At 30.2% G+C, this 57,671-nt stretch carries 49 protein-coding genes, 1 other RNA gene and 1 riboswitch (2 of these 51 running past the window's edge); of the genes, 22 read left to right on the forward strand and 28 right to left on the reverse strand.

The features are described from left to right. The 4 genes from BLT88_RS07300 to BLT88_RS07315 form a co-directional block, all read left to right on the forward strand. Positions 1-1,699, forward strand: partial view of a DNA topoisomerase IV subunit B gene (locus BLT88_RS07300; RefSeq protein WP_036786252.1) — the 3' portion only. Its footprint begins 161 nt before the window's first position; only the last 1,699 of its 1,860 coding nucleotides appear in the window; the start codon falls outside the window, past its left edge; it ends in the stop codon at positions 1,697-1,699. A 3-nt stretch (positions 1,700-1,702) separates the two neighbouring features. After that, the gene (locus tag BLT88_RS07305; protein WP_091953965.1) at positions 1,703-4,456 is read left to right on the forward strand and encodes a DNA gyrase/topoisomerase IV subunit A; all 2,754 of its coding nucleotides are present in this window, start codon (positions 1,703-1,705) and stop codon (positions 4,454-4,456) included. Between the two features lie 47 nt (positions 4,457-4,503). Then, positions 4,504-4,833 (forward strand): DUF2834 domain-containing protein, encoded by a 330-nt coding sequence (locus BLT88_RS07310; RefSeq protein ID WP_036786254.1) that lies wholly within the window; start codon positions 4,504-4,506, stop codon positions 4,831-4,833. A 205-nt stretch (positions 4,834-5,038) separates the two neighbouring features. Next, a complete protein-coding gene (locus BLT88_RS07315; RefSeq protein ID WP_091953966.1) occupies positions 5,039-6,337 on the forward strand; it encodes a 7TM diverse intracellular signaling domain-containing protein in 1,299 nt (432 codons plus the stop codon). 214 nt (positions 6,338-6,551) lie between these two features. Here BLT88_RS07315 and BLT88_RS07320 read toward each other — a convergent pair whose 3' ends face one another. Beyond that, positions 6,552-7,688: an ABC transporter substrate-binding protein gene (locus BLT88_RS07320; protein ID WP_091953968.1), complete on the reverse strand. Its 1,137-nt coding sequence runs from the start codon at positions 7,686-7,688 to the stop codon at positions 6,552-6,554. Then, entirely contained in the window at positions 7,685-8,725 is a 1,041-nt protein-coding gene (locus BLT88_RS07325) for a GMP reductase (RefSeq protein ID WP_036786257.1), read from the reverse strand. Before BLT88_RS07325 ends, BLT88_RS07320 begins: the two co-directional genes overlap by 4 nt. 75 nt (positions 8,726-8,800) lie before the next feature. Then, positions 8,801-9,027, forward strand: a riboswitch (cobalamin riboswitch). A gap of 81 nt (positions 9,028-9,108) precedes the next feature. On the opposite strand from BLT88_RS07325, the gene BLT88_RS07330 reads away from it, so the two are divergent. Continuing rightward, on the forward strand, positions 9,109-11,058 hold the full coding sequence (locus BLT88_RS07330; RefSeq protein WP_091953969.1) for a TonB-dependent siderophore receptor: 1,950 nt from the start codon (positions 9,109-9,111) through the stop codon (positions 11,056-11,058). Between the two features lie 65 nt (positions 11,059-11,123). On the opposite strand, the gene BLT88_RS07335 is transcribed toward BLT88_RS07330, so the two are convergent. Beyond that, on the reverse strand, positions 11,124-11,636 hold the full coding sequence (locus BLT88_RS07335) for a hypothetical protein (RefSeq protein ID WP_091955702.1): 513 nt from the start codon (positions 11,634-11,636) through the stop codon (positions 11,124-11,126). 423 nt (positions 11,637-12,059) lie between these two features. Here BLT88_RS07335 and BLT88_RS07340 point away from each other — a divergent pair, with 423 nt between their 5' ends. The 7 genes from BLT88_RS07340 (at position 12,060) to BLT88_RS07370 (ending at position 21,271) form a co-directional block, all read left to right on the forward strand. After that, positions 12,060-14,381, forward strand: coding sequence for an ATP-dependent helicase (locus tag BLT88_RS07340; protein ID WP_091953970.1), 2,322 nt, complete (start codon positions 12,060-12,062; stop codon positions 14,379-14,381). Between the two features lie 140 nt (positions 14,382-14,521). Then, on the forward strand, positions 14,522-15,184 hold the full coding sequence (locus tag BLT88_RS07345; protein WP_036786260.1) for a DUF4290 domain-containing protein: 663 nt from the start codon (positions 14,522-14,524) through the stop codon (positions 15,182-15,184). A gap of 3 nt (positions 15,185-15,187) precedes the next feature. Continuing rightward, positions 15,188-16,498: a UDP-N-acetylglucosamine 1-carboxyvinyltransferase gene (gene murA, locus BLT88_RS07350; protein WP_091953972.1), complete on the forward strand. Its 1,311-nt coding sequence runs from the start codon at positions 15,188-15,190 to the stop codon at positions 16,496-16,498. A 106-nt stretch (positions 16,499-16,604) separates the two neighbouring features. Continuing rightward, positions 16,605-17,153, forward strand: a complete 549-nt coding sequence (locus tag BLT88_RS07355) for a nucleotide exchange factor GrpE (protein WP_036786262.1) — start codon at positions 16,605-16,607, stop codon at positions 17,151-17,153. A gap of 77 nt (positions 17,154-17,230) precedes the next feature. Further along, positions 17,231-18,358 (forward strand): molecular chaperone DnaJ, encoded by a 1,128-nt coding sequence (gene dnaJ / locus BLT88_RS07360; RefSeq protein ID WP_036786263.1) that lies wholly within the window; start codon positions 17,231-17,233, stop codon positions 18,356-18,358. A 155-nt stretch (positions 18,359-18,513) separates the two neighbouring features. Next, an RNA gene (gene rnpB, locus BLT88_RS07365) (RNase P RNA component class A) lies at positions 18,514-18,822 on the forward strand. Positions 18,823-19,003: 181 nt separating this feature from the next. Continuing rightward, positions 19,004-21,271: an aconitate hydratase gene (locus BLT88_RS07370; protein WP_036786264.1), complete on the forward strand. Its 2,268-nt coding sequence runs from the start codon at positions 19,004-19,006 to the stop codon at positions 21,269-21,271. A gap of 303 nt (positions 21,272-21,574) precedes the next feature. Here BLT88_RS07370 and BLT88_RS07375 read toward each other — a convergent pair whose 3' ends face one another. Next, positions 21,575-22,438: a hypothetical protein gene (locus BLT88_RS07375; RefSeq protein ID WP_036786265.1), complete on the reverse strand. Its 864-nt coding sequence runs from the start codon at positions 22,436-22,438 to the stop codon at positions 21,575-21,577. A gap of 178 nt (positions 22,439-22,616) precedes the next feature. Beyond that, on the reverse strand, positions 22,617-24,821 hold the full coding sequence (locus BLT88_RS07380) for a DNA mismatch repair protein MutS (RefSeq protein WP_091953973.1): 2,205 nt from the start codon (positions 24,819-24,821) through the stop codon (positions 22,617-22,619). A gap of 128 nt (positions 24,822-24,949) precedes the next feature. On the opposite strand from BLT88_RS07380, the gene BLT88_RS07385 reads away from it, so the two are divergent. Further along, complete coding sequence (locus BLT88_RS07385) at positions 24,950-25,612, forward strand: uracil-DNA glycosylase (RefSeq protein WP_091953974.1); 663 nt, start codon at positions 24,950-24,952, stop codon at positions 25,610-25,612. A 58-nt stretch (positions 25,613-25,670) separates the two neighbouring features. Here the strand turns inward: BLT88_RS07385 and BLT88_RS14140 are convergent, their stop codons facing one another. From BLT88_RS14140 to rlmD, 9 genes are all read right to left on the reverse strand, one after another. Continuing rightward, positions 25,671-25,808 carry a hypothetical protein gene (locus BLT88_RS14140; protein WP_156105381.1) on the reverse strand — a complete coding sequence of 46 codons (138 nt, stop codon included), beginning with the start codon at positions 25,806-25,808 and terminating at the stop codon, positions 25,671-25,673. Between the two features lie 17 nt (positions 25,809-25,825). Further along, complete coding sequence (locus BLT88_RS07390) at positions 25,826-26,686, reverse strand: substrate-binding domain-containing protein (protein WP_091953976.1); 861 nt, start codon at positions 26,684-26,686, stop codon at positions 25,826-25,828. Beyond that, positions 26,687-27,556, reverse strand: coding sequence for a nucleoside phosphorylase (locus BLT88_RS07395; RefSeq protein WP_091953977.1), 870 nt, complete (start codon positions 27,554-27,556; stop codon positions 26,687-26,689). A gap of 380 nt (positions 27,557-27,936) precedes the next feature. Beyond that, a complete protein-coding gene (locus BLT88_RS07400; protein WP_091953979.1) occupies positions 27,937-28,260 on the reverse strand; it encodes a translation initiation factor in 324 nt (107 codons plus the stop codon). A 121-nt stretch (positions 28,261-28,381) separates the two neighbouring features. Next, on the reverse strand, positions 28,382-29,329 hold the full coding sequence (locus BLT88_RS07405; RefSeq protein ID WP_091953980.1) for an isopenicillin N synthase family oxygenase: 948 nt from the start codon (positions 29,327-29,329) through the stop codon (positions 28,382-28,384). 60 nt (positions 29,330-29,389) lie between these two features. After that, positions 29,390-30,094: a DUF6048 family protein gene (locus BLT88_RS07410; protein WP_172824276.1), complete on the reverse strand. Its 705-nt coding sequence runs from the start codon at positions 30,092-30,094 to the stop codon at positions 29,390-29,392. Next, the gene (locus BLT88_RS07415; protein ID WP_091953983.1) at positions 30,075-30,530 is read right to left on the reverse strand and encodes a DUF6452 family protein; all 456 of its coding nucleotides are present in this window, start codon (positions 30,528-30,530) and stop codon (positions 30,075-30,077) included. Before BLT88_RS07415 ends, BLT88_RS07410 begins: the two co-directional genes overlap by 20 nt. Before the next feature lie 4 nt (positions 30,531-30,534). Beyond that, positions 30,535-30,825, reverse strand: a complete 291-nt coding sequence (locus BLT88_RS07420) for a 4a-hydroxytetrahydrobiopterin dehydratase (protein ID WP_036786280.1) — start codon at positions 30,823-30,825, stop codon at positions 30,535-30,537. 194 nt (positions 30,826-31,019) lie between these two features. Continuing rightward, complete coding sequence (gene rlmD, locus BLT88_RS07425; RefSeq protein ID WP_091953985.1) at positions 31,020-32,474, reverse strand: 23S rRNA (uracil(1939)-C(5))-methyltransferase RlmD; 1,455 nt, start codon at positions 32,472-32,474, stop codon at positions 31,020-31,022. A 204-nt stretch (positions 32,475-32,678) separates the two neighbouring features. Here rlmD and rocD point away from each other — a divergent pair, with 204 nt between their 5' ends. Then, positions 32,679-33,956: an ornithine--oxo-acid transaminase gene (rocD, locus tag BLT88_RS07430; protein WP_091953986.1), complete on the forward strand. Its 1,278-nt coding sequence runs from the start codon at positions 32,679-32,681 to the stop codon at positions 33,954-33,956. Positions 33,957-34,067: 111 nt separating this feature from the next. Beyond that, on the forward strand, positions 34,068-34,508 hold the full coding sequence (locus tag BLT88_RS07435; RefSeq protein WP_231959936.1) for a DUF5362 family protein: 441 nt from the start codon (positions 34,068-34,070) through the stop codon (positions 34,506-34,508). 345 nt (positions 34,509-34,853) lie between these two features. On the opposite strand, the gene BLT88_RS07440 is transcribed toward BLT88_RS07435, so the two are convergent. The 3 genes from BLT88_RS07440 to BLT88_RS07450 all read right to left on the reverse strand — a co-directional run bounded on the left by BLT88_RS07440 (position 34,854) and on the right by BLT88_RS07450 (position 36,003). Beyond that, complete coding sequence (locus BLT88_RS07440; RefSeq protein ID WP_091953988.1) at positions 34,854-35,186, reverse strand: CCC motif membrane protein; 333 nt, start codon at positions 35,184-35,186, stop codon at positions 34,854-34,856. Between the two features lie 13 nt (positions 35,187-35,199). Further along, complete coding sequence (locus BLT88_RS07445) at positions 35,200-35,475, reverse strand: DUF2752 domain-containing protein (protein ID WP_091955706.1); 276 nt, start codon at positions 35,473-35,475, stop codon at positions 35,200-35,202. Between the two features lie 204 nt (positions 35,476-35,679). Further along, entirely contained in the window at positions 35,680-36,003 is a 324-nt protein-coding gene (locus BLT88_RS07450; RefSeq protein WP_036786289.1) for a YbaB/EbfC family nucleoid-associated protein, read from the reverse strand. Between the two features lie 144 nt (positions 36,004-36,147). Here BLT88_RS07450 and BLT88_RS07455 point away from each other — a divergent pair, with 144 nt between their 5' ends. The 4 genes from BLT88_RS07455 to BLT88_RS07470 all read left to right on the forward strand — a co-directional run bounded on the left by BLT88_RS07455 (position 36,148) and on the right by BLT88_RS07470 (position 42,034). Then, on the forward strand, positions 36,148-38,247 hold the full coding sequence (locus BLT88_RS07455) for a S9 family peptidase (protein WP_091955709.1): 2,100 nt from the start codon (positions 36,148-36,150) through the stop codon (positions 38,245-38,247). 169 nt (positions 38,248-38,416) lie between these two features. After that, positions 38,417-39,412 carry a PLP-dependent cysteine synthase family protein gene (locus BLT88_RS07460; protein WP_036786292.1) on the forward strand — a complete coding sequence of 332 codons (996 nt, stop codon included), beginning with the start codon at positions 38,417-38,419 and terminating at the stop codon, positions 39,410-39,412. A gap of 86 nt (positions 39,413-39,498) precedes the next feature. Then, positions 39,499-40,743, forward strand: a complete 1,245-nt coding sequence (locus tag BLT88_RS07465; RefSeq protein ID WP_036786294.1) for an aminotransferase class I/II-fold pyridoxal phosphate-dependent enzyme — start codon at positions 39,499-39,501, stop codon at positions 40,741-40,743. A gap of 445 nt (positions 40,744-41,188) precedes the next feature. Next, complete coding sequence (locus BLT88_RS07470) at positions 41,189-42,034, forward strand: glycoside hydrolase family 16 protein (protein WP_081958165.1); 846 nt, start codon at positions 41,189-41,191, stop codon at positions 42,032-42,034. Between the two features lie 322 nt (positions 42,035-42,356). On the opposite strand, the gene BLT88_RS07475 is transcribed toward BLT88_RS07470, so the two are convergent. The 4 genes from BLT88_RS07475 to BLT88_RS07490 all read right to left on the reverse strand — a co-directional run bounded on the left by BLT88_RS07475 (position 42,357) and on the right by BLT88_RS07490 (position 46,679). Further along, positions 42,357-42,767: an OsmC family protein gene (locus tag BLT88_RS07475; RefSeq protein ID WP_231959937.1), complete on the reverse strand. Its 411-nt coding sequence runs from the start codon at positions 42,765-42,767 to the stop codon at positions 42,357-42,359. After that, the gene (locus tag BLT88_RS07480; RefSeq protein ID WP_091953989.1) at positions 42,764-43,003 is read right to left on the reverse strand and encodes a thioredoxin family protein; all 240 of its coding nucleotides are present in this window, start codon (positions 43,001-43,003) and stop codon (positions 42,764-42,766) included. The genes BLT88_RS07475 and BLT88_RS07480 overlap by 4 nt, the downstream gene beginning before the upstream one ends. 286 nt (positions 43,004-43,289) lie before the next feature. Beyond that, positions 43,290-44,006, reverse strand: coding sequence for a VIT family protein (locus tag BLT88_RS07485; RefSeq protein ID WP_036786299.1), 717 nt, complete (start codon positions 44,004-44,006; stop codon positions 43,290-43,292). Positions 44,007-44,447: 441 nt separating this feature from the next. After that, the gene (locus BLT88_RS07490; protein ID WP_091953991.1) at positions 44,448-46,679 is read right to left on the reverse strand and encodes a TonB-dependent receptor; all 2,232 of its coding nucleotides are present in this window, start codon (positions 46,677-46,679) and stop codon (positions 44,448-44,450) included. A 250-nt stretch (positions 46,680-46,929) separates the two neighbouring features. Between BLT88_RS07490 and guaB the strand changes: the two genes are divergently transcribed. Further along, positions 46,930-48,405, forward strand: coding sequence for an IMP dehydrogenase (guaB, locus tag BLT88_RS07495; RefSeq protein WP_091953992.1), 1,476 nt, complete (start codon positions 46,930-46,932; stop codon positions 48,403-48,405). Between the two features lie 191 nt (positions 48,406-48,596). Here the strand turns inward: guaB and hchA are convergent, their stop codons facing one another. From hchA to BLT88_RS07525, 6 genes are all read right to left on the reverse strand, one after another. Further along, on the reverse strand, positions 48,597-49,505 hold the full coding sequence (gene hchA / locus BLT88_RS07500) for a glyoxalase III HchA (protein WP_091953993.1): 909 nt from the start codon (positions 49,503-49,505) through the stop codon (positions 48,597-48,599). 13 nt (positions 49,506-49,518) lie between these two features. Beyond that, complete coding sequence (locus BLT88_RS07505) at positions 49,519-50,151, reverse strand: nitroreductase family protein (protein WP_091953995.1); 633 nt, start codon at positions 50,149-50,151, stop codon at positions 49,519-49,521. A 74-nt stretch (positions 50,152-50,225) separates the two neighbouring features. Then, complete coding sequence (locus BLT88_RS07510) at positions 50,226-50,801, reverse strand: Crp/Fnr family transcriptional regulator (protein ID WP_091953996.1); 576 nt, start codon at positions 50,799-50,801, stop codon at positions 50,226-50,228. Between the two features lie 199 nt (positions 50,802-51,000). Then, complete coding sequence (locus BLT88_RS07515) at positions 51,001-52,185, reverse strand: aspartate aminotransferase family protein (protein ID WP_091953998.1); 1,185 nt, start codon at positions 52,183-52,185, stop codon at positions 51,001-51,003. Beyond that, positions 52,182-53,813 (reverse strand): OstA-like protein, encoded by a 1,632-nt coding sequence (locus BLT88_RS07520; protein WP_231959938.1) that lies wholly within the window; start codon positions 53,811-53,813, stop codon positions 52,182-52,184. Before BLT88_RS07520 ends, BLT88_RS07515 begins: the two co-directional genes overlap by 4 nt. 73 nt (positions 53,814-53,886) lie before the next feature. After that, positions 53,887-54,612 (reverse strand): DUF542 domain-containing protein, encoded by a 726-nt coding sequence (locus BLT88_RS07525; protein ID WP_172824278.1) that lies wholly within the window; start codon positions 54,610-54,612, stop codon positions 53,887-53,889. A gap of 155 nt (positions 54,613-54,767) precedes the next feature. Here BLT88_RS07525 and BLT88_RS07530 point away from each other — a divergent pair, with 155 nt between their 5' ends. Then, positions 54,768-56,204: an aspartate aminotransferase family protein gene (locus tag BLT88_RS07530; protein ID WP_091954001.1), complete on the forward strand. Its 1,437-nt coding sequence runs from the start codon at positions 54,768-54,770 to the stop codon at positions 56,202-56,204. Positions 56,205-56,655: 451 nt separating this feature from the next. After that, positions 56,656-57,132 carry a cytochrome c gene (locus BLT88_RS07535; RefSeq protein ID WP_231959939.1) on the forward strand — a complete coding sequence of 159 codons (477 nt, stop codon included), beginning with the start codon at positions 56,656-56,658 and terminating at the stop codon, positions 57,130-57,132. A gap of 348 nt (positions 57,133-57,480) precedes the next feature. On the opposite strand, the gene BLT88_RS07540 is transcribed toward BLT88_RS07535, so the two are convergent. Further along, positions 57,481-57,671, reverse strand: partial view of an adenylosuccinate synthase gene (locus tag BLT88_RS07540; protein ID WP_036788201.1) — the 3' portion only. It continues 1,081 nt past the right edge of the window; 191 of the gene's 1,272 nt are visible here — the last part of the coding sequence; its start codon lies off the right edge, out of view — the gene reads right to left on this strand; its stop codon occupies positions 57,481-57,483.

Genomic DNA, 57,671 nt, shown 5'->3' on the forward strand with positions numbered 1-57,671 from the left:
TGATGAATATGTAATGGGAGCTGGGAAAACTATCGAAATTTCTATTCACGGAACAAAAGTAACGGTTAGAGATTATGGTCGTGGAATTCCTTTAGGAAAAGTAGTAGACGTAGTCTCTAAAATGAATACTGGAGGGAAATACGATTCAAAAGCATTTAAAAAATCTGTAGGTCTAAATGGGGTTGGTACGAAAGCGGTAAATGCACTTTCCTCTTTTTTCAGAGTTGAATCTTCACGTGATGGAAAATCAGCTTCAGCAGAATTCAGTCAAGGAAATTTAAATAACCAAGATTTTTTAGAAGAAACTTCTCGAAGAAAAGGAACAAAAGTTTCATTTGTGCCAGATGAAGAAATTTTTAAGAAATATAAGTTCAGAAATGAGTATGTAGCAAAAATGCTTAAGAATTATGTGTATTTAAATCCTGGTTTGACGATTATTTTTAATGGAGAAAAATTCTTTTCAGAAAATGGATTAAAAGATTTATTAGAAGATAACAACAATAAAGATGATATGTTGTATCCTATAATTCATTTAAAAGGTCAAGATATTGAAATTGCTATAACGCACAGTAAGACTCAATATTCAGAGGAATATCATTCGTTTGTAAATGGGCAACATACAACTCAAGGAGGAACACATCAAGCAGCATTTAGGGAATCTATTGTAAAAACAATTCGGGAATTTTTTGGGAAGAACTTTGAAGCTTCTGATATTCGCAAATCTATCATATCTGCGATAGCAATAAAAGTAATGGAGCCTATTTTTGAAAGTCAGACAAAAACAAAGTTAGGTTCAACAGAAATGGGAGGAGATTTACCAACTGTTAGAACCTATATCAATGATTTTGTAAAAACAAAACTTGATAATTTTCTTCATAGAAATAATGATGTTTCAGAAAAGCTTCAAAGAAAGATTGTTCAAGCTGAAAAAGAAAGAAAAGAACTTTCAGGAATACGTAAATTAGCCAAAGACAGAGCTAAAAAAGCGAGTTTACATAATAAAAAATTAAGAGATTGCAGAATCCATTTAGGAGATACTAAAAAGGAAGCTTATCTAGAATCAACATTATTTATCACTGAGGGAGATTCAGCTTCTGGTTCTATTACAAAATCGAGAAATGTAAACACACAAGCAGTTTTTAGTTTAAAAGGAAAGCCTTTGAATTCTTATGGATTAAGCAAAAAGATTGTATATGAAAACGAGGAGTTTAATTTATTACAAGCGGCATTAAATATAGAAGATGGTTTAGAAGATTTGCGTTATAATAATATTGTAATTGCTACAGATGCGGATGTAGATGGAATGCATATTCGGTTGTTATTGATCACTTTTTTTCTACAATTTTTCCCCGAATTAATCAAAGAAGGACATTTATATATTTTAGAAACTCCATTATTTAGAGTCAGAAATAAAAAACAAACATTCTATTGTTATTCTGACGAAGAAAAACGTGAAGCCATTAGTAAATTAAGAGGAAAGCCAGAGATTACAAGATTTAAAGGTTTAGGTGAGATTTCTCCAAATGAGTTTGTTCATTTTATTGGTGATGACATTCGTTTAGATCCTGTAATGTTAGACAAAGAAATGTCTATAGAAAATATGTTACAATTCTATATGGGTAAAAATACTCCGGATAGACAGAAGTTTATCATCGAAAACTTAAAAGTTGAGTTGGATACTATTGAAGAGGAAGTTTAGAATATGAGTGAAGAAATAAACGAAAACGAACACGAAGAAGAATTAACAAATCTGGAAAATCAAGAAGAAATTCTTGATAATGATAACGATTCTGTTGAAACTATTACCAAAGTTACAGGAATGTACAAGGAGTGGTTTTTAGACTATGCTTCGTATGTTATTTTAGAGAGAGCGGTGCCATCTTTAGAAGACGGTTTAAAGCCTGTGCAGCGCAGAATTATGCATTCTATGAAAGATTTAGACGATGGTCGTTATAATAAGGTAGCGAATATTGTTGGTCATACAATGCAGTACCATCCGCATGGAGACGCTTCTATTGCAGATGCAATGGTGCAAATTGGTCAGAAAGAATTACTGATTGATATGCAAGGGAATTGGGGGAATATTTTAACAGGAGACCGCGCGGCGGCTTCTCGTTACATTGAGGCTCGTTTATCGAAGTTCGCTCTTGACGTTGTTTTTAATCCGAAAACTACGGATTGGAAAATGTCTTATGATGGCCGTAGGAAAGAGCCAATTGATTTACCTGTAAAGTTTCCTTTGCTATTAGCGCAAGGAGCAGAGGGAATTGCAGTTGGTTTATCAACAAAAATATTACCACATAATTTTATTGAACTGATAGATGCCTCTATCAAATATTTAAAAGGAAGAAGTTTTAAAATTTTGCCTGATTTTTTAACTGGCGGAATTGCAGATTTTACGAATTATAATGATGGAAAACGTGGAGGAAAAGTACGTGTTCGTGCTAAAATTTCGCAGTTGGATAAGAAAACTTTGGTGATTAATGAAATTCCGTTTTCTACAACAACCGTGTCTTTAATAGACAGTATTTTAAAAGCGAATGATAAAGGTAAAATCAAGATAAAAAAGATTGAAGATAATACTGCTGCAAAAGTAGAGATTTTGGTTCATTTGCCTCCAAATGTTTCGCCAGATAAAAGTATTGATGCCTTGTATGCGTTCACAAACTGTGAAACTTCAATTTCGCCATTAGCCTGCACCATTGAAAATAACAAGCCAGTCTTTGTTGGAGTTTCAGAAATGTTAAAACATTCAACAGATTTAACTGTTAATTTGTTAAAAAAGGAATTAGAAATTCAACTAAATGAATTAGAAGAACAATGGCATTTTTCATCTTTAGAAAGAATTTTTATAGAAAATAGAATCTATCGAGATATAGAAGATGAAGAAACATGGGAAGGTGTAATTAAAGCTATTGATTTAGGTTTACAACCCTATATAAAAAATTTAAAACGAGCAATTACAGAAGAAGATATTGCCCGTTTAACTGAAATTCGAATTAAGAAAATATCAAAATTTGATATTGACAAAGCCAAACAATTTATAGAGGGTTTAGAAGATAAGATTGGAGTTGTTAAAGAATATTTAGCAAACTTAATAGAATATGCGGTCAACTATTTTAAACGTTTAAAAGAGACTTACGGAAAAGAGAAAGAACGTAAAACAGAGATTAGAATTTTTGATGATATTGTTGCTTCAAAAGTAGCAATGAATAATGCAAAACTTTATGTAAATAGAATAGAGGGCTTTATTGGTACATCACTAAAAAGAGATGAATTTGTGACAGATTGTTCTGATATAGATGATATTATTGTTTTTAGAAAAGATGGTAAAATGACAGTTACAAAAGTTGATTCAAAGACTTTTGTAGGTAAAGACATTATTTATGTTGCAGTCTTCAAAAAGAAAGATAAAAGAACAGTTTATAATTTTATGTATCGGGATGGTGCTAGAGGTCCATCGTATATGAAACGTTTTAATGTAACGGCGGTTACAAGAGATAAAGAATACGATTTAACGAACGGAAATAAAGGATCCCTTGTGCACTATTTTACTGCAAATCTAAATGGAGAAGCGGAAGTTGTTACTATAAATTTGCGGTCTGTAGGAAGCGTAAAAAAACTAAGATGGGATATAGATTTTGCAGATCTACATGTAAAAGGAAGAGCCGTAAAAGGCAATTTAATTACAAAATACTCTATAAAAGCTGTTGATTTTAAATCGGAAGGCGTTTCTACTCTAAAACCCCGTAAAATTTGGTTTGATGATAGTGTACAACGATTAAATGTTGATGAAAGAGGCGAATTGCTAGGCGAATTCAGAGCTGAAGATAAGCTGCTAATTATTACTCAAAGTGGAAAAGCAAAAGCTGTAAAACCGAATTTAGCCATGCATTTTGAAGATGATATTATTGTGTTAGAAAAATGGAAATCTAATAAACCGATTTCGGCTATTTATTTTGATGGAGAAAAAGAACGTTATTATGTAAAACGTTTCTTGATGGAAACAACAGAAAAGGAGGAGGTTTTTATTTCTGAACATCCCAAATCACAATTAGAAATCGTGGCTACAGATTATAGACCAATTGCTGAAATTCAATACTCTAAGCGCAGTTTAGAAAATCAAGAAGTTAATTTTGAAGAATTTATTGCTGTCAAAGGAATAAAGGCGCAAGGAAATCAATTAACTACAGAGAAAATAAAACAAGTCAGTTTATTAGAGTCACTACCTTTTGAAGAAAAACAAAAAGAAATTCCTGAAGAAATAGAAGTGATTAATGAGGTCGTTATTGAAGATAAATTACCTATTGAGGTTCCCAAAACCCAGACTGCAAAACCAATTTCAGAGGAGCTTTCGGCTGCAGAAAAAGCAAAAATTGCTTTGCAAAAATCTATAGCAAAAAAGAAAGCAGAAGAAAAGAAGAGAGATGATGAAAATCAAACAACATTATTTTAATGTACTTCAAATAAGGATAAGAATCATTTTATTAAAAATATTTAATTATGAGACGTAAACATTTATTTTTAGGATTAGCGGTTTTGGGTATTACATATACCTGGTATTATAATATTCAATATTTTCAAACTGCAGAAAGCCCTTCTTTAATCAATTTTTTTAAGGATGCACAATCTAATTTCGCAGGGAAATCTTTTGGTGCTGATTTAACAGTTGTTGTGCTCACTTTTTTTGTTTTTATGATTCCAGAATCGATTAAATTAAAAATAAAATATTGGTGGATTTTAATTCCGTTAACTTTCATAACTGCGATAGCCTTTACGCTCCCGCTATATTTATACATTCGTGAAAATACATTAGAAAAACAGGATAAATAATTTTTAATGAATTGTTTTAAAATTTACAGAAATTGTTTACTAATTAATTAGTTTAGATCTCATTATTACTATTTATAAAGCTGTAAATACTGTTGGTCAGGTAATTAATGTCATTGCTTTTTCGAATTCCGAATATTGGATAATATTTTAACAAAAAGCTTTTTATGATTATATTTGAAATTGAACTGTTGGGCAAAAACGAAACATGAAGTTTAATTTTTTTCTATTATTATTTTTATTACAATTATCTGTTTTTTCACAAACAAAAATTTATTTTTTAAAAGATTCTAATCATAATTTTTCTATTAATAATATAGAAAAAGCTCAGTTTATACTTTTAGAAGATCAAATTTTAGACAAGCACTCAAATGATAGTTATTGGTTTAAAATTCCTGCAATAAAGACAGATTCAAAATATATTTTTAGAATTTTATACGAAAGAATTAATAGTGCAAAGGCTTTTCAAAATGCTGTTAAATATGAAAAACTTCAAAATCAAAGGTATTTAAGTTATCGTTTTTCAAGAGATAATGATTTTTATATAAGAGTAACACCTAAACTTCACGCCTATATTCCGGTGGAACTAAAAAGTGAAAGCGAAATGCTTTTAAAAGAAAGTAATCAATTTCTTTTAAATGGTTTTTATTATGGTTTTACTTTTCTAATAATTATATACAATTTATTCTACTATCAGGTTTTTAAAGATGACGCCTTCTTATATTATGCTTTATTTTTAACAAGTATTAGTTTTGCTATTTTCACTATGGATGGAATGTTGAATTTTTATAATATTAGTGGAAAAATCAATAATTTTTTATTGGTTTTGAATGGTTTTTCGATAGCTTATTTTTCTTCTAAATTTGCAAATAGTTACTTGTTTTCAAATGAATATTATCCGAAACTTAAAAGGTTTAGTTATATTTTGATAATTATTTTAGGACTCTTATGCATAAATCAAATAAATTATTACTATCTATTGTTTTTAAATATTTTAGTATTTATCATACTCGTAGCTAATTGGCTGCCTGCTGTTTTATTATTTAAAAAAAACAGATACACTAAAATTTTTGCATTTGCATATGTAATTATATTATTTTGTGGAATTGATTTTTTTATTTTAAAATTTTTAGGTGTATCTGTAATTAATGTAGATGCTAGAACAATAAAAATTGGAGCATTCTTAGAAATGATAATTCTTTCTTTTGCGGTTTTATATAGGATGAAAATGTTAAGGAAAGAAAATATACAAATGACAACTGAAATTATAAATTACTCTAAACTTTTAAAGAATAAAAACTCTAAAAATAAAGAGTTTGTGGTAGAGGTTAATATGAAAAAATTAAGTTTAAGAGAAAGACAAATTTTTAATTTAATTTTATCAGAGAAATCAAATAAAGAAATAGCCGATATTGTGCATATTTCTGTAAATACTGTAAAGTTCCACGTAAAAAATATTTATGATAAGTTAAAAATTAAAAGTAGAAAAGAAGCTTTGAATTTATAATAAAATCAAGTTTATTACTTAATATGTTTAAAAACCACCCTAAAACCACCCATTTTAGCAGATTATTTTCTGTAGTTTTTTACTAAATTTACAATGGCTGATGATCCCTACTTATCTTCCAAATTTTCAAGTATAACCCTAGATTTATCTGGGGTTTTTTTATTTTAAAAAATAAAAAAATATCTAAGGAAAAATACTTAATAAAAAATAGTAGTTATTTCATTTTCTGAAAAAATGTCATTTTGTAATCCGGTAACAAATCTGTGTTTGTGATTTTTATAATATCTTTTAAAACCAAATCTGGTCTTGTAGGCGCTAGTTCATAATAAATAACTCCTCCAGTTGTTCCTTTTTTTGTAGAAGGAGTATAGATGTTTCCATTCTCGAAAGCTTTAAACTTAGTATAGATTTGATTACTATTTAGAAGTTGTTCTTTAGTTGAAAAATAGCCTGGAGCAATCCAAAAATCAGCATTTACACCTTTATCAAAAACACTCTCAAAACTTAAAGATAAACTTCCTTTTCCTTTAGAATTTTTCCATAGATAATCAAGGTTTGCATCTTTTAAAAATTGTGCTACAAAACTATCCCCAGCGGGTAAATTCCAGATATCTTTACTCATAATCGCTCCGGATAAAATAGTTGGCTTTTTTATTGCTGTTAATGCAATTTTTTTAGCTTCTAAATAATTAGTTTCAATAATCTTAAAAATACTATCGGCTTGTTTTTCTTTATTGAATAAAACTCCAAAAAATTTAATCCATTCTGCTCTACCCAAGGGTGTTTCTTCGAGCCAATCTCCGTTATAAATTACGTTAATACCAGCTTTTTTAATGGTTGTTAAAGATTTGTCCGCAGATGAAACACTATACCCAACTACTATCTCTGGCTCTAAATCCAATAAAATTTCTGTGTTTAAAGAATTTTCTTTTCCTATTTCAGTAATATTTCCGGAATCAATTAATTGTCTTGTTTTTTCTGAAGAGACATATTTAGAATATGGAAAACCGATAACAGTTGCTTCTTCATTCAATAATTCAACCATTGGAATGTGCGTAGTAGAAGTCACTACAATTTTAGTTATGGGAACTTCTATTATAAGATTATTTTTATTGATGTTTTTGGATACTGTTTTATTCTTAATTTGATATTCAAAAACATCTTTAGAATTTTGATATGGAGATTTAATAATCAATTTTTTGATTCCATTTTTTGTAATAATATCAAATCCATTAGCGTATTTAATATTATTTTCAAACCGCTGTTTTATATCAACTTTTATAACTTCATTTTTACAATAAATTGAAATCAGAATGTATATTAAAACAGGTATAAAATTTATATTTTTCATTTAGAATACACTTGATTTTCTTGTTCTTGTACTCTAATAAAAGTAGTTCTTTTCGTAAGTTCTTTTAATCTTCTTGCGCCAACATAGGTGCAAGTAGATCTAATTCCTCCTAAAATATCTGTAATAGTGTCTTCCACATCTCCTCTAAAAGGAACTTCAACAGTTTTACCTTCAGAAGCTCTATAATTTGCAACACCACCAACATGTTTGTTCATGGCTGTTTCAGAACTCATTCCATAAAAAATTTTAAACTTTTCTCCATTTTTTTCAATTAAATTTCCACCACTTTGTGTGTGACCAGCAAGCATTCCTCCAAGCATTACAAAATCTGCACTGCCACCAAAAGCTTTAGCAATATCGCCGGGAATTTTACAACCACCATCAGAAATAATTTGACCTCCCATTCCATGAGCAGCATCTGCACATTCTATAATTGCAGATAATTGTGGATAACCAACTCCCGTTTTTATTCTTGTTGTACAAACAGAACCAGGACCAATTCCAACTTTAATAATATCTGCTCCTGCTAATAATAATTCTTCAACCATTTCACCAGTAACCACGTTCCCAGCAATAATGACTTTATTCGGGTGATTTTCGCGCATTTTCTTTACAAAATTTACAAAATTTTCAGAATAGCCGTTAGCAACATCAACACAAATGAAATTTATTTTTGGAAACTCAGTTAAAATTTGTTTCACTTTTTCTGAATCCTCTTTTCCTGTACCCGTACTAATCGCAATATTTTTAATTATTATTTCATCAGCTCTAGATGCAAAATCTTTCCATTCGTCAAGAGAATAATGTTTATGAATTGCTGTAAAAATATTTTGTCTACCTAATGTTTTTGCCATTTCAAAAGTACCGACAGTATCCATATTTGCTGCCATTATTGGTATTCCTTTCCAAACTATATCACTATGTAGAAAAGTAAACTCTCTTTCTAAAGTTACTTGTGAACGTGATTTTAAAGTTGATCTTTTTGGGCGAATCATTACGTCTTTAAAACCTAATTTTAATTCATTTTCAATTCTCATAACTATCAAAATTATTAGACCTTAAAGATATTAAATTTCCCAGTGTTTTTATTAGATTATTTATAAGATTGCATATATATTTGCCTCGATTTTGGTTTTGATATAAAAATCATTTTATATCAAATTAAAAGGGAATCTAGTTAAAATCTAGAACTGTTCCCGCAACTGTAAGTTTATGCTGAATATGATTCAGTGCCTCAATTGAGGATGTTGTTAATTCTTATACCACTGACAATTATTGTTGGGAAGGTCTAATAACATGAAAACAAGTCAGGAGACCTGCCATTTTCACGAGTTAAAAACTTTCGGGATAGAAGTTTATGTACTAATCTATATTTGTACACAAAATTTACCTGATTTATTGTAAATCAAATTAATTAAAAATGAAAAAACAATTATTAATTGTTGGTGTTATGGCATTTAGTTTTGTCAGCACAAACTTGTCTGCACAGCAAAAAGAGACAAAAAAAGGAAATGTAGAAACTTTAGATGAGGTTGTTGTAACGGCAACAAAATTCAACTTAAAAAAGGAAAATACTGGTAAAGTAATTCACAAAATTACTCAAAAAGAATTGCAACAAAATGCAGGTAAAAATGTAATTGAAATATTAAATAATATTGCTGGTATAGATGTAAGAGGTGTAAATGCTAATGCAGCAGAACCAAGAAGTATTAATATTAGAGGAGGAAGAAGTAGACAAGTTTTAGTTTTAATTGATGGTGTTCCCGTAACAGATCAATCGGCAATAAACCAAGAATTTGATTTACGTTTATTGGCAGTAAGTCAAATTGAAACTATTGAAATTTTAAAAGGAGCTTCCTCAACCTTATATGGTTCTGGTGCTGCTACTGCAGTAATTAATATCATTTTAAAAACAGCTTCTGAAGATAAAATTTCTGGTTCTTTTGAAACAAGTATGGGTACAAATAATACTGCAAATGTAACAGGAAGTGGTTTTTCTAATAAAAATCAGAATGTTACGCTAAATGGCACATTAGGAAATCTTAATTTTTTAGGTTCTTTTAGTTTAACTGGTTTAGATGGAATGTCTTCTGCAAAAAGTAAAACGGATACTGAATTTGAAAACGACAAATTTTATAGCAAAAACGCTTTAGTTAAGTTAGGTTATCAAATTAATGATAAAATTTCTGTAGAAACGTTTTTAAATTATGATGAATTTGAGTACGATTTTGATGATGGAGCATTTGCAGATGGTGATTTAAACACAGGAAATCAAGAACAATTTAGAGTTGGAATTAAACCAACATTGAATTATAGAAACGGACAAGCTTATTTTTTAGCCTCTATAAATATTTTAGAGAGAGACTTAAAACAATACAATTCTTGGGCAGGAACTTTAGACAGTTATGAGTTTGTTGGTAGAAGTGTAAATTTAGATCTAGTAAATAAATTTGAGTTTAAAAAAGCTAATATTCAATTGATTACAGGTTTGAATTATCAAACACATAATAATAATACGGTAACCCCTTTTGCTGAAATTAAAAAAGGAATTGCTAACTTTAATACTTTAGATCCTTATGCAAGTTTAGTGTATATATCTGATTACGGTTTAAGTGTAAATGTTGGTGGTAGATTAAACATTCATAATGTATATGGAAATCATTTTGTGTATGATGGAAATCTTGCATATTCACTTTTAAAAGATGAAAATATTTCTGTTAAATTATTAACGTCATTTAGTACAGCGTTTATTGCACCGAGTTTATATCAATTATACGATGGTTTTTCTGGAAACCTGGATTTAAATCCAGAATCTAATAAAACTTTTGAGTTTGGTTTTGATACTAGTTATCAAGATTGGTTAAAATTAGATGCAGTATATTTTAATAGAAAAGAGGAAGATGCAATAATTTATAGTAGTTCTACTTTTAAATATGCAAATGGTTCTTCTGAAGCTAACGGTTTTGAAATAAATACGTCAATAATTCCAACAGATGATATAAGGATTAATGCTTCATATACTCATATTAAAAAAGATGAATTTGAAGATTTTAACGATTACATTCCGGCAAGTAAAATTGTTGTAGGCTTGGATATTACTACTTTAAAAAATACATTTTTGAACTTAACGTATAGAAACGTTGGTGAGAGAACAATTTTTGATAGATATGGGTCTTTTGGCACAGCTGGTGACGATGTTACTTTATCTTGTTACCAAGTATTAGATTTTGCTATAAATTATAAATTACTAGATGAAACAGTAACTTTATTTGGTGCTGTTACCAACTTATTAAACGAAGATTACGATGATATTTTAGGGTACTCTACAAGAGGTAGAAACTTTAAAGTAGGAGTTAGATTGCAATTCTAGATTTCGAAGTTTCTCAGTATATTTTACCGAATAAAAAATCTTCTTTTCATTAAGAAGATTTTTTATTATAACAGTCTTAGTACTTCATTTTTTATAAGAGAAATAGCAGTCTCTGTTGGCGGTAATTTTTTAGCATAATAGATAATAACATTTTCTCTTAAATCATGGGCATTGTTTGATGTTTCTGCAACTTCTTTTAATTTATTTATGATCCCATTTTTAGTCGCTAAAATCGCAGTCCAAGAATCGTCCGAAATGTAGATTTGCTGTACCAAGTTATGTTCAAATTCTTGTTCTACATTCGCTATAAGTAATTGTAAATAATCTTGTTTGTTTTCAGAGAGCGGTTTTATTCTAACTAACATTTTTATAGGATTAATTCGCTCACAAAATAATAGCATGCGCTCGTAAGCTTGCAACCTTATGGGAAGCGTATCTTTTTTCCTTTCAGATAAAAGCGCTAACTTTTTTGAAGTATCTTGATGTTTTATAAACCCTTTAAACATATAGTAAGCTACTAGACCTGTAACTGTGGCGGGTAAAATATATCCAATACTTTCTAATATTTTATCTTCCATAATACCATGCATATTTATATAAGCACAAATATAGAGCTTCTAAACATAGTCTAAAATCAAAATAGCGTAATGTTTCTATAAATAAAACAGATTCTGCGAGCTTTACTAATTATTTCTTTATTTCAATGAGGTGATTAGCAATATGACCTCTGCCAATATTTTATATGTTCATCAAAATTTTTATAGGTTTCTTTAATGCTTTCAAATAAATTTTAAAATCATTATTTTTATAAATTCTATATTTTATACTGCAAAAAAGTAATGGTTATAAATCTTAAGATTTGTAATTTTTTTTGACATTAAATGAGCAGATATTGTTCTTTCTTTTTAATTAATAACTTGTGAATAAAAAGTAACCATCTTCTTTTAAAAAACGAATAGTTTGGCTAAATTCACGTTTTCAAATACTTTCAAAACAAACAATTGAATACTTATTTAGATTCTTTAAACGAAGCACAAAAACAAGCTGTCTTGCAAAAAGACGGACCAATGATTATTATTGCAGGTGCTGGTTCTGGTAAAACACGGGTATTAACATACAGAATTGCACATTTAATGCAGCAGGGTGTAGACGCATTTAATATTTTATCGCTCACATTTACGAATAAAGCGGCAAAAGAAATGAAGGCAAGAATAGCTGGAGTAGTTGGATCTAGTGAAGCTAAAAATCTTTGGATGGGAACTTTTCATTCTGTTTTTGCAAGAATTTTACGATCAGAAGCAGATAAATTAGGCTTTCCATCAAATTTCACTATTTACGATACACAAGATTCAGTTCGTTTAATTTCATCAATTATTAAAGAAATGAATTTAGATAAAGAACGGTATAAACCAAAACAGATTTTAGGCCGAATTTCATCTTTTAAAAATAGTCTTATAACGGTTAGGGCGTATTTTAATAATGCTGATTTACAAGAAGCAGATTTGCATGCAAGCCGACCAAAAGTAGGGGGTATTTATCGAGCTTATGTAGACAGGTGTTTTAAAGCAGGTGCTATGGATTTTGATGATTTATTGCTGAGAACAAATGAATTGTTGGCTCGTTTTCCTGAGACTTTAGCTAAATATCAAGATCGTTTTAGATATATTATGGTAGATGAGTATCAAGATACAAATCATTCCCAATATATTATTGTTAGAGCTTTGGCTGATAAATTTGGAAATATTTGTGTTGTTGGTGATGATTCTCAAAGTATCTATAGCTTTAGAGGTGCAAATATTCAGAATATTTTAAATTTTCAAAAAGATTATCCTGATGTAAAAACCTTTAAGCTTGAACAGAATTATAGATCCACAAAAAATATAGTGAACGCGGCAAATTCTGTAATTGCAAGAAATAAAACAAAGTTAGATAAAGAAGTTTGGACGAGTAATGATGATGGAGACTCTATAAATGTAATGCGTACAATTTCCGATGGAGAAGAAGGTAGGTTTGTGGCACAATCTATTTGGGAAAACCAAATGAATCATCAATTAAGTTCGGATAGTTTTTGCGTTTTGTATAGAACAAATTCTCAATCTAGAGCAATTGAAGATGCGTTGCGTAAAAAAGGAATTGATTATAAAATATATGGGGGAATTTCATTCTATCAGAGAAAGGAAATCAAAGATATTTTGTCTTATTTAAGGATTCTAATCAATCCAAATGATGAAGAAGCGTTAAAAAGAATTATTAATTATCCTGCTCGTGGAATTGGTGCAACGACTATAGATAAGTTAACGATAGCGGCAAATCATTATAAAAAATCTATTTTTGACATTATTAAATATATTGATAAAATAGATTTAAAAATAAATTCTGGAACTAAAAATAAACTTCAGAATTTTATGAATATGATGTTGCGACTGCAAATTGAAGCGGAAACTAAAAATGCTTTTGAAATTGCTGAGATCGTTGTAAAACAAACGCAATTAATCAAAGATTTAGAAAAAGACGGAACCCCAGAAGCTGTTAGTAAAGTTGAGAATGTACAAGAATTATTAAATGGAATTAAAGATTTTATAACTGATAAAATCGAAGAAGGAGAAGACACTTCTTTAACCACATTTTTAGAGGATGTTGCTTTGGCTACTGATTTTGATGCCAAAAAAGATGATGACAAACCAAGTGTGTCCTTAATGACGATTCATCAATCTAAAGGATTAGAATATATGTATGTTTATATTGTTGGATTAGAGGAAAATCTATTTCCATCAGCAATGAGTATGAGCACAAGAAGTGAACTTGAAGAAGAGCGCAGATTGTTTTATGTAGCTTTAACAAGAGCAGAGAAAGTTGCTTATTTAAGTTATGCACAAACTCGTTACCGATGGGGGAAACTGGTGGATGCAGAACCGAGTAGGTTTTTAGAAGAAATAGATGATCAATATCTACATTATATCGCCCAAAAAACTCCTGAATCATCCATAAATAAGTTTATAGATAAAAGTATTTTTGAGGACGCACCAAAAGGAATTCGTTTTCAAAAACCGATTCAGCGTAAAAAGATGGAGCGTGATTTGTCAAAAAAGAAGGAAATTATAATTCCTAAAAATTTAAAAAAAGTATCGCAAGCTTCATCAAAAACTAATTTATTTGATGGCAATATTGTTGTTGGAAATATTGTTGAGCATAATAGATTTGGGAGCGGAGAAGTGATTTCTTTAGAAGGAAATGGGCCAAATAAAAAGGCAGAAATTAAATTTGGAACTGTTGGAAAAAAGAAACTATTATTGCAATTTGCAAAATTAAAAGTGATTGGTTAGAAATCTTTAATAAAACTAAAAATAAATCGTTATTTTGCAACATTAAATAACTACAAATTATAACTTGTCAGTTCTAGTATTTTCTTGTGATTAAAATGAACAAAGAAAATACATAGAGAATACTTCTCAAAAATAAATAAATGACATTCGATTTAGAGTACAATTCAGAAAGACCGTTAATGATTATACCAGAATACGGCAGACATATTCAAAAATTAGTAGACCACTGTTTGGCTATAGAAACTAAAGAAGAGCGTGATAAAATGGCGAAAGCTATTGTAGATGTGATGGGGAATTTACAACCACATTTACGAGATGTTCCAGATTTTAAGCACAAACTTTGGGATCAATTATACATTATGGCAGATTTTAAATTAGATGTAGAATCTCCCTATCCTCAGCCGTCTAAGGAAGAGTTGCGAGAAAAGCCGGAAGCCTTAGCATATCCAAAATCAGCTTCAAGATATCGTTATTATGGAAACAACATTCAAACAATGATAGATATTGCTTTGAGTTGGGAAGATGGTGAGAAAAAAGAAGCGCTCGTATTTACAGTGGCTAATCACATGAAAAAATGTTATTTAAACTGGAATAAAGATACTGTTGATGATGCTGTAATTTTTAAGCATTTATTTGATTTATCTGATGGAAAGTTAGATTTAAGAAATACTAAAGAAGCACTTTCTGAGAGTAAAAATTTATTAAGAAAGCCTCGCACACAAGGACAGGGTCACAATAGTTCTAAAAGTTCTCATAAGAAACCAACACATAATAACCAGCACAAAAACAGAAAAAAATATTAGTATATGGCATCATTTAAAATTGAAGGCGGTCATAAATTAAAAGGAACAATTACTCCACAAGGAGCAAAAAATGAGGTTTTACAAATACTTTGTGCAGTTTTACTTACTCCAGAAAGAGTAGTCGTAAATAACGTTCCTGACATTATTGATGTAAATAAATTAATTTTTATACTAGGAGAGTTAGGTGTAAAGGTTGAAAAATTAAATAAAAACTCTTATGCTTTTCAAGCGGATGAAATTAATTTAGACTATTTAGAATCTGCTGATTTTAAAAGAGATGGAGGTTCATTACGAGGGTCTATTATGATAGTTGGTCCGTTACTGGCTCGTTTCGGACGTGGTTATATTCCGCGCCCTGGAGGAGATAAAATTGGTCGCAGACGTTTAGATACCCATTTTGAAGGTTTTGTTAGATTAGGAGCAAAATTTAGATATAACAAAGAAGAATATTTTTATGGAGTGGAAGCAGATGAATTATTTGGAACAGAGATGTTACTAGATGAAGCATCTGTAACAGGTACTGCTAATATTCTAATGGCATCAGTTTTAGCAACAGGAACTACAACCATCTATAATGCTGCTTGTGAACCATATATTCAACAGTTATGTAAAATGTTGAATTCTATGGGAGCAACTATAAAAGGGGTTGGTTCTAATTTGTTAAAAATTGAAGGTGTTAAGAAGCTAATGGGCTGCGAGCATACAGTTTTACCAGACATGATAGAAATTGGGTCTTGGATTGGTGTCGCAGTAATGACAAAGTCTGAATTGACTATAAAAAATGTAAGTTGGGAAAACTTAGGCCAAATTCCAAATGTATTTAGAAAACTAGGAATCCAATTTGAAAAAAGGGGAGATGATATTTATATTCCAGAACAAAAATCTTACGAGATTCAGAATTATATAGATGGATCTGTTTTGACAGTTTCAGATGCTCCTTGGCCAGGATTTACGCCCGATTTATTGAGTATTGTTTTAGTGATTGCAACACAGGCAAAGGGAACTGTTTTAATACATCAAAAGATGTTTGAAAGCCGTTTGTTTTTCGTAGATAAATTAATAGACATGGGCGCTAAAGTTATTTTATGTGATCCTCATAGAGCAACAGTTATTGGTCAAAATTTTGAGAGTGCATTAAAAGCAACCAAAATGACTTCACCAGATATTAGAGCTGGTATTTCATTATTAATTGCTGCGCTATCTGCAAATGGAACAAGTATCATCAATAATATTGAGCAAATAGATAGAGGTTATGAAAACATAGAGGCTCGTTTAAAATCTATTGGTGCTAAAATTGAAAGAATAGAAGATTAAGACTTTCATGATAATATAAGTATTAAAATAGTGTCAGATTGACACTATTTTTTTGTTGGCAACATTTTTGCCTATTGATGCTATATAATTTAACGATTACAAAGAAATGAGTAAAAAAGAAAATATCCAAGAAGAAGAAATAGATAACGAACAAAAAACTGTTCAAATTGAGGAAAATCAGGAAGTTGAAGTAGAAAATGTAAAAGAAGAGCCTACAGCAGAAGAATTAATTCAAGCTGAAAAAGATAAATTTTTACGTTTGTTTGCTGAGTTTGAAAATTATAAAAAAAGAACATCTAGAGAAAGAATAGAATTATTTAAAACTGCCGGACAAGAATTAATGACATCTTTACTGCCAATTGTTGATGATTTTGAGCGTGCGCTGCCACATATTGAAGAAGGTCAAGAATTAGAAGAGTTAAGAAAAGGTGTCGTATTAATTTATCAAAAATTCTACAATACTTTAGAGCAGAAAGGCTTATCAAAAATAGAAACTGTACAAGGAGATATGTTTGATGCTGAAATTCACGAAGCAATTACACAAATTCCTGCTCCATCAGAAGATTTAAAAGGAAAAATAATTGATTGTGTTGAAAAAGGATATAAATTGGGAGATAAAATTATTCGATATCCAAAAGTAGTAATAGGACAGTAATTCGTTACTAAGTTTTTTAGTACTTAGTTTACAGCCGTTGACTGAAGATTAAATATTAAAGAACCAAATTAAACAATATGGCAAAACAAGACTTTTACGAAATATTAAACATTTCAAAATCTGCTTCTCAAGCAGAAATTAAAAAGGGATACAGAAAAATGGCAATCAAATATCATCCAGATAAGAACCCGGATGATAAAAATGCTGAAGAAAATTTCAAAAAAGCTGCTGAAGCTTATGAAGTTTTAAGTGACGAAAATAAAAAAGCACGTTATGATCAATATGGTCATGCTGCTTTTGATGGCCCTCAAGGAGGAGGAGGCTTTGGTGGTGGTGGAATGAATATGGATGACATATTCAGTCAATTTGGAGATATATTTGGCGGCGGCGGAGGCGGTTTCGGCGGCTTTGGTGGCGGCGGACAGCGTCAAGCAAGAGTAAAAGGAAGTAATATGCGTATTCGTGTAAAACTAACATTAGAAGAAATCGCAAAAGGTGTAGAAAAGAAAGTAAAAGTTCGCAGAAAAGTACAAGCAGATGGGGTTACTTATAAAACCTGTACTACATGTAACGGTTCTGGTCAGCAAATGCGGATTACAAATACCATTCTAGGTAGAATGCAAACTGCCACTACTTGTGGTACTTGTTCTGGAGCAGGAGAGATTCTAAGTAGTAAGCCTAGTGGAGCAGATTCACAGGGTTTAATAGTAAAAGAAGAAACAGTCTCAATTAATATTCCTGCAGGTGTAACTGAAGGTGTACAATTAAAAGTTGGCGGAAAAGGAAATGACGCACCTGGAAAAAACGCTATCTCAGGAGATTTATTAGTTTTAATTGAAGAAGTTCAGCACGAAACTTTAAAAAGAGAAGGAACCAATATTCATTACGATTTATATATTAATTATTCTGATGCAGTCTTAGGAACGAATAAAGAAGTTGAGACAGTTTCTGGTAAAGTGAAAATTAAAATCGAAGCAGGAACTCAATCTGGGAAAATTTTAAGACTTAAAGGAAAAGGTTTACCTAGTATAGAGCGTTATGGGACAGGAGATTTCTTAATTCACATAAATGTTTGGACGCCTCAAGTATTAAACAAAGAACAAAAGCAGTTTTTTGAAAAAATGTCGGATGATGAAAATTTTACACCAAATCCAAATACATCAGATAAATCATTTTTTGAAAAAGTAAACGATATGTTTTCTTAAAAAAAGTACATTTATTCTATTAAAATATTTCTGGTAACTCATTTTAATATATATTTGTTTTGTTATTGAGAAATCGATAACACTTTTTCTTTTTCATAGCAATTTTTCCCACTCAAAATTTTATTTTGAGTGGGTTTTTTAAAGTTAAAATAATATTAGCAGACTTATCTTATCGCCCTGAACTTGATTCAGGGAGGAAAGTCCGGACACCATGGAGTAATCATAGCGGATAACATCCGTCCAACGTAAGTTGAGGACAAGTGCAACAGAAAGCAAGTACAGTTCGGCTGTAGTGAAACCAGGTAAACTCTATGAGGTGCAATGCCATGTAAATTAGAGCTTGAGAGCTACTCGCTCGATTCTAAAGGGTAGGCAGATAGATTCTGAAAGTAATTTTAGAACTAGATAAATGATAAGAACCTTATTTTAGGGTACAGAATTCGGCTTACAAGTCTGCTTTTTACTTTTATTTTATGAAATTCGCATAAAAAACCTCAAAATATGGGTTTTCATTAAATTAAATGCAGTTTTATTTAAAATAAGTTTTATTTATTGATAAATTACTGCAATCTATTATTTATAGTTTAAAATTGATTTTATTACTGTAAATTTGTTTTTCAAACCTCTTAAAAACTTATATATAATATGGCTTTTGATATTGATATGATTAAGCAAGTGTACGCTTCTATGTCAGAACGTGTTGACGCTGCTCGCGAAATTACAGGAAGACCTTTAACGCTTTCTGAGAAAATTTTATACACTCATTTATGGGATGGTAATCCTGAAAAAGCATTTGTAAGAGGAAAAGATTATGTGGATTTTGCTCCAGACAGAATTGCTTTACAAGATGCTACTGCCCAAATGGCATTATTGCAATTCATGCAAGCAGGTAAAAGCAAAGTAGCAGTCCCTACAACGACACACTGTGATCATTTAATACAAGCTAAAAACGGAGCAAGTACAGATTTACAATCAGCTTTAAATACCAGTAATGAAGTATTTAATTTTTTAGAGTCTGTTTCTAATAAATATGGTTTAGGTTTTTGGAAGCCAGGAGCTGGAATTATACATCAAGTAGTTTTAGAAAATTATGCATTTCCAGGAGGAATGATGATCGGTACAGATTCACATACAGTGAACGCTGGAGGATTAGGTATGATTGCAATTGGAGTTGGTGGAGCAGATGCTGTGGATGTTATGGCAGGTATGGCTTGGGAATTAAAGTTTCCAAAACTAATTGGAGTAAAGTTAACTGGGAAACTTTCCGGTTGGACTGCACCAAAAGATGTTATTTTAAAAGTAGCTGGTATTGTTTCAGCGAAAGGAGGAACTGGAGCTATTGTAGAATATTTTGGTGAAGGCGCAAAAGGAATGTCGTGTACCGGAAAAGGTACCATTTGTAATATGGGCGCAGAAATAGGAGCAACAACTTCTACTTTTGGGTATGATGAGTCTATGGAACGTTATTTGCGCGCTACAGACAGAGATGATGTGGCTGATGCGGCTAATAAAGTTAAAGAATATTTAACTGGTGATGCTGAAGTATATGCAAATCCAGAACAATATTTTGATCAAGTTATCGAAATTAATCTATCAGAATTAAGTCCGTTATTAAATGGACCATTTACACCAGATTTATCTACAAAAGTAGGTTCAGAAATGACTACTATTGCGAATAAAAATGATTGGCCATTAAAAGTAGAATGGGGTTTAATAGGTTCTTGTACAAACTCTTCTTATGAAGATTTATCTAGAGCTGCTTCAATAGCCCAACAAGCAATTGATAAAGGTTTAGGTACAAAGGCTGAATTTGGAATTAATCCGGGTTCTGAAAAAGTGCGTTATACAGCCTCTAGAGATGGCATTTTAGAAGTTTTTGAAAATTTAAATGCTAAAATTTTCACAAATGCTTGTGGGCCATGTATAGGTCAATGGGCTCGTTATGAGGATCCTAAAAATGCACCTAAGAATTCAATAATTCATTCTTTTAATAGAAATTTTGCAAAACGTGCAGATGGTAATCCTAATACACATGCTTTTGTTGCATCACCAGAAATGGTTGCAGCCATTACTATTGCTGGAAGATTAGATTTTAATCCGATGACGGATAAACTAATAAACAGAAATGGGGAAGAAGTAATGTTAGATGAACCAACTGGATGGGAATTACCTCCAAAAGGTTTTGAAGTAAAAGATGATGGTTATTTAGCGCCAGAAGAAGATGGAAGTGGAGTTGATATTAATGTAAATCCAGATTCTGAAAGGTTAGAATTATTAACAGCTTTTACTCCTTTAGGAAATGATTTATCTGGAGTGAAATTATTAATAAAAGCGCATGGAAAATGTACAACAGATCATATTTCTATGGCTGGACCTTGGTTGCGTTACAGAGGTCATTTAGATAATATTTCTAACAATTGCTTAATTGGTGCAGTAAATGCCTATAACATGAATACCAACTTTGTAAAAAGTCAGTTAAATGGAGAATATGATGCTGTCCCAAAAACAGCTAGAGCCTATAAAGCTGCCGGAATTAATACAATTGTAGTTGGAGATCATAATTATGGTGAAGGTTCTTCTAGGGAACATGCAGCTATGGAACCACGTCATTTAGGTGTTGCCGCAGTATTGGTAAAATCTTTTGCTAGAATACACGAAACAAACCTTAAAAAACAAGGTATGTTAGGGTTAACTTTTGCTAATGAAGCTGATTATGATTTAATTCAAGAAGACGATACTTTTAATTTTATAGATTTAAATGAATTTACTCCAGGGAAACCATTAAACTTAGAAGTTGTCCATGCTGATGGAAGTAAAGACATGATAATAGCAAATCACACTTATAATAAAGGACAAATAGAATGGTATAATGAAGGGTCCGCGTTAAATCTAATTAAAAAGCAAAACGCTTAAAATAAAATATTTTGATATAGAAACTCCTGAAGAAATTCAGGAGTTTTTTTATGCAAATAAAAAATGCCAATATAGTTCTAACTAAAATTTCGCAACAACTAAAAAACCAATTATTAAATTTAATTAGCATTAATTTTCAAAGGTATTTTATAGATTTCTCATTTTTCATTCCTCTTAATGCAACTAGTTTATATTTTATTAACCTTTAATTTATCAAAAATAAAATCGATAGTAAAAAACAGATATTTAACTTTTTTCATTAACATATTACAAGTCAAAAAAAGAAGTGAAAAAGTAGTCTTGTTATTTAGTTAAGACTTGTTGTAGTGAAAAATTAATACACTTTTCGAATTCTTCCTTAGATAAAGAAAGAAAATCTCCAATTCCTTTGTGCATATTTGGGTTATAGTGTCTAGTAGATCTTTTTAAATTAAAGAATGTTCCTTTTGTATCTTCGATTATGTCAGAGGCATTAAATACAGGTGAAAAATCTTTTATCTCTTTTTCTTTAGTCCAAAGTACATTTCCTTTTTTATTAGAGGCTATAATCATTATTTTAACTTTGAATTGTATAGATTTTATCTTATTATTTTTATGGACTTTTGCTGTAAATTTTGAGATTCCTAAGTTCTCGAAATGTATTTTTATTTCATAATACTCATCAGCTTTAAATTTGACCCTTTTTAGTTTTTTATTTGGCAAAGAAAAGGATAGTTTATTTTTTCCAGTAGCATTTGTGACTACATTACCCATCATACCCAAAGCTTTACCGAACATTTTACCTGCCTTTGATTTCTTTTTAAAATAATTCACAGTTTCTGCATCTGTATTGGTTGCTATGATTGCAGATAAGCCTGATAATAATTTATCGGTCTCTTTGGAATTAAACATTTCATAAGTATTTACATTATTAGGGTTATCAAGTCGATTTCTCTCTAGAAATCTTTCATCAACTTTATCCCTATACATAGCATACCCCATTTTATGTATAAAAATTGAGTTATCAGCATTTTTAACCAAAGCACGCTCCATCAAATCTTCATCGACATTTAATTGAACTTTATAAATGAACCCTTTTTTTTCAAAAATTTTACTATTGTTTTTAATTGAAAAAGAAAATAAGAATACTGATATTATTGAACAGAGAAATAATTTACTTTTAGTCATTTTTTTAAATTAAGAGATTAGTAATTGTTACTTATTATGTGAATTTTATATTGTTGACTAAATTTACCAGATGAAATAAATTATGATAAATTAATGCACTTTGTTAAGAAAACAATCTTTGTTTTGCTAATATAAAAAAATATTTTAATAAGTCATATATTAATAAAAAGCCATAATACTATTTTGCTTTCTGAACGAGCTCTATTTTTTCTAAAGAAGTTTTGGTTGTAAAAATACCGTAATTAATGGTGATACTTTTTTTATCAATTTTATCAATGGTACCAACAGAATTTGAATCTATAATTCTTACTTTGTCATTTATTTTATAAATATAGGTTGCTTTTTCTTTGGCGATTTTTACTTCTTCTTGTTTCTTTTCCTTGCGCACTTCAACCACTTTTTCTAAAACCTCTTTTTCTACTTTTTTAATCACATCTTGAAGTTGTTTTTCAACAACCTTAGCTTTTTGTTTCTGTGATTTTGTTTTCGGATTTAAAGGATTTTTTTTCGCATATTTAACCTTTTCATCAACAACCCATTTATTAAAATTGGTATTCAATTCTTTCTTATTGTTATTCTGAAAGTATTTGTTTAAAAATTCGTTAATTTTTCTTCCTAAAGAAAGCATTCTTTGGTTATTGTCATATAATTCTTGAAATCCCGCTAATTTCAACTGAATTTTATCTTCCTTTTCTTGTAAACTTTCTAAATGCTCTTGTCCCTTCGATTTCTGCTTTTCTAAATTATCAGAATTTCTCTGTAATTTGGTTCTTTCTTTTTGCAATTTAGAAATGGTTTTATCTAAACGGACTTTTTCAGTATCTACACGTTTTTTTGCTTTATTGATAATGCTAAAAGGAATTCCGTTTTTTTGCGCCACTTCAAACGTAAAAGAACTTCCAGCTTGTCCTATAAATAATTTATACAAAGGTTCCAAACTGTGCTCATCAAACTGCATGTTTGCATTGGTAACATTCTCTAGTTCGTTTGCTAATACTTTTAAATTGGAGTAGTGGGTTGTTATAATTCCGAAAGCTTTTTTCTCATAAAACTCTTCTAAGAAAATTTCTGCCAATGCACCACCCAATTCAGGATCTGAACCTGTACCAAATTCATCAATTAAAAAAAGTGTTTTTTCATTACATCTGCGTAAAAAATAACGCATATTTTTTAAACGATAACTATAGGTACTTAATTGGTTTTCAATAGATTGATTATCTCCTATATCTGTTAAAATAGTATCAAAAATATAGGTTTGACTGCGTTCGTCCACGGGAATTAAAATACCACTTTGCAGCATTAATTGTAATAAACCAATCGTCTTTAAAGTGATACTTTTTCCCCCAGCATTTGGACCAGAAATAACAATAATTTGTTGTTTTTCATTCAACTCTATAGACTGGGAAATAGTTTCTAAATTTTGTTCTTTATTTTTTCTCCATAAAATTGGATGCAATGCATTTTTAAAAAAAACTCTTTTTTCTTTCGTAATTAAAGGTAAAATAGCATTTATTTCTCGTGCATATTTTGCTTTCGCACCTACTAAATCTGTATGCACTAAAAAACCCAAATATTCTTCTAAAAGAGGTGTAAAAGGACGAATAGTTTCGGCTAGTGTTCGTAATATTTTAACAACTTCCTGCTTTTCTTCATACACTAAATTTTGAAATTCTCTGCTATAGGCAAGTGTTGCTTGTGGCGCTATATATACAATATTACCAGACTTTGAAGATCCTAACAAGCTTCCCGCAATTTTACGTCTATGCATTGCAGAAACTGCTAAAACACGTTGATTATCTACAATGGTTTCTTTAATATCATCTAAATACCCTGCTGCAATAGCTTTTGACAAAGCACTTGAAAAACTAGCACCAATTTTACCACGAATATTATTAATGTCTCTTCTAATTTGTTTTAGAACAGAAGAAGCATTGTTTTTTACTTCACCAGAAATATCAATGATCTTTTTAATTTCGTCATCTATATAAGACGTAAATTCTATTTTTTGAGAAAGCTCATAAAAAGCAGGAAACTGAATTTTAAATTTCTTGAAAAATTTTATTAATTCATTTACGGTTAAAGAAGTAGTTGCAATTTTTAAAAAGGCTTCTGTATCTAAAAAACTATTTTCTATTGCCAAACGTTTTACACTTTCTGTAATATTATCAAAACCATGATTTGGCACTCTATTTTCACTTTGAAAAGAAGATAGGTATTCATTTACCAAATGCAACTCTATAAATAGCTGTTTTCTGCTACTTATGGGATGAATTTCACGCACACTTTCTTTTCCTAAACCAGAAATACAATGTTCCGATACATGCTGTAAAACAGTCAAAAATTCTAAATCCTGTAATGTTTTTTCTGAAATATTAGTGCTCAAATTCGTAATTTTGATATATTAAAGATTGTAAGTTCGAGTATCGTTAAAATAAATAAAAAACAACTTTCCACGTCACTCTAAAAGAAATTGTATATAATTATTAATCTTTGTAACAAAAATAAGAAACAATGACGCTAAAAATGGCTGTTAGCTGGAAAAATATTTTACAAAACGAATGTGAAAAACCATATTACAAAAATTTAATCAATTTTGTAGAAAAAGAATATAATCATCATCAATGTTTTCCAAAAAAAGAAGACATTTTTGCTGCATTTAAATTTTGTTCTTTGAACGACCTGAAAGTAGTTATTATTGGTCAAGATCCTTATCATGGAGAAAACCAAGCAAATGGTTTGTGTTTTTCTGTAAAAGACGGAATTAAGCATCCACCCTCTTTAGTAAATATTTTAAAAGAGATTGCTACAGATGTAGGTAAAAAATATCCACAAAGTGGAAATTTAGAAAAATGGGCAAAACAAGGAGTTTTACTTTTGAATGCCACTTTAACCGTAAGAGCTCATGAAGCTGGAAGTCATCAAAATCATGATTGGGAAACTTTTACGGATCAAGTAATTTCGAAAGTTTCTGATGAAAAAGAAAATGTAGTTTTTTTACTTTGGGGCAAATTTGCAGAAAGTAAAATAAAATTAATAAACATGGACAAACATAAAGTGTATATTGCTCCGCATCCTTCACCTTTAGGTGCTTGGAGAGGTTGGTTTGGGAGTCAACATTTCTCTAAAACCAATGAATATTTGAAATTTAATGGAAAAAAGGAAATTGACTGGTAAAAAAAAATCCGCTTAAAAAGCGGATTAATTGAATTTAAAATTAAGAAACAAGTAAATTTTATAATAGATCAACTTGTTGTAATGTTGTTTGAATAGTTATACTATCTGCTAAACCACAAGATTGTGATGTGCTTCTACAAGATGAAAAACAAATGATTCCGATAATACAAACTGCAATAAATACTGCTTTTTTCATGGTAATTTTTTTACAAGTTAAATATACATATTTTTTATGAAATTGCCCGAGATTTGCTTCTCTTTAATAACGTTAAATTGAACCATTTTATTTTGTATTCGTGTTATTAAATTTTTGGTAATAGGCTTACCGTCATTCCATTCTGTAATTTTTAACCATTTCTGAATGTCTTCTAATTGTTGCTCATACCTTTTTGCCAAAGTTTGATCAATAGCATCCCTATTTTTAAAGTATTTTGTTTCAAAATTTATAATATCTAAAACCTTTTTTACTTCCTCAAAATTATTTTCTAAAACTTCATTTCTAACTGCGACAACAAAACAGGGCCAAGGAGTTGGGCAGTCGTCAATTCTTCTAAAAACGCCTTGATCTACCAAAGGTTTTGTGGTAAAATGTTCCCACATAAAATAATCTGCTTCACCATTGGTAAGCGCATTAATTCCGCCTTGTAAATTGCTAACTACTTTAAAATTTAATCTAGTAACATCCCAACCTTGGTTGTATGCATTTACAATAGCCATTAAATGCGATCCAGAACCAAACCGACTAATAGCAATTACAGCATGTTCTAAGTCATTAATTTTTTTGAATGACGATTTTGCACCCACATGAATCCCCCAAATTAAAGGTGTTTTTACAAAAGTCTGTACAATTTTAGATGGATTTCCTTCAGCAATATCTTTAATAATTCCTTCTGTTAATACAATAGCTATATCTACTTCCCCAGAACGCAATGCTGCACACATTTGTCCTGTTCCTCCTGGAAAATCTTGCCAACGTAAGTTTATATTATGATTACTATATTCTTTATTTTTTAAGGTGACATACCATGGATAGTTAAAATGCTCTGGAACACCACCAACTTTTAGGTTTGTCATTTACTCAACTAATTTCTCAAGTGTATATTCTATTAAATCGGCTACGACTTTCCCTGGATTTTCACTAAAAGTTCCGTTCGCTCTATTCGCAATAATTGCATTGATAGAACAAGCCTTATGACCTAACAATTTCGACAAACCATAAATAGCAGAAGTTTCCATTTCCAAATTGGTAATTCTATCTTCTTTAAAATGAAAGCTATCTATTTTATGGTTTAGATCAGGATCTTGCAACGCCAGCCTTAAAACTCTCCCCTGAGGTCCATAAAATCCACCAGCAGTCGCTGTAATTCCTTTATATGTTTTTTCTGAAGTAATTTTATTTTCTAACTCACTAGAATTTTTAATGACTAAAGGATGTGCTTTTTTAGAACTCCAATTTGTATGCGCTACAAAAGCATTTTCTATTTCTAAATTTGAAATTTCATCAATTTGATAGGAGTGAAGCAAACCGTTTAAATCTAATCCATGAGAACTTACCACAAAAGAATCTACAGGAATATCTGCTTGTAGAGATCCAGAAGTACCAATTCTAACAATATTTAGAGAAGTTACTTTTTCTTTTGGTTGCCTTGTTTCTAAGTCAATATTTACAAGAGCATCTAATTCGTTTACAACAATATCAATATTATCGGGACCAATTCCGGTAGAAATAACTGAAAATCGTTTATTTTTATAAGTTCCTGTTGTGGTTTTAAATTCACGTTTTTGAGTAGTGAATTCTATGGAATCAAAGTGTTTAGATATTTTATCTACTCTATCTTGATCGCCAACGAAAATAATATTGTCGGCAATATTTTCTGGTCTTAAATTTAGATGATAAATACTACCATCAGGGTTTAAGATTAATTCAGATTGTTGAATACTCATTTAAGCTGTAATTTGTAACATTTTTATTTCTCATTGTAAGATAAAAAACTGCATATATTAGAACCTCTAAGATAAGAAATAAGATTTCTTCTGTTCCTATAAAATTGATTAGATTTCGAATAAATACTTTATTTTTCTCGATAATCTTATGGGGCTAAAAGTAGTAGATAAATTCTTTAAAGTTTCCATATAATGCCCCTTTGGAAATCTATAAAATTATAGGTTTCCTAATGATGTTATATAAGTTTAGAAATTATTTATTATCCTAAGTTTTTTTCTGCAGTAATTTTTAAAACTATCTTTTTACTTTAATTAATTTAGATTAAACTAATGTGTAATACTGTAAATAAGTTGGTAATATGTTTTTGAATGATAAATAATTAACCTCCAACTCTTTTTACTTGAAATCCCTTCCCTTTCAACATAGCCATAATCTTATCTCTATAATCTCCTTGAATAATAATTTTATCATCTTTAAAACTACCACCAACACTTAATTTTGTTTTAATTTCTTTAGCGAGCATCTTAAAATCTGAAGTAGCTCCAGTATAGCCTTCTAATATTGTTATTGGTTTTCCTTTTCGTTTTTCATACTTACAAAGTATAGGAGCATCTTGCAACCAAATACTTGGTTTTTCTACTGCTGGTTCAGCAGTTTCTTGATGCTCAGGAAACAAATTTTTTAATTGATCTTTAAAATCCATATTAGCCCTTCTTCAGCTCCCAAAAAGGAAGCAATTAAAATTGAATGTTTTGATTTATATTTTAAGTAATTATTTCTTATTTATTTATTCATTCCTTGCTTACAGATGTGCATAAACACTTTTACTTCTTTAAGCCTAATTCTTTTAAACGTTCCTCCAAAAATACACCAGCAGTAATATCTTCAAATTGTTTAGGATTGTTTTCATCAATACAATTTTCTAACACATCAAGTTTCATATCGGATACAGGATGCATAAAAAATGGTATCGAATAGCGTGAAGTACCCCACATTTCTTTTGGTGGGTTTGTAACTCGGTGAATTGTGGACTTTAATTTATTGTTGCTATGCCTAGAAAGCATATCTCCCACATTAATCATAATTTCATCTGATGCTGCCATGGCATCAATCCAATCTCCTTTATGATTTTGAACTTGTAAACCTTTTCCTTGAGCGCCCATTAATAAAGTAATTAAATTTATATCTCCATGCGCTGCTGCTCTTTCTGCACCTTTTGGTTCATTTTTGATTGGCGGATAATGAATTGGACGTAAAATACTATTTCCGTTTTTTATATAATTATCAAAATAGGTTTCTTCTAAATCCAAATATAAAGCCAAAGAGCGCAGCACATATTTTGCTGTTTTTTCTAACATTTTATAGGTTTGTTTTCCTACTTCATTAAATTTAGGCAACTCTTCTACATCTATGTTTTTGGGATATTCTTTTGCATATTTAGAATCTTCATTAACATATTGTCCAAAATGCCAAAACTCTTTTAAGTCTCCTTCTTTTTTTCCTTTAGCAGATTCTTTTCCAAAAGAAACATAGCCTCTTTGACCTCCAATTCCTGGAATCTCATATTTTTCTTTTATTTCTGTTGGTAAATCAAAGAAGTTTTTAATTTCAGAATAGAGGTTATCAACTAATTTTTCATCTAAAAAATGACCTTTTAAAGCAACAAAACCAATATTTTCATAAGCATGTCCAATTTCATTAATAAATTTTTGCTTTGTACTTTCATCATTAGATAAAAAGTCGGTTAAATTAACGCTAGGTATTTTGTCCATTATTTATAATTTTAAAAATGTCATATAAATCTACTAAAAATTAATAACAAATAGTAGGTTTTATTTCCTCTTAAAAGGAATTAAGTAACTTATGGTATAATTAAAACCAAAACCAGTGCTACTTTCGAAGATTCTATTAAATCCTGGCGAGAATAAAGTTTTAAAATTCTCTGGTTCTTTCGCATTCATTAAGACTTTATAGGAAACACTGGCACTTAAAAAAAGGTTTTTAAAAGTTTCTACTTTAATTCCAAATACAAATTCAGACCAATGTGCATTCAAACTAGATGCCGTTATTGACGTATTTATGCTATTTGAAGGAAAATAAGTGCTATTTACATTGGGAGTGTAACTATTTAAAGTTTGATCAAAAAGACTAAATCCATACCTATATCCCAATAAAATTTCATTATTCATATCTAACCAATTTTCATAAACATTGTAGTTAAAACCCAGACGTAAATAACTTCCTTTTGAAGTGGAATTTGTATAATCTTCTTCTGATGTCTTTTCTTCATAACCCATTTCTGTGGCTATAAAAAAACGTTTAGAAATTCTATAATCTCCAACAATTTCAAAACCACTGTATAGACCATTAATACTCGACAATATGGGTTTACTAATATCAATTCCAATACGAATTCCGTAAGGTGATTTATAGATTATTGTGTCTTTACCAGTTTCCTTAACGGTTGTCTTTTGTTCTTGAGAAAACCCATTCACAAAAACAAAAAGAAAATAAAAACTAATGAAATATTTGCACATGCGCTTCATTTTGATGATCGATAGTGGTAACTGCTTCTGGCGTAAAATCTGAAATCCAGGTATTATCTGATATAAAAGTCACCTCATTAAAAATAGTTCTGAAACCACAAGAGCGTGAAATATACTCATCTTCCGGGGTATATTTTATGGTAAATTGATTAATCGTATTTCCTTTTGAAAAATTATACACTGTTTCTGTAGCTAAACTATTTAATGGTATGTATATAGAATCTGCACTAATGTTTTCGAAAATAGTATCTTTTCCTTCCGCCCAAATATAAAAAGAACTCACACTTTTTAAGGCTTCTCTATTGTTTGCATCATAAAAACGTAGCACTAAATTTGGAGTAATCGGATTTTGAACACAAAAATCATCTTTCTCACAAGCAGAAATAATAATGATTGATAAAAAAATAAATATAATTATTTTCCTCATAAAACTAATCTTCAACTTCTACAATTTTATTAATCGCTTCTGCTAATTCAAAATCTAATGCTGTAACACCCTGTGCATCATGTGTTTTTAAAGTTATATCCAAAGTGTTATAGATATTTGTCCATTCTGGATGATGATTTAAGGCTTCACATTCAAAAGCAATTCTATTCATGGCAGACATACAATCTTTAAAATTATCGAACTCAAAATCTGTGTGTAATGCATCATCATAAAAATCCCAATCTTGCAGAGATTTTAATCTTTTACTAATTTCAAAGTCTGTTAATTTTTTCATCTTTTTGATTTTTATACGCTTAAAAAAGTTTATTTCTAGATTCGTTTAACTAAAAATTTGCAATCACTTATGATTTTAATTACAGGTTCGTATATGAATTTAATGTATTCTTAAACTTATCTGTTTTTTTTGTCTTGCTAAAATAGTCGCATTTTCATAAATAAAACCAAATTCTTTATAAATTATAAATTCATTTAACATTTTTCAAATAAAACGACAGTCTCTATATGGGCAGTATGAGGAAATTGATCTACCAAACTTATCTTTTTTAGTTGATAACCAGCTTCTCTTAATAACTCTGTATCTCTTGCTTGTGTTGCAGGATTACAAGAAACATACACCATTCTGTCTGCATTTAAATTGATTATTTTTTGTAAAGTTTTTGGTGCAATACCTGCTCTTGCAGGATCTAAAATTATCGTCTTTATTTTACTTTCATATTCAGGGTGATTCGTTAGGAATTTACCAACATCTGCCGCATAAAACTGTAATCCTTCTATCTTATTTCTTTTGGCATTTTTTTGTGCATCCTCTATGGCAGAAGCAACAATATCTACGCCTACAATCTTAGCATTATCGCTTCTAGAAGCAACAATTTGTCCGATAGTTCCTGTTCCACAAAACAAATCCATAACCACTGTATTATCTACTTTAGACTTATCTTCTAAAACGTATTCTACTACTTTGTTATATAATTTTTCTGCACATTTTGGGTTTGTTTGAAAAAAGCTTTTCATACTAATTTCAAAATTTAAACCTAATAGTTCTTCAACAATTTTGTCTTTTCCATACACCAAATTGATACTTCCAGAAGTCGCAATTGTTCTATCTCCAGTTTCATCGTTTATGGTATGTAACAAACCTGCTAAACGTTCTCCAAAAATGCCTTTTAAAAAGGACGCAAATTTTTGTAGATTAAATTTTTCTAAATCGGGAGATGTAGTAACTAAATTACATAATAACTCATCTGTTTTAAAAGATTTACGAACAACAAAATATCGAAAAAATCCTTCTTTTTTTGGTCCATGCCAAGGTTCTAAACCTGTTTTTATACAATACGATCTTATGTTCTTTAAATTGTCTTCCATTTGCTTATCAAACAGACCAGAATCTTTTTCCAAATTATCGCCCATCCACCAAACACCACGTCTTTTAAAACCTAATGTAAATTCATCTTTATCTCTTTTTGAAACTCTATCGTACCCAATAGCAGAGAAACCATATTCCATTTTATTACGATAATGAAATACATTTGGAGATGTAATAAATTCGTCAAATAGATTTTTTATATTTTCTACTTTACCAATTCTTTCAAAAAGAGATAACGTACTTTCTTTTTTATATTGATGCTGAAATTCTATTGGTAATTGAATATAGGGTGCACCTGGAATGTCTTGAAACGGTACCTCTACCTCATTTTCAGAGGATTCTAAAACATCAATCAATTTAGCTTCTGCATAATTTTTACTAGACTTGCTTATTTGCGCTTTCACCAATTGGCCAGGTAAAGTGTTAGGAACAAAGACAACGAAACTACCTTCCTCGGATTTAATTCTTGCAATTCCTTTTCCTCCAAAAGCATAATCTTCAATTTTTAATTCTAAAATTTGATTTTTTTTTACAAATTTATTTCGTTCTCTGCGTGGCATTCTTTCAAATTTAATGAATCGCAAAATTAAGAAAATTTAATGCATAGTCTATCAGATAAGAATTTATTTCATTTCCAGATATTTCACTACTTTTGTAAAACTTCGGGGATGATTTCTTTCCCACGCTGAATTTTCAGTTTTTACTGAAAGGATAAAGGTAGAACAGGAATGGTTATTTAATTATAAACATTTAAAACGAAAAAAATGACTGTTTTAGACAAGTTAACTTCGGAAGAAGCAATTGCATTAGAAAACAACTATGGCGCACACAACTATCACCCATTACCAGTGGTGTTAAGTAGGGGTGAAGGTGTATATGTTTGGGATGCAGAAGGTAAAAAGTATTATGATTTTTTATCAGCATACTCTGCTGTAAATCAAGGACATTGCCATCCTAAAATTATAGATGCCATGGTACAGCAAGCAAAAACCTTAACCCTAACATCACGTGCTTTTTATAATGACATGTTGGGAAAATACGAAAAATTTGCAACGGAACTTTTTGGTTTCGACAAACTATTACCCATGAATACAGGAGCAGAAGCTGTAGAGACTGCTTTAAAGTTAGCAAGAAAATGGGCCTATGAAGTAAAAGGAATCGACGAAAACAAAGCTGAAATTATCGTTTGTGAAAACAACTTTCATGGAAGAACAACGACCATAATTTCTTTTTCTAATGATCCTGTAGCAAGAAAGAATTTTGGACCGTATACAAAAGGATTTATAAAAATTGAATATGATAACTTACAATCATTGCAAGAAGCTTTGGAAAGTAATCAAAATATTGCCGCATTTCTAGTAGAACCTATTCAAGGTGAAGCTGGAGTATATGTGCCTTCTGAAGGATATTTAGCAGCTGCAAAAAAAATGTGTGCAGCTCATAATGTATTGTTTATTGCCGATGAAGTGCAGACGGGAATAGCAAGAACGGGCAGACTTTTAGCAACTTGTGGTAATTGTTCTTGTGAAGAAAAAAACTGTTCTGGAACTCCAGAAGTCAAAGCAGATATTTTAATTCTTGGAAAGGCTTTAAGCGGAGGAGCATATCCAGTTTCTGCTGTTTTAGCAAACAATCATATTATGGATGTAATTCAGCCGGGAAATCATGGTTCTACATTTGGTGGAAATCCTATTGCCGCAGCAGTTGCAATGGCTGCGTTAGAAGTAGTTGCTGATGAGAAATTGGCTATTAATGCTGATGCATTAGGAATTATTTTTAGAGAAGAATTAGCCGCTTTTGCTAATGAAAATGATCTGGTAAAATCTGTAAGAGGTAAAGGTTTGTTAAATGCTGTTTTAATTAATGATACAGAAGAAAGCTCTACTGCTTGGGATATTTGTATGAAATTAAGAGACAATGGCTTATTAGCAAAACCAACGCACGGAAATATTATTCGTTTTGCACCACCTTTAGTAATGAACAAAGAACAATTAATGGATTGTATTTCCATTATTAAGAAAACAATTACTGAGTTTAAATAATCAGTTACTACCAATAAAATGTGAGCCCTATAATCATAAAATTAAATTTGTGATTATAGGGCTTCTTTTTTTTGTTTATTTTTGAAGTAATAAAATTATAGTGCTTATAAAATGATACATAATCCAATAACAGAATTAGAGCAATTAACCTTAACTGGTGCCTCAAAAACTTTTTTAAAAGAAACGGCTAAATGGACTAAGTTTTTAGCAATACTTGGTTTTGTGTTCATTTGTTTTATGCTCGTGTTAGCAATATTTACAACTACTATTTATGAATATGCCGTGATAATAAAACCAGATTTACCAAGAGGTTTAGGATTAGTAATGATGATTACCTATTTGCTATTAGCTTTTATTTACTTTTTTCCAGTATATTATTTATTAAAGTTTTCTAACCAACTAAAAAAAGCATTGTCTACAAAAAATGATGAGATTTTAGCAAAAGCTTTTGAAATGTTAAAATCGCATTACAAGTTTATAGGAGTGTTTACAATTATTACTATTTCTTTATATGTGCTATTAGCTATTGTTGCAATGATGGGAGCATTATAGGCTACTATAAATATAAAATTCTATTGTTTTTTGATTAGTAGTATCCTTTTTCTTTGCAAATATACCTCCTAAAAACGATTTAATTTTATTTTCGAGAATTCCTTGTTCTTTTGTCTCAATCTTTTTGGAGCCAATATTGATGATGCCTTTAAGTTTATTATTACTCTTATTAATTAATTTTATTTTTCAATTAAAAGCTTTGCTAAATTAGCATTAGCTTCTTTTATATTTATGAAAACTATGAATTCTGATATTGTTTTTGTAACATTAATTATAAAACTATTAGTAAAAAAAAATGCAACTCCATATGGAGTTGCATTAATAGATAATGTTGATTAATACTCTTTATTCACCCAAAATCTCATTCATTCTTTGTTGCATTAATTCTGGATTTTGTATGTTTTCCAATCCAATTTTGTAAAATGCCAAAATAACGAAGACTATAAAAAGTAGATTTAAAATGATGCCCACAATACCTAATGCTTTACCCGCATTTGCATTCCCTGAACCTTTATAGTCTTTAGGATTTTCATGGTACACTTTTAAAGCTTTGTTTCCTAAAACAAAAGCGATAATACCTAAAGGCAAACCGATTACTCCATAACAAATACAAGTTACTACTGATAAGATTCCTAAAATGAGCGATGTGGTTGCATTTGGTAAACTTTGTCTTTCCATTTTTTATGTTTTTTTAGCGTATAAATAGATATTTCATTTTGATAAAGTAACTAATTACGATGACCAAGACATTTATGGCAGTAAAAATAATAATAATTTTTCGACTTTTTTTAAACTTGAATGCAAAATCCAGTAATAAAAAAAATGCAAAAAGTACGAGTGTGTAAATTGCAGGATAGCTCTTAAAAGCAGCAATAAACTCCCCTTTTACCAAATGAATAAATCCTCTTTGTAGGCCACAGCCTAAACAATCAATTCCAAAAAATTGTTTGTTTAAGCAGGGTAGCATGTAGTCTTCTATCTTCAAAAGTATTTTTAAATTATGTAAACAAATTGTTAAATTTTATTTGAAAGTATTTTCTAAAATGTAAGTTGAAATAATTTTTAATGTTTTTTTTTGATAGCTTGCTTAAGCACTAAAAGTCTTATGATTGATGTATATTTTATTCAATTCTAAAAGACAATATTTTTTAATTGACAATATGTGATAAAATTATTTAAACATATCCATTCCTGGAATATTTGGCATCCCGCTTTTAGCAGCTACTGCCATTTCATTTTCGTTAATTTTTGAAGCTTTTTGAAGTGCTTTATTTAAGGTTAAAATTAAATAATCTTCCAATTCTTCAGCATCTGTGAATAAACTTTTATCAATATCAATAGCTTTTATTTCTCTATTGGCTGTTAAGGTTACTTTTATTTTACCGTCTGCACTCACTTCATCTAACATAACAGTATCCAATCTATGTTTGGTTTCTTCCACTTTTTGTTGTGCTTCTTTTAGTTTATTCATCATTCCAGAAAGGTCTCCAAACATAGCTGTTTTATTTACAATTAAATTTAAATCAAAATTAGTGAATTGCGTTAGAATGCTAACTACAAAAAAATGAGAAAATTATTGCTTATCTCAATCCTTTTAAGTCTTATTTTTGCAAGTGCTTGTATAAATGAAATTAAAGATATGAAGAGTACAGATGCAAAGTACCCTGTTGCTGATAGGCAGCCTGAAAAATTAGAAAAACACGGAGATGTTAGAATGGATAATTATTTTTGGATGCGTTTAACGGATGCTCAAAAAAATGCTACAGAGAAAGATCAGCAAACTCGAAAAGTAGTTGATTATTTAGAAGCAGAGAATACCTATTACAATAAAGTAACGGACCATACTAAAGACTTTCAGAAAGATTTATTTGAAGAAATGAAAGGTAGAATTAAAGAAGATGATACTTCCGTACCTTATAAAGAAAATGGTTATTTTTATATAACACGTTATGAAATAGGAAAGCAATATCCAATTTATAGCCGAAAAAAGGAAACTTTAGATGCAGCGGAAGAAATCCTTTTTAATGTAAATGATGCCGCCGAAGGGTATGATTATTTTCAATTAGGTGGTTTAAATATTTCTGAAGATAATAAACTCATGGTTTTTGCAACCGATACGGTGAGTAGAAGACAATATTTTTTACGCATTAAAAATCTAGAAACAGGAGAAATTTATAAAGATATAATTAAAAATACCACAGGTGGTTCTGTTTGGGCAAATGATAACAAAACCATTTTTTACACAAAGAAAAATCCAGAAACCTTGAGAAGCGAAAAGGTTTTTAGACATGTATTAGGTACACCAACTTCAGAAGATGTAGAAGTTTTTCATGAAAAAGATGATACTTTTGGTACGTATGTAACTAAATCGAAATCTAATGACTTTATAATCGTCGGTTCTTATAGTACATTATCTACAGAAGCACAGTTCTTAGACGCCAACAATCCAAACGGAAAATTCACCATTTTACAAGCAAGAGAAAAAGAGTTAGAATACAATGTTGCGCATTATAAAGATCATTTTTATCTATTAACCAATAAAGATGGTGCTACCAATTTCAAGATGATGAAAACACCTGTTTTAGCTACAGGTAAAGAAAATTGGGTAGATGTTATTGCACATAGAGAAGATACCTTATTAGAAGATTTTTCCATATTTAAAGACTTTATAGTAATTGAAGAACGCACCAATGGATTGAATAAAATACGCATAAAACGTTGGGATCAAAAGGAAGATTTTTATTTGCCTTTTGATGAAGAAACATATGCTGCTGGTGTATTTCCTAATCCAGAATTTGATACAAACGTTATTAGGTATTCCTATAATTCGTTTACAACGCCAAGTTCTGTTATTGACTTCAACATCAGAGATAAATCGCAAGAGGTTAAAAAAGAACAAGAGGTGTTAGGCGGAAAATTCAAAAAAGAAAACTACAACAGTAAACGAATTTGGGCAACTGCAATAGACGGTAAAAAAGTGGCTATTTCTATAGTATATCATAAAAATACTAAGTTAAATGAAAATACACCATTATTACAATATGCATACGGTTCTTATGGAGCTACAATTCCAGATAGTTTTTCAACCACACGTTTAAGTTTATTAGATAGAGGTTTTGTTTTTGCAATCGCGCATATTAGAGGAAGTCAATATTTAGGAAGAGATTGGTATGAAGATGGTAAAATGTTTCACAAAAAAAATACGTTTACTGATTTTATAGCTTGTTCTAAATATTTAATTGATAATAAGTACACCTCTGCCAAACATTTATACGCCATGGGAGGTTCCGCCGGAGGATTATTAATTGGTGTTGTTGTTAACCTGAATCCAGAATTATACAATGGTGTTATTGCCGCCGTACCATTTGTGGATGTCATATCGACTATGTTAGATGATAGTATTCCATTAACCACAGGAGAATATGATGAATGGGGTAACCCTAATAACAAAGATAGTTACGACTATATAAAATCGTATTCACCCTATGATCAGGTAACTGAAAAAGCATATCCAAATATGTTAGTGACCACGGGGTATCATGATTCTCAGGTACAGTATTGGGAACCTGCAAAATGGGTCGCGAAACTGCGAGCGCTAAAAACAGACACCAATTTATTAATGTTAGATACCAATATGGATGCCGGTCATGGAGGAGCATCTGGACGTTTTGAAGCATTAAAAGAAACAGCAAAAGATTACACTTTCTTTTTAGCGCTTGAAAACAAATTAAAGGTATAGCCAATTAAGCCTTAAAATGACTTTTATAATTCCGCAAGGAAGTGTATTTTTGTGTTCAGAAGAAGGCAATCGTCTTTGCAGAAGTTAAGAAGCAATCTTTATTTAAATTAATTAGGTTACTTCTATACTTTTTCAATGCAATGACGTTTCCTTTTTTAAAGAAATTAACATGACAAGACACCTAGGAATCACCAATTCAATTTTAGAGTTAGTAGGCGAAACCCCGCTAATTAAGCTGCATAAGATTACTAAAAATCTGCCAGGTTCTTACTATGCAAAATTTGAAGCTTTTAATCCTGGACATTCTGCAAAAGATAGAATTGCTTTGCATATTGTAAAAGATGCAGAAAAAAAAGGGATTCTTAAAAAAGGAGCTACGATTATAGAAACTACTTCAGGTAACACAGGTTTTAGTTTGGCTATGATTAGTATTGTTAGAGGTTATAAATGTATTTTAGCGGTGAGCGATAAATCTTCGGTAGATAAAATAGATTTATTGAAATCTATGGGGGCAGAAGTTCATGTATGCCCAGCGAACGTTGCACCAGATGATCCAAGGTCATACTACGAAGTAGCTAAAACGATTCACAAGAAAACGAAGAATTCTGTATATATTAATCAATATTTTAACGAGCTTAACATAGAAGCACATTACCGATCTACCGGACCAGAAATCTGGGAGCAAACTCAAGGGGAAGTTACTCATGTCGTAGTGGCAAGTGGCACAGGAGGTACTATTTCTGGGACAGGAAAGTACTTAAAAGAACAAAACTCAAATATTAAAGTTTTAGGAGTAGATGCTTTTGGCTCGGTACTAAAAAAATACCATGAAACCAGAGAACTCGACTTAAATGAAATAAAGCCTTATAAAATTGAAGGTTTAGGCAAAAACTTAATTCCGACAGCTACAGATTTTGATGTGATCGATATTTATGAAAAAGTATCTGACAAAGATGCTGCATTAGAAGCCAGAAATATTGTGAAAAAAGAAGGAATGTTTCCGGGGTATACAAGTGGTGCTGTTATGAAAGCTACAAAACAATATGCGGCTAAAGATATGTTTACAGAAGATAGTTTTGTAGTTTTAATTTTTCCAGACCATGGATCTCGTTATATGAACAAAATTTATAGTGATGACTGGATGAAACAAAATGATTTTCTATAAGTAGAATTGTATACTTCACTATTTGATAAACTGCAAAAAAAACGGTTACTTTGCATTTCGAAGAAAAATTAAAAATAGAGTACACGATGAAAGATTTATTTGAAAGAATAATTGAAGATAAAGGACCTTTAGGTAAATGGGCTGAGCAAGCCGAAGGCTATTACGTTTTCCCTAAATTAGAAGGCCCAATATCTAATAGAATGTCTTTTAATGGAAAGAAAGTGATTACTTGGAGCATCAATGACTACTTGGGTCTTGCGAACCATCCTGAGATTTTAAAAGTAGATGGAGAAGCAGCAACGGAGCACGGAATGGCTTACCCAATGGGAGCAAGAATGATGTCTGGTCATACTCCTAAGCATGAACAATTAGAAAGAGAATGTGCTTCCTTTGTAGACAAAGAAAAAGCATATTTATTAAATTTTGGATACCAAGGAATTATGTCGGCAATAGACGCTTTGGTAACCAAAAATGATATTATTGTGTATGACATGGACACACATGCTTGTATAATAGATGGTGTTCGTTTGCATGCTGGTAAACGTTTTGTATATCGTCATAACGATATGGAAAGTTTTGAGAAAAACATCAAGCGTGCTAAAAAAATGGCAGATAAAACGGGTGGAGGAATTTTAGTGATTTCTGAAGGTGTTTTTGGAATGCGAGGAGAACAGGGCCGTTTAAAAGAAATTATCGCTTTTAAAAAAGAGTATAACTTTAGAATTTTAGTAGACGATGCACATGGATTTGGCACCCTAGGAGAAGGCGGTAGAGGTACTGGTTTTGAACAAGGAGTGCAAGATGATATAGATGTATATTTTGCAACTTTTGCAAAATCTATGGCAGGTATTGGTGCTTTTTTGGCAGGTAATAAAGACGTTATTCAATATTTACAATATAATATGCGTTCCCAAACGTTTGCAAAATCTTTACCAATGGCAATGGTTAAAGGTGCTTTAAAGCGGTTAGACATGCTGCGTACCATGCCTGAGCTAAAAGAAAAATTATGGGCAAACACAAATGGTCTACAATCTGGATTGCGTGCTGCTGGTTTTGATTTAGGAACTACGCAAACATGCATAACCCCAGTATTTTTAAAAGGAGAAATTCCGGAAGCAATGGCAATGGTTAATGATTTGCGTGAAAATCACGGAATCTTTTGTTCTATTGTGGTATATCCTGTAATACCAAAAGGATTAATTATTTTACGTTTGATACCGACAGCAACTCATACAAAAGAAGATATAGATGAAACAATTACAGCATTTTCTGCGATTCGAAAATTGCTAGAAAATGGAACCTATAAAAAAATAGCAGCTTCTATAGTATAGTTTTTTAAACATATATATTTATGAACCGAGCTAACTGCTCGGTTTTTTTTGTTTAAATAAAATTTCAAGTATTAACATAAAATAAATTTTATAGAATCCCTCATTTTTAAAGAATCTTAATACTCTGGTTAATTAATAATTTTTTAATAAAAAATTAAGTGAGTTACTTAATTATCTGATTATGAAAATAAACGGAATTTAAATCTGATAAAATTTTTCTTAGTATTCTAGGTGATGTAACAAAATGTAAACGGAGTAAAGGCCTAAATACAATTTTTATTCATTTATATTTTTACCTATTTTATTTTAAATTTATTAATTTTTAGATTCTTTTTTTTATCGTTAAAAAACTAATTGATGTGTTTATGTATTGGTGTTTTTAATAGATTTTAAATAATTTATTACTAATTTCGATTGCTTTAAATTAATCAAAAATTATACTAAAATGAGAAAGAAAACGAGAGTAGTACATATAATATTTTTAATAATATTAACTGTTTTTTTTATAGAATGCAGCAAAGATGAAGGTAATATTATTCCTCCAGAAATAATTGAAGAGCCACCAGCTAGCGGTGATTTAATCTTTTTTGATGAATTTGATATTGATGGAGCTTTGGATACTAGTAAATGGACATTTGAAATTATACCACCTAACAACGGAAGTTGGTGGAATGGTGAAGAACAACACTACACAGGTAGAAGAGATAATACTTATATTTCTAACGGTACCATGAAAATTGTAGCAAAAAAAGAAGTTTATACTTTTCAAGGTTCGACAAAAAATTATACTTCAGCACGTTTAAATTCTAAATTTTCATTTACCTACGGACGTATTGATGTTAAAGCTAAACTACCAAAAGGAGGCGGCACATGGCCTGCAATATGGACAATTGGTTCGAATATAAATAGCGTTGGTTGGCCAGCATGCGGTGAAATTGATATTATGGAGCACTGGGGGCATGAACCGACAATTGTTTCGAGTGCTACTCACAACACCGCTTGTTCTGGTGATTGTTCGGGTGTTACCGTAGGGAAAACTGCTATTTCCGATTATAATGATGAATTTCATGTATATTCCATGATATGGAATGAAAATGAAATTCAGTTTTTAATTGATGATGAATTAAAATATACGTATGATCCTTCACCAAAAGACACACGTAATTGGCCATATAGCGCTGATCAATTTATTATATTGAATTTAGCAATGGGAGGCAGTTGGTTTACAATTGACCCTGATTTTAAAGAGGCTGCCATGGAAATAGATTATGTAAGAGTATATAAAAACTAAAATGAAGATATTTTTCTATTAAATCATAAAAGCCAATTTTTTTTGAGTATTCGTAATAATATCCAAAGTATTTGGCTTTTTTTGGAATCACATATCTCTAAGTAAAACTCTAACAGATTTTTTTTGTTACATCTATTGAATGAAGGTTAGATTAGAAATATTTTTGATTTCAATGGTTTCTAAAAGTGAAAACTAAATAAAATACACTTTTGAAGCTTTGCACTATGATCTAATAAAAAAGTTCAAAAATCAATAAAAGATTATTCTTTTCTTAAAACGCAGCGAATACAAACAAAGCTATCATGAATATTTTAGTACCAACTTAAATATTTTGGAAATTACGAATTGTTCCAGAAATAGTGCAAGACAATTTTATTGTATTGTAGATAGTACCAAATTTCTCAATATTCTTTTTTAATAAGTCAATATTCAGTCTTTTATCGCTGCTGTAAACTATTAAATTATATCTGATATTATCTAATCGAGGTGGGTTTTCAAGACGCATGGCATAAACTTCAATATTAGCTTTTAAATAATTGAATTTTAACATGACTGAAAAACGCTCAACATTTTTTAATATGCAAGAAGCAAAAGAACTCAAAAATAACTCGGCAGGATTTGGCAAGTTTTCAGAAGTTAAACTCGTCGTTCCAAAATTTATAGTGGATTGTTTTACCTCAATAATACCCTCTTGTTTTGAAATGGAGGAAGCTTTGATGTGATACTTTATCATATTTGTTTATTTAGAAGTTTTAGTACTTCTTCTTTTGAAGGTATTCTTCCTATTATAGCGATATCATCATTTATAATTAGAGCAGGTGTTGATATTATATCGAATTTCAGAATCTCTGCTATATCTTCAATTTTTTCAATGGTTACATCAAAGTTGTTTTTGATAACCACAGCTTGAACCACATTTGTCATCGCTTTACATTTTGCACATCCCGTTCCTAGTATTTTAATTAACATATTTATATTGTTACTTCAAATAACAAATATAATACCTGCAATTATTTAAAAATATGACTTAAATCACATTCTTTTGTATAATTTATTTTATAACAACTTTTAATAAATATAAATGACTTGTCAGTATGGTGTTTTTTAACATACTTTTATTATGAGTTTAACTTAATAAATTTTCACTTCAGTGAAGATACAGATGTAGTTGAAAAAGCATCAATTCATAACTTAATCTAATTCTTTTGATTGATTATAAAATATTATTTAACTGACATTAAATGATATATCTATGTTATATCATATTTACATTAAAAAGATATCCAACCAAAGCGGTTAGTCCCATGGCAACTGTGCCCCAAAAAGCAATTCTTAAAATTGATTTTCCAATGTTTGAACCTCCCGTTTTAGCAGATAACGCTCCTAAAACTATTAGAAAAAATAGCGCAAAACCATAAAGGGAATATTCGATATGTTCTAAGGGAAGAAAAAGAGTCACGAGAAAAGGAAGTAATCCGCCAATCGTAAATGCGGCTCCTGATGCCACTGCGGCCTGAATAGGTTTTGCTTGGTTCATTTCATTTATTCCTAATTCATCTCGAACATGCGCCCCAAGAGCATCTTTTTCCGTCATTTCTTTAGCAACCAGCAAAGCGGTTTCTTTTTTTAGTCCTCTATTTTCATAAATTTGTGCTAATCGTTGTAATTCAATATCTGGCATTTCTTTTAATTCAATAATTTCTCTTTCTATATCTGCTTTTTCAACATCTGTTTGAGAACTTACAGATACATATTCTCCAGCTGCCATGGATAATGCTCCTGCCACCAAACCAGCTAAAGTTGCTAAAATAATAGGCTCTCTTAAATCGCTTGCTGCGGCGATACCAATAGCTAAACTAGCAGTAGATAAAATTCCATCATTTGCACCAAGAACTGCTGCTCTCAGCCAATTACTCCGGTGTATGTAGTGATGTTCTAGATAATTATCTAATTCCTCAGTCTTTTTCTTCATTTCTATCGTTGTTTTTGAGAGTTAAGGTCCAAAAATGTAAGTATTATGACTTTTTTTGATAAGTATAATATATTTTCATCTTTCAGTTTGTAATAGACAAATTTATATTGATATTTCATAGAATATTATGATATCTGTCAGTTCATTATTGTTTTAAGGATGTAATTAAATTTAGATTAAAAAACGAAAGGCAAATTCTAGAAGAAAGTACTTGAACCGCTTTCATTTTTTTTTAATTCCTTGCTTTTTCTGCCAATTATTTAAATTCAATCCCCAGCGTGTGTCGAATATGTAGAAATTTTATTTTTCTAATTGTTATACAGCACTGATTAATGAAAATAGCTCACCTATAGCATGGAGTTTAGTATTTTCTCAAGAAACAAAAAACTCGAATAATGTATTAAACTATTCGAGCTATAAAATTGGTTTTTAAAAATAATTTTAAAAGCTAAACTCCGCACCAGCATATAAACCAAATGGATGCCCTGGTCTTAATCCTGCTGGCACTCTTGAAACTGCATAAGTATTGTCTAATAAATTTATAATATTTGCTGTTAAGCGAAGTTTTTTGTTTACATAATATTTACCGGAAATATCTACAATAAAGTTAGAGGATACTTTTTCATTTTCCGAAATATTACCTGTACCAGCTAATGTTCTAAACTCCCCATTATATCTGGCATTTAAGTTAATTTCAAAAGATGAATACTCTAAAGAAAGGGCAGCATTAAATTGATGTTTTGGAATATAAGGCATTTCATCGCCAACAGCAACTGTTCCCCACAAACCATCTGAACTATCAAAACTATTTTGAAATTCTGAGTTCGTAAAAGTATATCCGAAAGAAATAGGCATAGAAATTTTTGAACCTTCTTTCGCTAAATTATAATTTAATAAGACTTCAATTCCGTTTACATTTACTTCACCAGCATTAAATTGTTCTAAAGAACCTGTGCCTCCTGTTGCTGCTAAATCACTTCCTAAAAGATTTGAATAATCATTAAAAAAACCAACGAATTCGCCTGTTAATTTACCTAGGTTAAAACGAGTACCTAGTTCATAATTAACACTCTCTTCAGATTCTTGTCCGTCTTGATTTCCTGGAGGTGAAAACCCCTTATGAACACCACCAAATAATGAAAAATCGTTATTGAATTTATAATTTGCGCCCATTCCAGGAATAAAAACATTCACAGAATTTTCTCTTGTAGCTAAATCAACACCAGTTCTTGTAATATCATTTTTACCAAAGTCTTCTCTTTGTAATAGTATATTTTCAAATCTTACTCCAGGTGTAAACGTCCAATTATCAATTTTTAATTTATAAGTAATATAAGAAGCAAATGCTTTGGCGCTGGCAATTCTATTCGCATTTGTACCTGGAACTCCAGCTGTTGTTAAATTTAAATCTCCTGAATTAGAGATACTGTATTTATCAACCCATTGAAACCTATCTTCTTCATCGTAATGATAACGAAAACCAATTTCTATATCATGAAATAAATCGCCTTTATACCAATGGTAATCCAATTTTGTTTGAATTCCTTGTGAATAATATTTTCTGTTATTAGCTTTTACACCTAATGCATCTGCTTCAGAATTAACAACGCCATTTAAAATAGAAAAATGATTTGAAAGTGTTATTGGATCCTCTAAAACATTTGCGATAGATTTTTTCTCTCCATTAAAAGTTACATCATTTAATTTGTACCAATTTCTTGAAAAATTATTTTGATAAGCAGTAGTGGTCACTCTGAAATTTTTAGAAAAATCTAATTTATGGGTTAACATATACTGCGAATGATCGGTGGTCATTTTATCATTATTCGAGGCCGAGTATCGTGAAAATGGATTTACAATAAAATCTGCTTGAGACAACCCTAAATAAGTTTCATTACCAACTTCGTCTGCATATTGAAATTTAAATTTTAAAGATTGTTTTATAGCTGCATTTGGAAATAAGTTTATTTTAAATTTAGCCACGAAATCATTTTTATGGAAACCAGTATTTTTTCCACTTGGTAAAGTTTTAAAACCATCAGATCCATAGTTTAGATATTCTAACATATAACCAAATGAACTACTGCCACCGCCAATTTTAGCGTGCAATTGATTTGAATTAAAACTACCATAGCTTGCACTTATTTTTCCACTAAATTTAGAAGGTATTTGAGCAGAAATCATATTAATAGCACCACCCGTTGTGGAAGGTCCAAATTGTACTTGGCTACTTCCTTTCAAAACTTCTACAGCCTCCATTCTAGCTATTGTAGGGAAATAATAGGCAGAAGATGCGCTGTAAGGAGCAGGTGCAATTAATACACCATCTTCCATTAATGTTATTTTAGAACTTCTCTCTGGAGAGGTTCCTCGTAAACTAATATTTGGTCTTAATCCAAAACCATCTTCTTCATAAATACTAACTCCAGGAACAGTTCTTAAAGCTCTGTTTACGTCCGTAAAGCTAAATTTTTGCAATTCTTTAGGGGATAAATAATACGCAGAACCTGTTCTATGTTTTGCCACATATTTATTTCCGAAAATTACATTGGTAGAAATAATAATTTCATCTAATTTCTGAATAGAGTCTAAAACGCCTTGTTGTTTTTCTGTTTGTTGAGCACTTAATAAACTTGTGAATAATGTAGTTACTCCGATAATATATTTGTTCATTTTATTTAGATTAATTATAAATAGTTATATTTTTGAGTGCAAAGATACTACCTCTTTTATGTAAATACAAAGTTTATTTAGAATAAATAAAAATAAAATCACAACTACTTAATTTTTAATATGTTATGATAAAACTTTAACATTTAGAATTATTTATTGAATCTTTATAGCTTCGCAATGAAGATGAATAAAACGCAATAAATTCATTTATAAATTGTAAATTTGTACGCAATTATACTTTAATTGCACCATGACAGCACACAATGACAAAATTTTAGGAGAAGGTTTAACATATGATGATGTTTTATTGGTTCCAGCCTTTTCAGAAGTACTTCCAAGAGAAGTAAGTATTCAAACAAAATTTACTAGAAACATTACCATTAACGTTCCTATTGCTTCGGCAGCTATGGATACGGTAACCGAATCTGCTTTAGCCATAGCAATTGCTAGGGAGGGAGGAATAGGTGTTTTGCATAAAAATATGTCTATAGAACAACAGGCAAAAGAAGTTAGAAAAGTAAAGCGTGCAGAAAGCGGAATGATTTTAGATCCTGTTACATTGCCTTTAACTGCTGTGGTTTTCGAAGCAAAAGCAAACATGAAAGAGCATGGCATTGGTGGAATTCCTATTGTTGATGAACATGGAATTTTAAAAGGAATAGTTACCAATAGAGATTTACGTTTTGAACATGATAATCAAAGACCCATTGTTGAAGTAATGACGAGTGAAAACTTAGTTACTGCCGCTGTTGGAACTTCTTTAAATGACGCTGAAAAAATTCTTCAGAATTATAAAATCGAAAAACTATTAATTGTTGATGAAGATTATAAATTAAAGGGACTAATTACGTTTAGAGATATTACTAAAGTAACTCAAAAACCAATGGCGAATAAGGATTCTTATGGAAGATTAAGAGTTGCTGCAGCTTTAGGGGTTACTGCTGATGCCGTTGATAGGGCAGAAGCTTTAGTGAAATCTGGAGTTGACGCTGTTATCATAGATACTGCTCACGGACATACGAAAGGCGTGGTTACTGTTTTAAAAGCCGTTAAAGCAAAGTTTCCTGACTTGGATGTTGTAGTAGGTAATATTGCTACGGGCGAAGCTGCTAAATATTTAGTAGATGCCGGAGCAGATGCTGTAAAAGTAGGTATTGGTCCTGGTTCTATTTGTACAACAAGAGTTGTTGCCGGTGTTGGTTTTCCGCAGTTTTCTGCAGTTTTAGAAGTTGCAGCTGCGATTAATGGTAGTGGCGTTCCTGTTATTGCTGATGGTGGAATTCGATATACAGGAGATATTCCTAAAGCGCTTGCTGCTGGAGCAGATTCTGTAATGTTGGGTTCTTTATTAGCAGGAACAAAAGAGTCTCCTGGAGAAACCATTATTTATGAAGGAAGAAAGTTTAAATCTTATAGAGGAATGGGATCTGTTGAAGCTATGAAACAAGGTTCTAAAGATAGGTACTTTCAAGATGTTGAAGATGATATCAAAAAATTAGTTCCAGAAGGAATTGTAGGACGTGTTCCTTATAAAGGTGAATTAGCTGAAAGTATTCATCAGTTTATTGGAGGTTTGCGAGCAGGAATGGGATATTGTGGAGCAAAAGATGTTGAAACACTTAAAGAAACAGGGAAATTTGTAAGAATTACAGCCAGCGGAATTAATGAAAGCCATCCGCATGATGTAGCAATTACAAAAGAATCGCCTAATTACAGTAGAAGGTAGGTATTCATTTTTCTTGTATAAATAAAACCAAGCAATTTTGCTTGGTTTTATTTATATACATATGATTTGTAAGTTCACCTATTTACTAATGAAATATGTAAAAGAAAACAACCAATAAAAACTTCAGACTTTGCGAGAACAATTAGGAAATTTATTAGTGAAATTAATAATTTAGATCGTTTACAGTGTTTTTATCTATTTACTTCTTTAAGTAGCTCATTTGCAACTAATTTACCAAAATCATTTGCGGCTTGAGGACTCGCTCCTGTAATTAATTTTCTATCTATATTTACCGTATTATCAGCTTCTTTGTTAATAATAGTAACACCTAATTTGTTTAATTTTTCTCCATATATCCATGGCATTTTTCCAGGTGTATATCCAATCATTGGTCCTTGTGCATCTACAGCATCTGGAAATGAAGCAATCTTATATCCTTTGTAAATAAAATCATCTCCGTTTACCTCTAAACTTGCAGCTAATAATGCAGCAGGACCATGACAAATGGCAAGGGTGAATAAACCTTTCTTATAAGACCAATTTACTAAATTACTTACATCTTTGTTTTCTGGTAAACCAAGCATGGCTCCATGACCACCAGGGAAAAATATTGCTACATAATTGGTGCTATCTATCAATGAGTTTGTAACAAAATCAGCTAAACTACCTGGTTTTTCTAATTTATTTCTAAATTCAGCATATATATTCTTAACATTTTCATCATCTTCTGGCATTGCCCACATTTCTACTGCAACCGGCTTACCTGTTGGTGTAACAACATCCACATCAAAACCCGCATTTTTTAAATGAAGAACAGGCAATAACATTTCTACAGGATGGTTTCCTGTTGAGAATTTTTTTCCATTCGCCATTGTCATGTTTCTTTCTTCTGTGCAAATCATCAACACTTTTTTATTTCCTGTATACTTATTTTCGTAAGTAGTGTTATCAAAGTTAGTTATAGAAGATGTTGCTAGTTTTAGAGCTAATGGTGATGGACTATAAGTACCATTTGCTGTTTTTGCAGGTCTTGTTGTTATGTATAACGTAATAACAATGAGTATTAGAATACTTGCTAATCCAATTAATGTTTTTTTCATAATAGTTGTTTTTTTATTTAATAAATGTCACTAATTCTTTTAATGGTTTTCTAACCTTTACAAGGTTCACCAACCAATCATTATCTGCATCTTTATAACCGATGGGTAATAATAATGTACTTCGTAAACCTTTTTCACGTAATCCTAAAATTTTATCTAATGAATCCGCATCAAAACCTTCCATTGGTGTACTATCTAAACCTTCTAAAGCTGCTTGAGTAATAGCTGCCATAAATGCAATATAAGTTTGTCGTGCAGCATGTTCAAAATTAGTTTCTGGAGGACGTTTCGGATAACCTGATAGCAACATTTGACGATAGTTTTCCCAGCCTTCATTTTTGAACCCTCTAATTTCGTTAGTTAAATCAAACATATGATTAATACGATCTACCGTATAGTTATCCCAAGCAGCAAATACCAATAAATGTGAACAATCAGTTACTGGTGATTGATTCCATGCGATTTCTCTGATGCTAGACTTAGTTTCATCCTTGGTAACAACAAAAACTTCAAAAGGTTGCAATCCGCTTGATGTTGGAGCTAATCTAACTGCTTCTAAAATGTTATCTATTTTTTCTTGAGGAACTACTTTGCCATTCATGGCTTTAGTAGCATAACGCTTATTTAATATATCTAAAAAACTCATGATTTTATTTTTTAATTATGCTACAAAAGTAAAAGAAGGTTAAATAGCAAAAATGAATCTATGGTAATAAATTATTATTTTTTAATTCTTTCTTTTCTTATTCTACTTAAACTTTGCGGAGTTATTCCTAAATAAGAAGCTATCTGATAGTTCGGTATTATTTTCTCAAAATCTGCATAGTCTTTAATAAATTGATGGTATTTTTTAGATGCAGAAAGCGTTAATAGACTTAGAATTCTATTTTGAAGAGCAGCAATACGCTTTTCAAAATTTTTACGCTGAAAGGTTTCAAATTGCGGATATTCATCGTAGAACTCGTTAATCTTACTATTATCAATAACCAAAATTTTAGAATGGGTTACACTTTCTATGGATACAATAGATTTATTATTTGTATAAAGTGTGATATAATCACTTATCCACCAGTTTTTCATAGCAAATTGTAGAGTGTATTCTTTTCCGTCTTCCGTCTTGTAAAAAGAACGTAAACAACCTCTTGCCACAAAAATATGTTCTTTTTTTATAGAGTTATCAGTAAGAACTAGTTCTCCTTTGACTAACAATTTTTCTGTTATAATTCCATTCAGTTTATTTTCTATTTCCGACGAAATTGAGTTATCTTTTTTCAAATAATCTAAAAGTTCATTCATTTCTATTGTTTACGGGTATAGCTGCTAATTTTTTAGGGTATTTTATAAATTTGAGCTAAAGTGATTTATGATTTTTTATTCTTTAAATATTTTTAATGGGTTAAAAAAAAAATTACATAATACAAAATGATAAGATAATCTTTCTCATGAATCAAAATAGATGTTGGTAAAGCTATATTTTTTTATTTTAAAAAACAGGCTACACTAATTCTTCAATTACATCTAAAATAATATCACAACCAGCAATTAGCTCTTCATCAGAAATAGTTAAAGGCGGAGTAATTCGCATGGCTCTTGCTTCGAATAACAAGAAGAATAAAATTAAACCTTTATCTAAACATTTTAGAATAATTTTTGCTGCTAAGTCTGGTGTTTCCACAAGTGCAGCTAGCATCAAACCTTTTCCTCTAATTTCGATTATTGATGGATGTTGTAAATGTTTTCTAATAATACTCTCTTTTCGCAAACTTTCTGAAAGTAAATTTTTGTCAAGAATTTCTTTTACTGTTGCATTGGCAGCAGCAGCAATCACGGGATGTCCGGCAAAAGTTGAGATATGGCCTAACTTAGGATTGTCTTTTAACAAACTCATGTGTTCATAAGAAGCAATAAAAGCACCAATTGGCATTCCACCACCTAAACCTTTTCCCGCAATAATAATATCAGGAATTACGTTGTAATTCTCAAATCCCCAGAAAGTTCCTGTTCTTGCAATTCCTGTTTGAATTTCATCTAAAATTAGAAGCGCTCCCACTTCTTTACAGCGTTTTTTTACCTTTGCTAAATAATTGTTTTTTGGTTCTATAAATCCTGCTCCTCCTTGAATCGTTTCTAAAATTACTGCAGCCGTATTCTTGGTGATCTTCGCAATATCCAATTCATCATTAAAGACAATAAATTTAATTCCAGGAATTAAAGGTCTAAAGGCTGCATTTTGTTTTTCAACTCCAGAAACACTCATAGCACCCTGCGTATTTCCGTGATAAGAGTTTTTTGCCGCAATAATTTCTGATCTATTTGTAATTCTTTTTGCTAATTTCAATGCACCTTCTGTAGCTTCTGTTCCAGAATTTGTGATGTAAACAGATGCTAAACTTTTGGGCAAAGTAGAAGCTAATAACTTACATAAATTAACTTGTGGTTGCTGAATAAACTCACCATATACCATTACGTGGGCATAGTTGTCAATTTGATTTTTAATCGCTCCAGAAACTTTTGGATGATTATGTCCCAAACTATTTGCAGAAACACCAGCTACAAAGTCTAGGTGTTTTTTTCCATTTATATCATAAATATAACTTCCTTTTGCATGAGAAATCTCTATACATAGTGGATAGGGCGAAGTTTGTGCTTGATGTTTAAAAAAATCAGATTTCAAAGTCATTCCTTTTTAAAAGTAGCTATTTTTTTACGCTTTAATACTATTTTTTCATCCAGCTTAATAGGAATATTTTTTTGCTTCTTCTTGTTCTTTTTCTTTATCGGGATATCTTTTTCAACACTATCTCTAATAAAAATGTCTTCCATTTTTTTGGGTTGTTCACTTTCTCGCCAAATAAAACCTTTTAATTTTTTTACGGCTTCAGGTAACATCGATGGGGGATAAGTTTTTCCATCAGATGCTTTTAAATACTTAATAGATTCTATAACTCCCTTCGCTAAAATAAAATCAATATTACTAGAAATTTCTTTTGTAATGGTTTCTATAATATTAGTTTCTTCATTTCTATTGTAATAAACTGATTCTGCGTTTCCCTTTACTAATAAATTTCTCAACTTATTTTCCTGAAATTTGCCATACATATTTCTTCCTTTAATTTGGTTGAAATCATTTTCTGATAATGAATCTTTCGAAACAATAAATGAATTGTTAAATACTTTTAAAGAATCTAATTTTTTTGTTTCAATATCAGATTTTAAATAAATAGAATCACCTGTAATTTGATTTTTATCAGACCAAATAACTGGGTTTCTATATAATTTTGTAAATCCTGTTTGCTGATTTGTATGAATAGAATCGCATTTTCCTTGTAAATCTGACTTAAATATTTTTACATGATGATACGCTCTAATAATACGTTCTTTTACTTTTCCAGTCACCAACAAAGTATCCCCATGAATAAAAGTAGAATCTTGATCTACAATAGAAATAGCTACTGCTTTTTTAATGACAAAAAGAGAGTCTTTTTTTTCAAAAATTTCAGCATAATTTCCTTTAGTAATAAAGTTTTGAATAGTATCAATTACTTGTATATTATTAGTTGCAGAAGCAAAACCCTTTCTCTTGTCATAATACAAACTATCACCTTCAACGGTTCTTTCTTTTAGATATAATTTTGCATTTTTTACAAAATGAGAGATGTCTGTCTTTGTATTGTAAAACCCTCTTTCACAATAAATTTTATTTTCGTTTTCTTTATTCGTGATTGTAGAAGGTCCATACAAATAAGTGTAACCAGAATTAGTATAATAATCTAAATGATTAGACTCTAAATGGTGATCAGGGTTTACTACTGTTACTCTTGTTGTAGCTATAAATTTCTTCTTTTCTAAATAGTAATTTCCTATTTTACTTCTTAAGGTATTGGTAGTATCTTTGATAGTTGCGTAGCTCTTGTAATATAATTTTTGGTTTAACCTATCGAATTGTAAAGTGTCTGTTGTCAAGGTCATTGTAGGATCTTTTAGAATTACATTTCCCCAAGAAAGCGCTTGTTTAGAATTGGCATCATAATCTGCATAATCACTAGTTTGTGTAATGGTATCTCCTTGTTTTATAAGAACTTTACCGATCGCTTTAAAAAAATTTTGTTTTTTATAATACAGTGCTTGTTGACATGTTAATTTAATACCCTCATGATTCATCTTAACATTACCAATAAGTATGCTTGCTCCTGGATATCTTTCTTCGTCAGCTTCCTGAATTTCAGCTTGATACTCAATTTTTCTTTTTTCTTGAGAAAAAGAAATTGAAGTAAAAATTATTAGTAATATAAATGTAACTCTTTTCAAGATATAGATATTTCTGCAAAAATAATGAAAAGAAAATTGCTTAGTACTAAAGAAAAGTGAAAGTTAAAATAATTTAATTATTAAGTGTTTTAAAATCAAGCTTTAAAGTTTTTGGAAATAATATATTATTTTCTAAATGAACATGTTGCTGAAAATCATCTTCGAATTCTTGTAGATTTAAATACAATTTTCTAAAAGCAGTGCTAGCATTTCCTGGTATTCTATAACTGTTGGATACTTCAGAAATTCTATTAAAAACATTTCCTATTTTATCATGATGTTCCTCCATTATTTTGAGAGAATTATTTATAAAATTTGAATTTTTAGAACGAAAACTTGTATGCTTCTTGCTTGCTTTAAAAAGCTTTTTAATATAAGGAAAAACAAAGGTTTCTTCTTTAAACATGTAAACCTTCAATTCATTTGACAACTCCTTAATATGGTTGTTAATTTCTGTTAACTCAGAATAATTATGATCATGAATTTTTACCGCTTTTTCTCCATATTTTTTTAAAAGAGGAATGTTTTTTCTTATATATCTGTGATGGATATGCACAATAAAAATCATTAAAAAGTCTAATGCCCACTTATTAAAATCATTTAAATAATTAGTTTTAAAATGTATCTTTTCCAATTCACTTTCTAATTCATGATAGTCTAAATCGTTTTTAGAACATACATTTTCGATTGAAACTTTCCCATTAAAACAAAAATCTATTCCGTACTTTTTAAAAATGTTCGAAGTATGTATGTTTTCTGTTACAAAGTCCGCAACAGTTTTGTTTCTTATACTTTCCATTTTATTTCTTTTAGTAACAACAAATTTGAGGCCTTTTATCATTATATAAAATGATAAAGGTCATACGAGTAAGTTCCAGAAGATATACCTTTAAATAATTCGTTTTTATTACTCACAGAATCTTGACATCTTGTAATTTTGTGAAAAATAAATTAATGAAACCATTTTTTGATTTATCAGTAGAAGAAATGAAATCTTATGGCTATAAAATTGTTGATTTAATATCTGAACACTATAATGAACTCGAAAATAAAAAACCTGTGACTATTGCTTCTAGGCAAGAAATGGATAGTATTTTTTTACAAGAAGCACCTGAAAAAGGAATGCCAGCAGATAAAGTTTTAGACTTTGTTATGCATAAAGTAATACCAAATAGTAATATTTCTAGCCATCCCAAAGCATTTTCTTTCGTTCCAGGACCAAGTAATTTTATTAGCACAATGGCAGATTCTCTAGCAACGGGGTTTAATATTTTTTCTGGTGGTTGGATTGTTTCTCCTGCCGCAGCCGAATTAGAGATTGTAACTATAAATTGGTTGCTAAAAATGTTTAATTTCCCTGTGAAAAAGGGTGGTGGTATTTTTACAAGTGGTGGTTCTATGGCAAACTTAACGGCTTTAGCAACAGCTAGAAGAATTAAATGTGGGAATGATTTTTCTAAAGCGGTTATTTACTTATCAGACCAAGCTCATTCTTCAAACATAAAAGCCATAAGAGTTTTAGGATTTAAAAAAGAACAAATAAAAATAATACCAACAGATTTAGAATTTAAAATTGGTATTAATAAACTTAAAAATGAAATCGCAAAAGATCAATTAGAAGGTAAAAAACCTTTTTGTATTATAGCTTCAGCAGGTACAACAAATACTGGCACAGTAGATCCTTTAGATACATTAGCAGATATTTGTGATAAAGAAAACCTGTGGTACCATATTGATGGTGCTTATGGAGGAGCAGCAATTTTATCAAAAAAAGGAAGTAGAACTTTACAAGGAATTGAGCGAGCAGATTCTTTAACTGTTGATCCTCATAAATGGTTTTTCCAGCCTTATGAAATTGGCTGCTTATTGGTTAAAGAGGCTTCTTGGTTAAGTAATACTTTTAGTGAAAAACCAGAATATTTAAGAGATATTGAAGGAAATGAATCTGAAATTAATTTTTATGATTATGGAATTCAATTAACAAGAAGGTTTAGAGCTTTAAAGTTTTATATGTCTATTAAAACATATGGTTTAGAAACATTTAAAGAAGCCATTTCTTACAATATTGATTTAGCAGAAAAAACTGAAGACTTATTAAGAAAAAGTAAAAACTGGGAAATTGTTTCTCAGGCAACATTGGCTATTATTAATTTTAGATATAATCCTTTAAGATTTAATTTATCTGATGAAAAATTGGACAAATTAAATCAAGAAATTTCTGCTAGAGTAGTGGCATCAGGAGAAGCCCTATTAGTTACAACAGTTTTACAAAATCAAATTGTGATTAGAATGTGTTTAATAAATCCAAAAACAACAATAAATCATATTAGGGAAACTCTAAATCAATGCAATTCATTTGCTAAAAAGATTTTAAAGGAGTGGGAAAAATAGTTTTAATCAGAGATATGCAAACAAAAGAAATAAAATAAACTTGAACTACCATATTATATTTTTAGATAAATTTTAGACTACTTTGTTTTTATAGGTTGAAATAATTTCATAAATTCATTTAAACATATAATCGTACTTAAGCTCCTAAAAAAAGTAGAGTTTTATTTTTGTTATATTCATAACAAAAATAATAAAGTAGCTATACAATTGGTAAATATGTTTATTTAATTAGGCTATTAATGAGGTTTTAATAGTTGCTTTAATTTTATATAAAAAAGTAAAACAAGAGTCAGTCATATATAGCAATCCAATATTTTAAATTTTTAAAAAAAAAGATTGCTTATTTATTTAAGTGAAAAATAAAATCAGTTTTAGTTCATAATTTGGATTACATGCTCTGGAAAAAGGATTAATATTTAAAAAACAAATAATAATTAAAATAAAAACAAAAATGAAATTTAAAAATGTAGCAATGATAATGCTCATTGCATTATTTATGAGTTGTGGCGGCAAAGAAAAGAAAGTACGATCATACAATCCTTCAAGTGTTAAAAAAGAAGCTGTTAAAAAAGTAGAACAAATGGTAACAGTAGATTTAAATAATAAAGGTATTGGTCCTATTAAAGTTGTAGAAATTAGTTCTACTATAAATCAAGCTATGGCGGACAAAGGGAAAATAATATTCAAAAACAAGTGTTCTTCTTGCCATAAAACAAATAGAAAATTTATTGGACCAAACCCTACAGGTATTTTAAAAATACGTTCTCCAGAATGGGTAATGAATATGATTTTGAATCCTGAAGAGATGGTGAAAAATGATCCCATAGCTAAAGAATTGTTAATTAAATTCAATGGTGCACCTATGGTTAACCAAAATTTATCTAGAAAAGAAGCGAGACAAGTTTTAGAATATTATAGAACATTATAACAATTTAAAGTTAAGAGTTTTCTACTATGAAAAATAAGTATGATATATTATTTCTAGCAAAGAACTAAATATCTTGTGGACGTATTTTTGAAATAAATTGGAAGGATTAAAAATTTCAATAGGTCTTTATCAAAAGTATTTTTTTTGAAGATTTTAGGAATAATAGTATATAAATTATTCTCGTCTAAAGAAAAATGAGTTGCTTTCTTGAATACTTTAGATGTACAAAAAAACAATTACATTATATTCTAGAGATTGTGCAAAATTTAAATAATTGAGTAAACTTAAAGAGCATCTTTTAATTTCTTAAAAGATGCTCTTTACTAGTATATTAAAATAATAAAAAAATTATCTCATAATTGTTTGTTTTCTATCAGGACCTACAGAAACAATAGATACAGGAACACCAGTTTCTTTTTCAATAAAAGCAACATAGTCTAGCAAGTTTTGTGGTAATTGATCAGCAGAAGTCATTTTTGTTAAATCTTCATTCCAACCTTTAAATTCAGTATAATTCACAGAAACATTTTCTGGTTCTA

The organism is Polaribacter sp. Hel1_33_78 (assembly GCF_900106075.1).
In the GTDB taxonomy this organism is placed as follows: domain Bacteria; phylum Bacteroidota; class Bacteroidia; order Flavobacteriales; family Flavobacteriaceae; genus Polaribacter.

Coding starts and splice junctions, on each gene's coding strand:
- BLT88_RS07305 (WP_091953965.1), top strand. CDS start 1,703: ATGAGTGAAGAAATAAACGAAAACGAACACGAAGAAGAATTAACAAAT.
- BLT88_RS07310 (WP_036786254.1), top strand. CDS start 4,504: ATGAGACGTAAACATTTATTTTTAGGATTAGCGGTTTTGGGTATTACA.
- BLT88_RS07315 (WP_091953966.1), top strand. CDS start 5,039: ATGAAGTTTAATTTTTTTCTATTATTATTTTTATTACAATTATCTGTT.
- BLT88_RS07320 (WP_091953968.1), bottom strand. CDS start 7,688: ATGAAAAATATAAATTTTATACCTGTTTTAATATACATTCTGATTTCA.
- BLT88_RS07325 (WP_036786257.1), bottom strand. CDS start 8,725: ATGAGAATTGAAAATGAATTAAAATTAGGTTTTAAAGACGTAATGATT.
- BLT88_RS07330 (WP_091953969.1), top strand. CDS start 9,109: ATGAAAAAACAATTATTAATTGTTGGTGTTATGGCATTTAGTTTTGTC.
- BLT88_RS07335 (WP_091955702.1), bottom strand. CDS start 11,636: ATGGAAGATAAAATATTAGAAAGTATTGGATATATTTTACCCGCCACA.
- BLT88_RS07345 (WP_036786260.1), top strand. CDS start 14,522: ATGACATTCGATTTAGAGTACAATTCAGAAAGACCGTTAATGATTATA.
- murA (WP_091953972.1), top strand. CDS start 15,188: ATGGCATCATTTAAAATTGAAGGCGGTCATAAATTAAAAGGAACAATT.
- BLT88_RS07355 (WP_036786262.1), top strand. CDS start 16,605: ATGAGTAAAAAAGAAAATATCCAAGAAGAAGAAATAGATAACGAACAA.
- dnaJ (WP_036786263.1), top strand. CDS start 17,231: ATGGCAAAACAAGACTTTTACGAAATATTAAACATTTCAAAATCTGCT.
- BLT88_RS07370 (WP_036786264.1), top strand. CDS start 19,004: ATGGCTTTTGATATTGATATGATTAAGCAAGTGTACGCTTCTATGTCA.
- BLT88_RS07375 (WP_036786265.1), bottom strand. CDS start 22,438: ATGACTAAAAGTAAATTATTTCTCTGTTCAATAATATCAGTATTCTTA.
- BLT88_RS07385 (WP_091953974.1), top strand. CDS start 24,950: ATGACGCTAAAAATGGCTGTTAGCTGGAAAAATATTTTACAAAACGAA.
- BLT88_RS14140 (WP_156105381.1), bottom strand. CDS start 25,808: ATGAAAAAAGCAGTATTTATTGCAGTTTGTATTATCGGAATCATTTGT.
- BLT88_RS07390 (WP_091953976.1), bottom strand. CDS start 26,686: ATGACAAACCTAAAAGTTGGTGGTGTTCCAGAGCATTTTAACTATCCA.
- BLT88_RS07395 (WP_091953977.1), bottom strand. CDS start 27,556: ATGAGTATTCAACAATCTGAATTAATCTTAAACCCTGATGGTAGTATT.
- BLT88_RS07400 (WP_091953979.1), bottom strand. CDS start 28,260: ATGGATTTTAAAGATCAATTAAAAAATTTGTTTCCTGAGCATCAAGAA.
- BLT88_RS07405 (WP_091953980.1), bottom strand. CDS start 29,329: ATGGACAAAATACCTAGCGTTAATTTAACCGACTTTTTATCTAATGAT.
- BLT88_RS07410 (WP_172824276.1), bottom strand. CDS start 30,094: ATGTGCAAATATTTCATTAGTTTTTATTTTCTTTTTGTTTTTGTGAAT.
- BLT88_RS07415 (WP_091953983.1), bottom strand. CDS start 30,530: ATGAGGAAAATAATTATATTTATTTTTTTATCAATCATTATTATTTCT.
- BLT88_RS07420 (WP_036786280.1), bottom strand. CDS start 30,825: ATGAAAAAATTAACAGACTTTGAAATTAGTAAAAGATTAAAATCTCTG.
- rlmD (WP_091953985.1), bottom strand. CDS start 32,474: ATGCCACGCAGAGAACGAAATAAATTTGTAAAAAAAAATCAAATTTTA.
- rocD (WP_091953986.1), top strand. CDS start 32,679: ATGACTGTTTTAGACAAGTTAACTTCGGAAGAAGCAATTGCATTAGAA.
- BLT88_RS07435 (WP_231959936.1), top strand. CDS start 34,068: ATGATACATAATCCAATAACAGAATTAGAGCAATTAACCTTAACTGGT.
- BLT88_RS07440 (WP_091953988.1), bottom strand. CDS start 35,186: ATGGAAAGACAAAGTTTACCAAATGCAACCACATCGCTCATTTTAGGA.
- BLT88_RS07445 (WP_091955706.1), bottom strand. CDS start 35,475: ATGCTACCCTGCTTAAACAAACAATTTTTTGGAATTGATTGTTTAGGC.
- BLT88_RS07450 (WP_036786289.1), bottom strand. CDS start 36,003: ATGTTTGGAGACCTTTCTGGAATGATGAATAAACTAAAAGAAGCACAA.
- BLT88_RS07455 (WP_091955709.1), top strand. CDS start 36,148: ATGAAGAGTACAGATGCAAAGTACCCTGTTGCTGATAGGCAGCCTGAA.
- BLT88_RS07460 (WP_036786292.1), top strand. CDS start 38,417: ATGACAAGACACCTAGGAATCACCAATTCAATTTTAGAGTTAGTAGGC.
- BLT88_RS07465 (WP_036786294.1), top strand. CDS start 39,499: ATGAAAGATTTATTTGAAAGAATAATTGAAGATAAAGGACCTTTAGGT.
- BLT88_RS07470 (WP_081958165.1), top strand. CDS start 41,189: ATGAGAAAGAAAACGAGAGTAGTACATATAATATTTTTAATAATATTA.
- BLT88_RS07475 (WP_231959937.1), bottom strand. CDS start 42,767: ATGATAAAGTATCACATCAAAGCTTCCTCCATTTCAAAACAAGAGGGT.
- BLT88_RS07480 (WP_091953989.1), bottom strand. CDS start 43,003: ATGTTAATTAAAATACTAGGAACGGGATGTGCAAAATGTAAAGCGATG.
- BLT88_RS07485 (WP_036786299.1), bottom strand. CDS start 44,006: ATGAAGAAAAAGACTGAGGAATTAGATAATTATCTAGAACATCACTAC.
- BLT88_RS07490 (WP_091953991.1), bottom strand. CDS start 46,679: ATGAACAAATATATTATCGGAGTAACTACATTATTCACAAGTTTATTA.
- guaB (WP_091953992.1), top strand. CDS start 46,930: ATGACAGCACACAATGACAAAATTTTAGGAGAAGGTTTAACATATGAT.
- hchA (WP_091953993.1), bottom strand. CDS start 49,505: ATGAAAAAAACATTAATTGGATTAGCAAGTATTCTAATACTCATTGTT.
- BLT88_RS07505 (WP_091953995.1), bottom strand. CDS start 50,151: ATGAGTTTTTTAGATATATTAAATAAGCGTTATGCTACTAAAGCCATG.
- BLT88_RS07510 (WP_091953996.1), bottom strand. CDS start 50,801: ATGAATGAACTTTTAGATTATTTGAAAAAAGATAACTCAATTTCGTCG.
- BLT88_RS07515 (WP_091953998.1), bottom strand. CDS start 52,185: ATGACTTTGAAATCTGATTTTTTTAAACATCAAGCACAAACTTCGCCC.
- BLT88_RS07525 (WP_172824278.1), bottom strand. CDS start 54,612: ATGGAAAGTATAAGAAACAAAACTGTTGCGGACTTTGTAACAGAAAAC.
- BLT88_RS07530 (WP_091954001.1), top strand. CDS start 54,768: ATGAAACCATTTTTTGATTTATCAGTAGAAGAAATGAAATCTTATGGC.
- BLT88_RS07535 (WP_231959939.1), top strand. CDS start 56,656: ATGAAATTTAAAAATGTAGCAATGATAATGCTCATTGCATTATTTATG.